Origin of the sequence: Variovorax sp. KBS0712 (assembly GCF_006323185.2) — a bacterium.
Lineage (GTDB): Bacteria > Pseudomonadota > Gammaproteobacteria > Burkholderiales > Burkholderiaceae_C > Variovorax > Variovorax boronicumulans.
Genome location: NZ_VCCD02000001.1, coordinates 2,308,732 through 2,365,307, shown reverse-complemented (window position 1 = coordinate 2,365,307; position 56,576 = coordinate 2,308,732). Strand labels below are relative to the sequence as shown.

The following is a 56,576-nucleotide window of genomic DNA, read 5'->3' as shown; positions in this document are numbered from 1 at the left end:
CTGCTGCTCACGGCGGCCAACAGCTACAAGGGTGGCACGCAGGTCGATGGCGGCAGTTTGAACGTGGGCGCCACCGGCGCGGTCGGAACCGGCCCGGTGTCGGTGAGCGGCGGTGCTGGTTTGATCTTCAGCGGCAGTGCGCAGGCGGAAAGCCTGCAGATCACGGCGGGCAATGTTCCGCAGGCCAGTGGCGGCTTCGTCCAGTTCCAGGACAACGCCTCGGCCGGCAGCGCGATGCTCGTTGCGGGCGCCACCGGCTCGATCGAATTCCGCGGCAACGCGACCGCCGCCAACGCCACCATCGAGAACCGCGGTGGCGAAGTCACCGTCTCGTCCGATGCCACCGCAGGCAAGGCCCACATCACCAACTTCGCCGGCGGCTGGACCAACCTCTGGGACAAGGGCTCGGCCGGGCAGGCGACGATCGTCAACGAGGACCGCGGCACGTTGGACATGCAGCATGACGCGACGGCCGCTCAGGCGCGCGTGGTGAACAAGGCGGGCGGCACGGTTCGCATCGCCCGACTCTCTGGTGCTGGTACGAGCATCGGCGCATTGGACGGGGCGGGCCGCGTGCTGCTTGGCGCCAAGGCGTTGACAACGGGCGCTCTGAACACCGACACCGAAATCTCGGGCGTGATCTCCGGCGTCGGCGGCTCGCTCGTCAAGGTCGGCACGGGCGCGCTCACGTTGTCGGGCGAGAACACCCACACCGGCGGCACCGCCCTGCGCCAGGGCCGCCTGAACGTGGGCCACAGCCAGGCATTGGGCACCGGCGCGCTGTCGATGGACGACGACACCACGCTGGGCTTCAGCGCGAACGGCCTGACGATTGCCAACACCATCAAGCTGACGGGCAACAACGACCCCGTCATCGACACCGGTGCGTTCAGCGGCACGCTGAGCGGTGCGATCAGCGGCGGCGGCTTCATCACCAAACAGGGCACGGGCACGCTGACGCTGTCGGGCGCCAACACCTACACCGGTGCGACGAACGTGGCGCAGGGCACGTTGAAGGCCGGCGCGGTGAACACGCTGAGCGCCGCTTCGGCCCACAGCGTGGCCGCAGGCGCCACGCTCGATCTCGCGGGCTTCAATCAGACCGTCGCGTCGCTGACGAACAGCGGCACCGTGTCCCTGGCCGGTGTGACCGCAGGTACGACGCTGACCGTCAAGGGCGCCTACGTTGGCCACAACGGCGTGCTCAAGCTGAGCACGACACTCAACGGCACCGGCCCCTCGGACCGCCTCGTGCTCGACGGCCCCACCGCGATTGCCAGCGGCAAGACCCAGGTGCAGATCAGCAACCTTGGCGGCCTGGGCGCACTCACGAGCGGCAACGGCATCGAGGTCGTCACCGCTCAGAACGGCGCGACCACCACCGCGCAGACCACGAAGGACGCCTTCTCGCTGGCCGGCGGCCACGTCGACGCAGGCGCCTACGAGTACCGCCTGCATGCCGCCGATGCGAAGGGCGCGGGCGAGAGCTGGTACCTGCGCTCCACCACCGACGCGGTGTCGCCGGGTCAACCGGTGGGCCTGCCCGTCGTCACTTACCGACAGGAGGCTGCGCTCTACGCGGCACTGCCGAGCCAGCTGCGCCAGGGCAACCTCGCGATGCTCGGCGATGTGCGCAAGCGCGTGGGCGACGACGATGTGAAGGGAACCACAAGCACTCAGACCAGCTCCGACCGCCGCGCCTGGGCCCGCGTGCTCTCCACCGACATCGACATCCAGCAGGGCGGCACCGTCTCGCCCACCAGCAAGGGGCGCCTCACCGGCTTCCAGGCCGGCACCGACCTGCTCGCCACGCCGAACTGGCGCGCCGGCCTGTACGTCGGCCAGCTCGACGGCGATGCCCGCGTGAGCGGCTTTGCCAGCGGCATCCGCAACCTCGCGGTGGGCCGCAACGACCTGCGCAGCCAGTACGTCGGCGTGTACGGCACCTACACCGCCGACAGCGGCTTCTATGCCGATGCCGTGGTGCAGTCGGGCCGTCACCGCTACACGGTCGAGCCGATGCTTGGCGCGGGCGTGGGCGGCAAGGGGAACAGCTTGCTGGGCTCGATCGAAGTGGGTCAGTCCTTTGCGATGGGCGGCAGCGGTTGGCGCGTCGAACCTCAGCTGCAGCTGATTCATCACCACATGGACTTGGGCAATGCGGCCATCGCCGGTGCCATCGCGCAGCCCCAAGCCGACAGCGGCTGGATCGCCCGTGCGGGCGTGCGGGTCAAGGGCCAGCTCGACACCGGCCTGGGCGTGCTGCAGCCCTACGGCCGCGTCAACATCTACAAGACCTCGAGCGGCACCGACATCGCACGCTTCGTGAACGGCGCGACCACGACCGACATCGCCGCGCCCACCGGTGGCACCAGCACCGAACTGGCGGGCGGCTTCACGCTGGCGCTGAGCCAGGCGACCAGCCTGTACGGCGAAATCGGCAAGCTGTGGTCTTCGGGTGGCGATGCCAAGGTGAAGAGTTCGGTCAACGGCTCGCTCGGCGTGCGGGTCAAGTGGTAGGCGGGTAGCTTCAGGCCTCGGGGTCGGGTCCAGGACGCCGCCGGTACGACCCCGGCGCCCCACCGGTCCAGGTCTTGAAGGCGCGCTGGAATGCCGCGCTGTCCGAGAAGCCCAACTCCTCGGCCAGTGCCGCCAGCGGCACGGTGCTGGTGTTCAGGCGCACGATGGCCACATCGCGCCGCAGCTGGTCCTTGAGCGACTGGAACGAGGTGCCCTCGGTCGCCAGGTGGCGCTGCAGCGTGCTCACCGACATGTGCAGGCTGCGCGCGGCCGTGGCCAGGTCGGCCCAGGCCGGGCGGTGCTGTTGCAGCACGGTGCGCACGCGCGCGCTCACGGCCAGTTCGCCCAGCGGCGGCAGGATCACGTGGGCCGGCGCGGCGGCCAGGAAGTCGCGCATGGCCCGCGCATCGCGGCGGATCGGCGTGGCCAGCGCGCTGGCGTCGAACCACACGGCCGACAGCGGCTGGCCGAACTGCAGCGGCGCGGGAAACACCTTGTTGTAGCGCGCCGCGTAGGGCGGCTGCTCGAAGCCGAAGTCGAAGCGGCGCGCCGTCAGCCGCCCGCCGTGCAGCCAGGCAAAGAGCCGCCAGTACACGCGCAGCATCAGCTCATGCAGGAAGTTCAGCGGCGCGCTCGGCATGCCCTGCACCCGCAGGCCGAAGCCCGCAAGCGGCCCTTCGTGCAGCAGCACCATCTCGAGGTCGTCCTGCAGCAGGCTGAAGGTGCGGGCCACGCGCCGCAGCGCCACTTCGAGGGTGGGCGCGCCCATCGTGGCGCGGGTCATGAGCGCGAAGCTGCCGCAGCGCAGGCGGCGCGACAGGAAGCACAGGGCCTCGTCGTCCAGCCGCTCCATCAGCAGCGCGAACAGCGCCACGTACTGCTCGGCCGTGACGCGCGCGCCCGGCGCGTCGAGCAGGGCGGGGGCGATGCCGGCGTCCTGCAGCGCGGTGTCGATGCAGATCGGCGCGTCGTCGCCGCGCGCGCGCACGCCCGAGAGCATGCCCTGGACGAACACGATCGGGATGGTGACGGGCGGTTGCAGCATGCGTGAGCGGATCAGACCCGGTGGCGGCGCGGATGTCGATTGAGGTTTTCTGCCATGCGGGCGATGCGAAGCGCAATCGCCGTGGCACGGCGCGGTTTCTACCATGCGCCTACACAAGAACCGAACGGAGACAACCGCCATGTACCTGACCCAGTCGCTGCACCGCAGCGTGCAGCAGCACCCCGACCGGATCGCCGTGCGCGCCGCCGGCCGCACCCTGAGCTTTCGCGCCTACGCCGAGCGGGTCGCGCGCCTGGCGGGCGCCCTGCAGGGGCTCGGCATGCAGCCGGGCGACCGCGTCGCCATGCTGGCGCTCAACTCGGCGCGCTACCTCGAATACCAGATGGCCGTGCCCTGGGGCGGCGGCGTGCTCAACCCCTGCAACATCCGCTGGTCGGCGGCCGAAATCCTGTACTCGCTGGACGACTCGGGCTCCACGCTGCTGCTGGTGGACGACACCTTCCGCCCGGTGGTCGAGCAGATGCGCGGGCAGGCGACCAGCCTGCGCGAGGTGATCTATTGCGGCGACGGCCCGACGCCGCCCGGCATGCTCGGCTACGAGGCGCTGCTGGAGGCCGCTTCGCCCGTGCCCGACGCGGGCCGCTGCGACGACGACCTGGCCGGCATCTTCTACACCGGCGGCACCACGGGTTTTCCCAAGGGCGTGATGCTGAGCCACACCAACATGGGCAGCTCGGGGCTGGCTCTGCATGCCGAAGGCCTGGCCTCGCCCGACGGCTGCTACCTGCATGCCGCGCCGATGTTCCACCTGGCCGACATGGGCCTGGCCGCGCCGCACTGGCTGGAGGGCAACACGCACGCGATCATCCCGGCCTTCAGCCCTGAAGCGGTGCTGAACGCCATCGCGCAAGACCGGGTTACGCACGCGCTGCTGGTGCCCACCATGATCCAGATGCTGGTCGACCATCCCGCGATGCGCGAGCCGCGCGACCTCAGCAGCCTGAAGTGCATCACCTACGGCGCCTCGCCGATCTCGGAGGCGGTGCTGACCCGCGCGATGGCGGCTTTCCCGGGCGTGGACTTCGTGCAGGCCTACGGCATGACCGAGCTGTCGCCGCTGGCCACCGTCAACCCCGCGCGCAACCACACGGCCGAAGGCCAGCGGCGGGGCAAGCTGCGCTCGGCCGGCCGTGCCAGCTACTGCACCGAGGTACGCATCGTCGACAGCGAGGGCATCGAGGTGCCGCGCGGCACCGTGGGCGAGGTCGCGGTGCGCGGCCCCAACGTGATGCAGGGCTACTGGAACCAGCCCGCGCAGACCGCCGCGGCCGTGCGCGGCGGCTGGATGCACACGGGCGACGGCGCCTACATGGACGACGACGGCTACATCTTCGTGGTCGACCGCCTGAAGGACATGATCATCAGCGGCGGCGAGAACATCTATTCGGCCGAGGTCGAGAACGCCATCAACCAGCACCCGGCCGTGGCGGCCTGCGCGGTCATCGGCATCCCCAGCGAGGAGTGGGGCGAGGCCGTGCATGCGGTGCTCGTGCTCAAGCCGGGCCAGCAGTTGGCGGCCGACGCACTCATCGCGCATTGCAAGGCACTGATCGCGAACTACAAGTGCCCGCGCAGTGTGGCGGTGGTCGAGGCGCTGCCGCTGTCGGGTGCGGGCAAGGTGCTCAAGACCCGGCTGCGCGAACCGTTTTGGCAAGGGCGCCAACGAAGCGTAGCCTGAGCCCTGTTCCTCTTTTTCTTTCACTCACTCATTCATTTCAGGAGCCCCTCATGAGCCAGGATGTCTACGTCGTCGGTGTCGGCATGATCCCCTTCACCAAGCCGGGCGCGAACCAGCCCTATCCGCAGATGGCCGCGCATGCGACCAACGCCGCATTGAAGGACGCCGGCATCGGCTACGAGCTGGTGCAGCAGGCCTACGTCGGCTACGTGTACGGCGATTCGACCGCCGGCCAGCGCGCGCTGTACGAAGTCGGCATGACCGGCATCCCGGTCGTCAACGTCAACAACAACTGCTCCACCGGCTCGACCGCGCTGTTCCTGGCGCGCCAGGCCGTGGCCAGCGGCGCGGCCGACTGCGTGCTGGCACTGGGCTTCGAGCACATGAGCCCCGGCGCGTTGGGCGCGGTGTTCAACGACCGTCCGAGCCCGTTCGACCACTTCGAGTCGATCACCGACGAGCTGGTCGGCAACGAGCAGGTGCCGCTGGCGCTGCGCTACTTCGGCGGCGCGGGCCTGGCGCACATGCAGCAGTACGGCACGCAGATGTCGACCTTCGCGAAGATCCGCGCCAAGGCCAGCCGCCATGCCTCGAACAACCCGGTGGCGCTGTTTCGCACCGTCGTCACCGAAGACGAGGTGATGGCCGCGCCCGTCATGTGGCCCGGCGTGATGACGCGGCTCATGGCCTGCCCGCCGACCTGCGGCGCGGCGGCCGCCATCGTCTGCTCGCCACGCTTCGCCGAGCGCCACGGGCTGGACCGCAGCGTGCGCATCAAGGCCCAGGCCATGACCACCGACCGCGCCATCACCTTCGAGGCACGCGACATGCGCGAGGTGGTCGGCTTCAGCATGGCGCAGGAGGCCGCGCAGAAGGTCTACGACGCGGCCGGTGTCGGCCCGCAGGACATCGACGTGGTCGAGCTGCACGACTGCTTTGCGCACAACGAGCTCATCAGCTACGAAGCGCTGGGCCTGTGCCCGGTCGGCGGCGCGGAGAAGTTCGTGGTCGATGGCGACAACACCTACGGTGGCAAGGTCGTCACCAACCCCTCGGGCGGCCTGCTGTCGAAGGGCCACCCGCTCGGCGCGACGGGGCTCGCGCAATGCACGGAGCTGGTTCAGCAGCTGCGCGGCACGGCCGAGAAGCGCCAGGTCGAAGGCGCGCGGATGGCGCTGCAGCACAACCTCGGGTTGGGCGGCGCCTGCGTGGTCACGCTGTACGAACGCGTCTGAGGGCAGGGCCACCCATGATCGACAAGAAATGGATCGGCCATGAACTGCCCGCGTCGGTGCTGCCCATCGAGCGCAGCCGGCTGCAGTTCTTCGCCAAGGCCATCGGCGAGACCGACCCGGTCTACACCGACGCCGCGGCGGCGCGCGATGCCGGTTACCCCGATCTGCCGGCGCCGCCCACCTTCCTGTTCGCCGCCGAGCTGGACTCGGGCGCGTCGGACCAGTTGCTCACCGACCTGCAGATTCCGTTGTCGAAGCTGCTGCACGGCGAGCAGAGCTTCAGCTACCACCGCCCCGCCTGCGTGGGCGACACGGTGACGGTGCGTTCCACCATCAGCGACATCTACGACAAGAAGAACGGCGCGCTCGAATTCGTCGTGAAGACCTCGCGCGCCACCAACCAGCGCGACGAACTCGTGGCCGAGCTGCGCACGGTGATCGTCTGCCGCCACTGAAGAAAGAACGAGCGATGACCCTCCGCTACGACACCGTCCAGGTCGGCGACGAACTTCCCGCGCTGCAACTCCCGCCGGTGAACCGCACCACGCTTGCGCTCTTCGCGGGCGCCTCGGGCGACCACAACCCGATCCACATCGACACCGACTTCGCGCGCAAGGCCGGCATGCCCGACGTGTTTGCGCAGGGCATGCTGGGCATGGCCTGGCTCGGCCGGCTGCTCACGCAGTGGGTGCCGCAGGCGCAGCTGCGCCGCTTCGACGTGCGCTTCCAGGGCATCACGCACCTGGGCCATGCCGTGCGCTGCACCGGCCGCGTGGTCGAGAAGCTGGAACTGGGTGGCGAACGCTGCGTGCGCGTGGAAGTGCTCAGCGCCAACCAGCACGGACAGACGCGCATCGCGGGCGAGGCGCTGGTGGCGCTGCGCTGACCCCTTGAACGAACCAAAGAAAGAAGAGAGAAGAGACATGACACCCAAACTCGAAGGCAAGGTCGCCCTCATCACCGGCTCGGGCCGCGGCATCGGCCGCGCGATCGCCCTGAAGCTCGCCAGCGAAGGCGCACGCGTCGTCGTCAACGACCTCGACGCGGAACCGGCCGAGGAGACCGTGCAAGCCATCCGCGCCGCGGGCGGCCAGGCCGTGGCCTGCGTCGGCAGCGTGTCGGCGCCGGACTTCGCCGAGCGCTTCGTCGGCACGGCGGTGAACGAGTTCAAGGGCCTGGACATCATCGTCAACAACGCCGGCTACACCTGGGACAGCGTGGTGCAGAAGATGACCGACGAGCAGTGGTACGCCATGATCGACGTGCACCTGACGGCGCCGTTTCGCATCCTGCGCGCGGCGCAGCCCGTGATCCGTGCGCTGGCCAAGGCCGAGGGCGACGCGGGCCGGCGCGTGGTGCGCAAGGTGGTCAACATCTCGTCGGTGGCCGGGCTCTTCGGCAATGCGGGGCAGGCCAACTATTCGACCGCCAAGGCCGGCATCGTCGGCATGACGCAGACGCTGGCCAAGGAGTGGGGCCGCATGAACGTCACGGTGAACTGCGTGGCCTTCGGCTTCATCCAGACGCGGCTCACGGCCAGCACGGCCGAGGCCACCACCGCGAACATCGAGGGGCGCGAGATCAAGGTCGGCGTCAACCCCGGCCTGCTGGCGATGATGGAACAGTCGATCCCGCTCGGCCGCGGCGGCACGCCCGAAGAGGCGGCCGGCGCGGTGTACCTGCTGTGCGCGCCCGAGTCGGACTACGTGAGCGGCCAGACGCTCATGTGCACTGGCGGGCTCACGGGGATCTGAGATTCAGTTCGAAGAAGGCATTGCCTGGGGCGTGCAGGACGGCATCGGCCGCATCGTGCTGAAGCGGCCCGAACGCGCCAACTCGGTGTCGCTCGCAAGCAGCCACGCGCTGGCGCGGGCCATCGACGAGGTGCTCGAAGCGGTGCCGCGCGCCATCCTGCTGACTGGCGAGGGCCGTGTGTTCTGCGCGGGCGGCGACATCGACAGCTTCGTGGCGGCCGGCGACAAGCTGCCCGAGCTGGTCGACGCCATCCTCGACCGGCTGCATCCCGCGCTGCTGCGGCTGGCCCAGAACCCGGCGCCGCTGGTGGTGGCGGTGAACGGCACGGTCGGCGGCGCCGGCGTGGGGCTGGCGCTGTGCGGCGATTTCGTGCTCGCCATCGAGTCGATGAAGCTGCGCACCGGCTACGCGGCCATCGGGCTGTCGCCGGACGCGGGGAGTTCGTATTTCCTGTCGCGGCGCATCGGGCCGGTGCGCGCGCAGCAGTGGCTGATGCTGAGCGACCCGATCGACGGCGCGCGCTGTCTGGCGGCGGGTGCGGTCGATGCGCTGTACCCGGACGCCGAGTTGGCGGATGCTGCCGAAGCGCTGGTGACGCGGCTGGCGAACGGTGCCACCGCATCGTTCGCGGGCATCAAGGCGCTGTGCGGTGGTGCCACCGCGCGCCCGATCGAAGAACACTTCGAGATGGAACACCGCCTGCTGCGCCGACGCGCGGGCAGCGCGGATGGGCGCGAAGGCGTGAAGGCCTTCACCGAGAAGCGCGCGCCGCGCTTCTCGGGCCGCTGAGCGCGGCGGGCTGCCGCAGGCTCAGCTCTTCTTCTTGAAGAGCTTCGTGAGGCCCCACAGCGCGGCGCCGCCCGCCACCACGGCGACCTTCGCGAACTTGGCCAGGAAGGCGAGGGCGACGGCGAACAGGCCCAGCTTCTTCGCGGCCGCGCCGGCCACCAGCGCGGCCAGGCCGTAGGCGGCGACCTTGTCGGTCGATGCGTTGAAGTCCGCGTACTTCTTGCCGTCGTCGTACTGCAGCGCGCCGAGCAGCTTGGTGGCGTCGGGCTTGTACTTCTCGAGGTCGTTCGCGTTGGTGATGAGGTTCAGGCTCAGGTAGCCCTCGCGGCCCAGCGCGTAGGTGTTGTAGTTGACGCCGGGGTTGCCGCCGTCGCTGCCCTTCTTCTTCGACAGGGCCGACCACACCAGCCGGTGCGTCGCGGCGTCGTACTGCGGCTTCTGCGCCCAGCCCGTGACCTCGATGCCCGGGATGCCGCGCTTGGCGCGCTCCTCGTTCGCGGCCTCGGTGCCTTCCTTCAGGCTCGTGAGCAGTTCGTCGGCGTTCCAGTCCTTGGCGTCGTCATCCTTGATGTAGCCCTCTTTCACGAACTTCACGACCGCCATCCAGTCGCCGTCATCGGCGGGGAAGATGGCGCCGATGAAGGTGTCATCGGTGCGGTTGCCCATGCTGCGCATGAGCTGCGCGGCGGCGGGTGTGGGCACCCAGACGTAGCCGGCGGGCAGCTTCAGGTGGGCCTGGTCGCGCAGCGTGATGTCGGCGGGGCCGGCTTTCTGCACGGCCTTGGCGGCCTTGAAAGCGGCTTCCTGCTCAGCTTCGAGCGAGCTCGCGGTCGAGGCTGTGGGGGCAGTGGTGGGGGATGCGGCGTTGCTGAGGTTGGTGGCCGTCAGGGCGCACGCGAACAGCAAGCCGGCCGTCAGGCGGGCAGTATGAATACGCAAGTTCTCTCTCCTCGGTTGTTGTCGTTTCTGGTGAGACGCGAGGAGTTTATCGGCGCGCGAAGCCGCGCTGGCCGTGGGTTTCAGGGCCAGGGCGTGGGCGGCGGAATTTCGCACACGGGCTCGACGTCGATGCTCTTGAAGTCGGCCGGCGAGACGATCTCCAGGTACTCCATGTCGGGCGAGTAGTCGAAGAGAAAGTGGCGGATGCCGGGGCGCTGGTGCACCACGTCGCCGGCCTCGACGCGCGTCTCCTTGTCCTCGTACATGAAGCGCGCCCAGCCCTTGAGCATGATGACGATCTGGAAGTCCGCCTCGTGGCGGTGCCAGCCGGTGCCCGCTTCCGGTGCCATGTTGGCCTTGACCAGGTGCGCGATCACCTTGCCGTGCGTGGCGGCCGCGATGCCGAGGTCGCGGTACAGGAAGAAGTCTCGCAACCCGCCCGAGACGTATTCGGTGTCACCGGGCTTGACGTGGGAGAACTGGGTGGCGGTTCGGTCCAGCATGGGCGCTCCTTCGCGGGGGATGATGCTGCGGCGCAGCATGCATAAACCGTTCCTGAGCGAGGCCCATGGCTTGACGGCCCGCGGGTCGCTCCAGATACTCAACCGCATGGTTCACTCAGATGCCCTGGACGCCGTGTTTGCGGCCCTGTCCGACCCGACCCGCCGCAGCGTGCTCGAAGCGCTGGGCGAGGGCGGCCTCAGCGTGACCGAGCTCGCCGAACCGCACGGCATGTCGCTGACCGGCTTCATGAAGCACCTGCGCGTGCTCGAAGGCGCTGGCCTCATCTCGCGCACGAAGGCGGGCCGCGTCGTGCGCTGCGAGCTGTCGCCGGGCCCGATGCAGGAGGCCGCCGTGTGGCTCTCGCGCTATGAGAAGTTCTGGACCGGCCGCCTCGATGCACTGGCGCGCTTTCTCTACCACCAGGAGGACACCGAATGGCGAAACCTTCCCCCGGCGACACCGCCGGCCCCGGCACCGATCGCCCCTCGCTCACGCTCCGCCGGCACTTCCGCGTCAGCCCCGCCAAAGTCTGGCGCGCGTGGACCGACCCGCAAGCGCTGAAGCACTGGTTCGGCCCCGAGGAAATCGTCGACGTGCCGCTGGCCGAGGTCGACCTGCGCGTGGGCGGGCGCTTTCGCGTGACCATGTTGGCGGCCGACGGCGAGACGCACGACGTGAGCGGCACCTACCTGGAGGTCGTGCCCGAGCGCCGGCTGGTCTTCAGCTGGGCCTGGCGCAGCACGCCCGAGCGCGAGTCGCGTGTCACCGTGCAACTCGAGCCCGATGCGGGCGGCTGCGAGCTCGTGCTCATGCACCAGCAGTTCTTCGATGAAGCGGCGCGCGACGGCCACAACCATGGCTGGACCGGCTCGCTCGTCAAGCTCGAAAGTTGGCTGGCCGGCGGCGACACCGGGTGACCGAACAACCGACGGCGATCGCCGACACGCTCGACGCGATCTACCGCAGCGATTCGCGCCGTATCTTCGCCACGCTGGTGCGGTTGCTGGGCGATTTCGACCTGGCCGAAGAAGCCCTGCACGACGCCTTTCGCGCCGCGCTCGAGCAATGGCCGCGCGAAGGCGTGCCGGCCAACCCGCGCGCCTGGCTGGTGTCGGCGGGGCGCTTCAAGTCGATCGACGGCCTCCGCCGGCAGGCGCGCTTCACCGCGTGGGACGACGCCACCGCCCACACCGACACGCTGGCCGACCCCGCGCCCGCCTGGCACGAGGCCGATCCCGATGCCGACGCGCTCGAGGACGACCGCCTGCGCCTGGTCTTCACCTGCTGCCACCCCGCGCTCGCGCCCGACGCCCAGGTGGCGCTCACGCTGCGCGAGGTCTGCGGGCTGGCGACCGAGGAGATCGCGCGCGCCTTCCTCGTGCCCGCGCCCACCATCGCGCAGCGCATCGTGCGGGCCAAGGCGCGCATCCGCGATGCGGGCATTCCGTACCAGGTGCCGGGCCTGGCCGAACTGCCCGAACGGCTCGATGCCGTGCTGCGCGTGGTGTACCTCGTGTTCAACGAAGGCTATGCGGCCTCGTCGGGCCAGAGCGTGACGCGCGCCGACCTCTCGGCCGAGGCGATCCGCCTTGGCCGGCTGGTGGCCGAGCTGCTGCCCGACCCCGAGGCGCTGGGCCTGCTCGCGCTGATGCTGCTGCACGACGCGCGCCGCGCCGCGCGCACGTCGGCGCAGGGCGAGCTCGTGCTGCTCGACGCGCAGGACCGCAGCCTGTGGCACCGCGAACAGATCGGGGAGGGCGCGGCGCTGGTCGAGCGCGCGCTGCTGTCGCGCCGCTTCGGCCCGTACACCTTGCAGGCCGCCATCGCCGCGGTGCACGCCGAAGCACCCGAGGCCGCCGCCACCGACTGGCCGCAGATCGTCGGCCTGTACGACGTGCTGCTGCGGCTCGACCCCTCGCCCGTGGCCGAGCTCAACCGCGCGGCGGCCGTGGCGATGCGCGACGGGCCGGCTGCGGGGCTCGCGCTGATCGACGCGCTGCTCGCGCGCGGCGAGCTGGCGAAGTACCACCTGGCGCATGGCGCGCGCGCCGAACTGTGCCGGCGCCTGGGCCGTACCGATGACGCGCGTGAGGCTTATCTGCAGGCACTGTCGCTGGTCCGCCAGCAGCCCGAGCGGCAGTTCCTGGAGCGGCAGCTGGTCTCGCTGCCGGACACGAAAAATTTTTGACAGCCCTTGTCGATTCCGGCCGTCGCCGTTCGACCAGTGATGTCCTCACTCACATCTGCAAGGAGATTCCGCATGAAATACCTCTGCCTCGTTCACTGCGACGAAGCGGTGCTTCGCGCGCTGCCGCCCGACGAGCGTCGTGCGCTCAATGCCGACTCGATGGCCTACGACCGCCTGCTCGAAGCCGCCGGCCACTTCATCGCCGCCGAGGCGCTGAGCCCGGTGCGCGCCGCCAAGGTCGTGCAGGTGCGCCAAGGCCAACGCTCGCACGTCGACGGCCCGTACGCCGAAGCGCGCGAGCAGCTGTGCGGCTTCATCCTGGTCGAGGCGCGCGACTTGAACGCCGCGATCCAGCTGGCGGGCCGCATTCCGATGGCGCGCTACGGCGCCATCGAGGTGCGTCCCATCGACGTCATGGAAATGATCGAAAACCCCGAGGGGAATGCCGCATGAGATACCTTTGCCTGATCTACGGAACCGACGCGCAGACGAGCCACTTCTCGGCGCAGGACATGGACCACTACATCAACGAACACATCGACTACGACGCCCACCTGCAGGCGCTCGGCAAGCTCGTCGTGGCCGAGGCCTTGCAGCCGGCCGGCACGGCGGTCACGGTGCGCATGCGCAACGACAAACTCTCGGTCACCGACGGGCCGTTCGCTGAAACCAGCGAGCAGCTGGGCGGCTTCTACCTGGTCGAGGCCGACAGCGAAGAAGAAGCGCTGCAGCTCGCGGCCGGCATTCCCTCGGCGCGCTTGAGCAGCATCGAGGTGCGCAAGGCCTGGTCGGCAAGCGACAGCGGAGCCGGCCCATGAGCGGCGCACTCGACCGGGCGGCACCCGCCCGCGCCACGGCGCGCGAATGGACCGGGCTGGCGGTCATCGCGCTGCCGTGCATGCTCTATTCGATGGACCTCACGGTGCTGAACCTGGCGATCCCGTCGATCAGCGAAGACCTCAAGCCCACCGCCTCGCAGCTGCTGTGGATCGTCGACATCTACGGCTTCTTCGTGGCCGGCCTGCTGGTCACCATGGGCACGCTGGGCGACCGCATCGGGCGGCGCCGGCTGCTGCTGATCGGCGCGGTGGCGTTCGGCGTGGCCTCGGTGCTCGCGGCCTTCTCGACCAGCGCCAACATGCTGATCGCCACGCGCGCGCTGCTGGGCGTGGCGGGGGCGACGCTGGCGCCGTCCACGCTCTCGCTGATCCGCAACATGTTCCTCGACCCGGCGCAACGCACCGTGGCCATCGGCGTGTGGATTTCGAGCTACTCGGCCGGCGCCGTCATCGGCCCGGTGCTGGGCGGCGTGCTGCTGCAGTTCTTTCCGTGGGGCTCGGTGTTCCTCATCGGCGTGCCGGTGATGATGCTGCTGCTGGCGCTCGGGCCGTGGCTCTTGCCCGAGTACCGCGATCCCGACGCGGGCGCGCTCGACCTGGCCAGCGTGGCGCTCTCGCTGGGCTCCGTGCTGGCGGCCATCTACGGCATCAAGCAGGTGGCCGAGCACGGGCCCGACGCGGTGTCGCTGCTGGCCATCGCGGCCGGTGCGCTGCTGGGCTGGCTGTTCGCGCGCCGGCAGGGGCGGCTGGCCAACCCGATGATCGACCTGCGCCTGTTCAGGCTGCCGGCCTTCAGCGTCTCGCTGGGGGCCTACATGCTGGCCTGCTTCGTGATGTTCGGGCTCTTTCTGTACAACGCCCAGTACCTGCAGCTCGTGCTCGGCCTGCCGCCGCTGGAAGCGGGCCTGTGGAGCATGCCGGGCGCCGGCGCCTTCATCGTCGGTTCGATGATCGTGCCCGCGCTCACGCGGCGCCTGTGCCCGGCCTACGTGATGGGCGGCGGGCTGGGCGTGGCGGCGCTGGGCTTCGGCATGCTGGTGCTGCTGCCCGCGCAGGGCGGGCTGGCCTGGATGGTGACGAGCGCGGTCATCTCTTCGCTCGGCCTGGCGCCGGTGTTCACCCTGGCCACCGACCTGGTCGTGGGCAGCGCGCCGCCGGAGCGCGCGGGCGTGGCCTCGGCCATCTCGGAGACCAGCTCCGAGTTCGGCGGGGCGCTGGGCATCGCCATCCTCGGCAGCGTCGGTGCGGCGATCTACCGCGCGACCATGGCCGACGCCGTGCCGGCCGGGCTGGCCGGTGCGGCCGCGGTCGAAGCCGCCCGCAGCACGCTGGGCGGAGCGGTCGCGCTGGCCGGGGAACTGCCCGGTACCACCGGCGCCGCGCTGCTCGACGCCGGGCGCGACGCGCTGCTGCGCGCCCTGCGGCTGGTGGCCGGCCTGTGCGCCGTGGTGTTGCTGTTCGTCGGCGTGCTGGTGGCGGTGCGGCTGCGCAGCGTGGGCGCGTCGCATGCGGAAGAGGTCGCCGTACCCCCGGGCGGCGCCGCATTGCCGGAGCGTTGACGAGCCTCCATACTGGGGCTTCCACGACGCATCCCACGACCGAACGGAGGCCCCATGAGCAACGAACTGCGCAAGAAGCTGCATGACCTGGCGGAACTGTCCGACAGCACCTCCGACCCGCAGACCAAGGCCATCGTCGAGGCGATCCGGCTGCAGACGGCGGTGCTGAACGAGCGGTTGTTCAGCATCGAGCTGCAGCTCGGCGTGCTCGCCAAGCGCATGGAAAACACCACCGACTGAGTCGGCTGCTGCTTTGTGGGGATAATCCCCGCCATGAGCGGCAACACCTTCGGAACTCTCTTCGCGGTCACCAATTTCGGCGAGTCGCACGGCCCGGCCATCGGCTGCGTGATCGACGGCTGCCCCCCGGGCATGGCCCTGAGCGAGGCCGACATCCAGGGCGACCTCGACCGCCGGCGCCCCGGCACCAGCCGCCACGTCACCCAGCGCAACGAGCCTGACGCGGTGCAGATCCTGTCCGGCGTGTACGAGGGCAAGACCACCGGCACACCCATCGCGCTGCTGATCCAGAACACCGACCAGCGCAGCAAGGACTACGGGCAGATCGCCCAGCAGTTCCGCCCCGGCCACGCCGACTTCACCTACTGGAAGAAATACGGCATCCGCGACCCGCGCGGCGGCGGGCGCTCCTCGGCACGCCTCACCGCGCCCATGGTCGCGGCCGGCGCCGTCGCCAAGAAGTGGCTGGCCGAAAAATACGGGATGGTGTTCCGCGGCTGCATGACGCAGATCGGCGAGATCGCCATTCCCTTCGAGAGCTGGGACCACGTCCCGAACAACCCCTTCTTCGCCCCCATCGCCGACGTGAGCGCGCTGGAGGACTACATGGACCGCCTGCGCAAGGCCGGCGACTCGTGCGGCGCGCGCATCCGCGTCACCGCCACGAACGTGCCCGTGGGCCTGGGCGAGCCGCTGTTCGACAAGCTCGACGCCGAGATCGCCTACGCCATGATGGGCATCAACGCCGTGAAGGCCGTGGAAATTGGCGCCGGCTTCGACAGCATCACGCAGCGCGGCACCACGCACGGCGACTCGATCACGCCGACCGGTTTTCTCAGCAACAACGCCGGCGGTATTTTGGGCGGCATCAGCTCGGGGCAAGACCTCGAGGTGAGCATCGCGATCAAGCCCACCAGCTCGATCATCAGCCCGCGCCAGTCCATCGACGTGAACAACAACCCCGTCGAAGTCATCACCAAGGGCCGCCACGACCCCTGCGTGGGCATCCGCGCCACGCCCATCGCCGAAGCCATGCTCGCGCTGGTGGTGATGGAGCACGTGCTGCGCAACCGCGCGCAGTGCGGCGACGTGAACCCGCCCGTCGAGAAGAGCGAAGCTGCGTCGCCGCAGTCGTCTTTCCTGTAGTGTCCACCGCGCCACCTGTGGCCGCGGGGCGCGGCCACCTGTTGGCATTCGCTGGCCTGTCGGCCAGCTACTTCGCGCACATCGGCTTCTTCAATCCGTACCTGCCGCTGTGGCTCAAGGACCTGGGCCTGCCGATCTTCACGATCAGCCTGCTGGCCTCGGTGCAATCGATCACGCGCGTCTTCGCGCCCTATGCCTGGGGTGCGCTCAGCGACCACACCGGCCAGCGCGTGAAGCTGCTGCGCTTCAGCGCCGCGGTGGCGTTGGCCAGCTCCTTCGGCCTGTGGTGGCATGGCGGCGCCTGGTGGCTCGCGCTGGTGCTGCTCGTGATGTTCACGCACACCAGCTCGATGATGTCGCTCACCGAAGCGGCCATGGCGCAGATCGTCGCGGGCGACTGGGGGCGTTACGGGCGCATCCGCCTGTGCGGTTCGGCCGGTTTTTTGGTCACCGTGTTCGTCGCGGGCGAGTGGTTCGAGCGCTTCGGCATGAAGCACTTCCCGTACTGGGCCGCCGGCACGCTGGCCGTGGTGCTGCTCGCGACCATGAAGCTGCCCGACCTGCGCGAGCCGCCGGCCGCGCACGACGCCGTGAAGGAGCCCATCGGCCCCGTGCTGCGCATCCCCGCCGTGCGCTGGTTCTTCGCGTCGCTGTTCTTCCAGGTGATGTCGCACTTCTCGGTGTACGCGTTCTTCTCGCTGTACCTCGACTCGATCGGCTACGGCAAGAGCACCATCGGCCTGCTGTGGGCGCTGTCGGTGGTGGCCGAGATCGTCTGGTTCTTCCTGCAGGGCCGGCTCATCGGCCTGTTGCCGATGCCGCGCTGGATGCTGGTGTGCGGCATCGCCGGCGTGGCGCGGCTCGGCCTCACGGCCGGGCTGGGCGGCTTCATCGCGGCGCTGGTCATCGCGCAGTGGCTGCATGCACTGAGCTTCGCGGCGCACCACACGGCCTGCATCGCCGTGGTGTCGCGCCGCTTCCCCGGCCACCTGCGCGGGCGCGGGCAGGCGCTGTTCACGGTGATCGGCTACGGCTTCGGCGGCGTGCTGGGCGTGCTGCTCGGCGGGGCGGTGGCGCAGGAGCTGGGCTATCGCACGATGTTCGCGCTGGCGGCGTTGCTGGCGGTGGCGGGGACGTTGTGTGCGTGGCGGATGGTGGTGCTCGAACCGTCGGGGCGCGCGGCCAAGGCCTGAGCCGGGTTCAGGGGAGGGCGCTTCGGGGGCGAAGTGTCATGGGCCGTACATGACCGAGTCACGGCCGCGACCTACGCTGGGTGCTTCCCAACGTTTTCTCTTGTCATGTCCGATTCCGTCGATCCGCGCGGCGCACGCGCGCTTCCGCTTTCCCCGTCTTCTTCCCCCTCCGCTCCCGACACCGAACGCGTCCCGCAACGCCGGCAGATGCTCAAGCTCGGCGCCTCCCTGCTCACCGTCGGCGGCAGCAGCGCCCTCATCGCCGCCTGCGGTGGTGGTGGTGGTGGTGGTGGCGGCAGCGCCGGCTTCGGCCCGCTGCCCGCTCCCGCACCGGCGCCCAACCCGCCCGCGCCAGAACCTGTCGTGAGCAAGCGTTCGAGCTTCGCGCTGGCCGTGATGCCCGACACCCAGTTCTACGCGCGCTACGCCACCGCTGCCGAGAGCGACCAGTACGACAAGCGCTTCGGCAGTGCGCCCTTCGCTGCGCAGACGAAGTGGATCGCCGCCAACGCCAAGGCGCTGCACATTCCCTTCACCATCCACCTCGGCGACGTGGTCGACCAGGTCGGCAAGCCCGACCAGTGGAAGGTGGCCGATGCGGCCATGAAGGTGCTCGAAGACGCGAAGCTGCCCTACAGCGTGCTGGCCGGCAACCACGACGTGCTGAACGACGTCGACTACGGCGTCGACCCCGTCAACGGCACCGACGCCGCCCGCAACCTGGCCGCCGAGCCTTACCTGCAGTGGTTTGGCACCGAGCGCGCGAAGAAGCAGGCCACCTTCGGCGCGCGCGACACCAGCGGCTTCCACGAATGCCACGTGTTCGAGGCGCAGGGCCAGAAGTTCATGGTGCTGTCGCTGTCGTGGCGCGTGTCCGACGCGGGCATCGCGTGGGCGCGGCAGGTGATCGCGAAGAACCCGACGCTGCCCGTGATCCTGGTCAACCACCAGCTGCTCAACATCGCGCCCGACGGCACCAGCCCGCTGGAAACCGACTACGGCAAGATGCTGTGGGAGAAGCTGATCCGCGACAACGACCAGATCTTCATGACGCTCAACGGCCACCACCACGGCGCCGCGCACCTCACGAAGACCAACGACTTCGGCCACAAGGTCGAGGAGATGGTGGTCGACTACCAGATGGCCTACCAGGGCGGCAACGGCCTGATGCGCCTGTACGAGTTCGACCTGACGAACAAGCAGATCAAGGTGCTGTCGTTCTCGCCCTGGGTGCCGCAAAAGCCCGCCGCCACGCTGAACGCCTTCGACCAGGCCGTGCTCACCACGCCCAACGAGGCGTTCACCATCGAGATGGATTTCGCGCAGCGCTTCGCCGGCTTCAACAAGGGCTTTGCCGCGGGCGAGGCCACGGTCGAGCAGTCGCTGGTCGAGCAGGCGAAGGCGCTGATCCTGGCCAACTACAAGGACCCGGAGGCCGCCGTGCAGCGGCCCGCCGCCGATGCGGAGGACTACCCCAAGGTCGCGAACACGTTGGCGCACTGGCGCTTCGTCGGCGGTGCGGTGAACCAGCCGGTGCTGCCGGGCACCGTGATCGCGGATGTGACGGGCGTGAACCCGCTGCGCCGCGATGCCCTGAACCAGAACGGCGTGGTGGGCGCGGCCGACGGCGACGTCGTGTGGACCGACGACCGCCACCGCCTCTCGGCCGCGCCGGGCTCGGTGCGCTTCCTGAACACCAACAAGGCGCGGATGAGCTACTTCCTCACCGAGGCCTCGGCGCCGATCAATGCACAGACGCTGGACAACGGCTACACCGTCGAGGCCTTCGTCAAGATCGACAAGAGCTGGACCAGCAAGCTGCACGCGTGGATGAACATCATGACGCGCGACGGACGCCGCGGCGACCTCGCGGGCTACACCGGCGGTGACGGCGAATCGCCGCCGATGCTCTTCGCCATCTCGAGCCTGCGCGAGGTGCAGTGGGAGGTGGTGCCGAACACCACGGGCACGCGTTCGGCCAAGGCCAACTGGTCGGGCGAGGTGCTCGCCGACCGCTGGGTGCATATCGCCATCGTCAACGACCCGGTGTCGCACGACACTACGATGTACGTCGAGGGCGCCCCGGTGCTGCGCAACTCGGCGGCCGTGCCGGGCCTGGCCACGCTGAAGGCCACCGCCCCCTGGGTGGTGGGCGGCGGCTCGTGGGACGGTGCGCGCGCCGACGGCTTCTTCGGCCACATCGCCGAGGTGCGCGTGGTGGCGGCGGCCCTGGCGCCGTCGCAGTGGTTGACGGCGCGCAGGGCGGCTTGAGTTTCTTGGCTTCCTGCGCCGTTGGCACGGGAAGCGCGTCTCAACGGCGACGGTCGGCAGCCGTCGTCAGATGACGCGAACGCCCAGCGCAACCACCGCTGCAGCGAACAGATGGCCAGGACCGGTCGGCAAGCTTGGTTGGCCAGCTTCCTGCGCAGCACGCGCAAGCCGATTTCACGGTGTACGGCGGGTTGAGGGCGATATGCCCGGCGCGATGCGTGTCATTGAACCTTGGGCCGCAGCCCCAGCACCATCTTCGGCGGCACCGTGCCTTGCTCGGTCAGCGGCATGTGGCCAGTCTTGTGGATGGCACGCAGCGCGGCGGCATCCCATTCGGGCACGCCGCTGGCCCTGGAGAGGGTCGCTGCAAGGATCTTGCCGTCGGCCGCAAGGTCCAGCGTGTACTCGACCAGCGGATTTCCTGGAACCTCCTTGGTGAACAGGATGTTGGGTCTTACGGCGGCGGTCACGGCGTCGCCGTAGTTCCGCTTGCTCTCGGGTCTCGTTGAAGTGGCTGACCCCGACGCGACGTCGCTCAACACGAAATTGATCGAGGCCTTGTACCAAGCCGCCACGGTGCGCCCGTTCATGCTCTTCATCGGAACGACTTGGGACCCTCGCACGGCATCGATGGCCGCAGCATCGAGCCGCTCGAATCCGGAGCTTTGCAACACGGCGGCATCGCTGACCGACCCCGTAGGCTGGACCATGACCTTGAGCACCACACGGCCCTGTTCGCCGAGCCGCTTGGACATGGTCGGGTAGGCGACATGGGGCTGCCTGGTGTATTGCGCCACCGGTGGGTCGGGCTCGACTGCCGGCCGTTGTGCGCTCGGGGCATTGGCGCCGGTTTTCCCGTTGGCGGGTGCTTGCAGCGCTGGCCAACGGGCTGTTGCGTCGTTCGCGCTGGAGTCCGGCAGCCCGGAGAGCGATGGCGGCGAAGACTGCGAAGTTGGCAGCTTGCGTATCGCTTCCGCCATCGCCGCCGCCCCCGCGCGGCCTGCTGCCGAATTTGCTGTCGCGGTGCCCTGGTTTCCCTCGCTGGTGGCCACTGTCCTCAGCAGAAAGATCAGTATCACCGCCCCGCAAAAGGCCACGAACCATGCCGTCATCTGGGAAGCGGAGATTGAACCGCTGTGCGCGCTCGCCATCGATGGCTGGTTCTGCACTGTCGAGCGCGCGAGGTCGGCATTGCGTTCACGCCAATGTTCGATGTTGGCCGTGTCCATCGTCAGCCGTAGCCACGTCGGATAGGTATGGGCAGCGTGCATTACACGCCCCAGGCCCAACGCCAGGGCTTGCGGCCCGGGGTCGGCGGTGTGGCGCAGCAGCTCCAGGTATTGACGTTGCGTATCGCGATCGGCTGGCGATTGCTGGGCCTGCGCGTCTTGCTCGACGATGGCGCGGTCGACCACGTGGCCGGCCTGTCCCAAGCGCAGCAGCCTGGCCGAATCGGTACGCCAATCGAAGACCACGAGCGCCGCCTCGAACAGGTACTCGTGGCCCGGCCGCCAGCCGCAGGCGAGCAGGTGGGCGATATTGGCCTCGAAGAGAACGCGGGCGTCCATGTCGAGCAGGCGAGGGTCTTCGAGCGTGGCTTCCAGCAACACGGTGGCTTCTCGGACCGTCTGCAGCGGGTCTTCCTGCAGCCGGGTGTCGAGCGCGACCATGATGTCGCGCACGCTGTCATGGCGCGGCACTGTGCGATCGGCGTCAGCGGCCGGTGGCAGCGAGGGCGCGTGTTCGTCGTGCGTCGCGGGAGCGGGGACGGTGACAGGCTGGGGCTGTGGTTGCGCGACGTCCCCGCTCGTCTGTGCGTTCGCCGTCGCCGCCTGGATTTCCTGCGCTGCTTCTGCCTCCCGCACATGCCGGGCCCAGTACAACGCCGCTTCATATGCCTCTCGCAGCCGCTGGAACCGCTCCGCTTGCGTCTCCTGGTCGATCTTCTTCAGTTCGACCGCATAGGCGCGCCGGACCGCACGCTCGTCGGCATCCGGGCGCAGCCCGAGTTCGAGCAGGAAGCCTGGGACTTCGGTCATGGTGTCGTCGCTCCCCAGCTCAGTCGGCCAGATGGCTGTCGCGTTCGATCTGCTGCAACTGCTCCTGGAATTGGCGGTGCGCTGGGGCGATGACGCGCTTGTCCTGCGTGGCGAGCGCACGCTCGAACTCCGAAATGCACATGCCGAGCGATTCCCGCACGTCGCCGCGCAGCTGCTGGTAGATGCGCTCCCCGCGCGCCAGCAGCGTGCGGTTTTCCATGCGGTCGCGCGGATGGATCTTGAGTTCGCTCAAGGCCATCAGGCGCTCCTTGATCTCGGTCTCGCTCAACAGCCCCGGGTTGCCTTCGATCAGCAGGCTGAAGGTCTCCTGGGTCTTCTGGACCGTGGCCTCGATCTGCAGCAGGCCGTTGACGTCATAGGTGAAGCGCACTTCGACCGCCGCCTCGGACACCGGTCCCTGCGGCAGCGGCACGTGCAGCGTTCCCAGGTGCACGTTGTCCCGCACCATCCGCGACTCTCCCTGGAACACGTGCAGGTCGACCGAGGTCTGGGTGGCGGAGTTGGGGACGTAGCTCTTGGAGCGGCTCACAGGCACGGTGCTGTTGCGTTCGATGATGGGGTCGAAATGCCCATGCGTGGCGGTGGTCTCGCTGAGCCAGCGGCTCACTGCCACGCCGAGCGAATAGGGCGCGACATCGGTCATGACCACTTCCTTGAGCGCCGCGTCCCGCGCCTTCAATCCCGCCTGCACTGCCGCGCCCAGTGCAACGACTTCGTCCGGGTTGAAGTCGATCGACGGGAAACGACCAAACATCGTGGTCACCAGCCGCCGGATCGCGGGCATGCGCGTGGCACCCCCTGCGAGCACCACTGCATCGAGTTCGCCGGCACGCAGGTTGGCGTCGCGCAGCGCGCGTTCCACCGGTGTGCGCAGGCGCTTGAGCAAGTGCGCGCAGGCCTGTTCGAGCGTGGTTTCATCGATCTGCAGGCGGTGCTGCACCGACTCGTGCGCCACGTTGATTTCGGCACTGGGCTCGGTGCTGAGGAGGCGCTTGGCCGCTTCGGCTTGTGCGGCCAGGCGTTGCATGAAGTGGGCATCGGCGCGCAGGCTCGTCGGCAGAGCGTTGCGTTCGAAGAAGAGGGTGATCAGCGATTCGACGAAGTCCTCGCCGCCCAGGAAGTTGTCGCCCGCCGACGCACGCACCTCCATCACACCCTCGAACATTTCGAGGATCGATACGTCGAAAGTGCCGCCGCCGAGATCGAACACCAGAAAGCGCGTTTCGGCGCCCATGTCGTGCATGCCGTAGGCGAGTGCCGCGGCAGTGGGCTCGTTCAGTAGCCGGTCGACCTTCAGGCCGGCGAGTTCGCCCGCCGCACGGGTGGCTTTGCGTTGCGCATCCGAAAAGTACGCGGGCACGGTGATGACGGCTTCATGAACCGGTACACCCAGCATGGCCTCGGCATCGGCCTTGAGTGAACGCAGCACCAGTGCCGAAAGCTCTTCGGGCCTGAAGCTGCGCTTGCCCAGGCGCACCGTCTTGTTGCTGCCCATGTAGCGCTTGAAGACGGCGGCGGTGCGGTCCGGATGCGTCTGAAGCCGTTCCCTGGCGGCCTTGCCGACGAGCACGGTGTCGTCCTCGTCGAGGCTGACGCATGACGGCGTCAGGTATTCGCCCAGTCCGTTGGGAATCAGAACGGACTTCCCTTCCCGCCACACCGCCACCAGGCTGTTGGTCGTGCCCAGGTCAATGCCTACGATCATTTCTCGCCCCTTTGCGATCCCTCTTTTATGCCTTTGATCGTATGTCAAAGGCATACATTTCGGGGCCGCGCAAGGGGCGGAACGAGGCTACTTTTTTCCGCGTTTTGCGGGTTTAACGACAGTGGTCTTGCCTACGCCGCCCTTGGCCGCCTTTCCCGCGTTGTCCACCTTGCCGCCCCCCACCTCCTTCTCGAACACCGCAAAGTACTCCGACGCCATCTTGCGCAGCGAGCGCCCGATGTTCGCGTAGTCGTACTCGTTGAGGTTGGCCAGCGACACCCGCCCCGAGGGGTGCTTGCCGCCGAAGCCGCGACCGGGCAGCAGCACGATGCTGGTTTCGGCGGCGATGCGGAACAGCGCCTCATTCGGCTGCAGCTTCGTGAGGATCCACTTGCCGAAGCGCTCGCCGTGCATCTGCGTGGCGATGTCCTGCAGGTCGAGCAGGTGGTAGTAGCTCACCGAGTTCGGGTCGGGCGGCAGGGGCAGGCCGAGCTCGCGGTACAGCGCTTCCTTGCGGCGCGAGACGATGTGCTTCATCGACTTCTTGTAGGTCTCGCCCTCGTCCATGAGGCAGAACAGCGAGAACATCACCATCTGCGCCTGCACCGGGGTCGACAGGCCGGCCGTGTGGTTCAGTGCCACGGTGCGGCTGTCGGCCACGAGGCGGTCGATGAACTTCAGCTTGCGCGGCTCGGTGGTGATGGAGCTGTAGCGCGCGTCGAGCTCTTTGCGCTTGGCCTCGGGCAGGGCGGCGATCTTGCGGTCGAGGATGTTGTCCTCGTGCGTGGCGACCACGCCCATGCGCCAGCCGGTGGCGCCGAAGTACTTCGAGAATGAATACACCAGGATGGTGTTCTGCGGGCAGATCGCGAACAGCGACAGGAAGTTGTCGGCGAAGGTGCCGTACACGTCGTCCGTGAGGATGATGAGATCGGGCCGCTGCTTCACGATGTCGGCGATGTAACCCAGCACCTCGTCGCTGATCTTCACCGAGGGCGGGTTGCTCGGGTTGCACAGGAAGAAGGCCTTGACCTTCGGGTCGAGCAGCTTCTGCAGCTCCTTCTTGGTGAACTGCCAGTTGTTCTCCGGCGGCGCGTCGATCAGCGCCTCGATGAGCTGGTAGTCGTTCAGGTGCGGGATCTCGATGTAGGGCGTGAAGATCGGCATGCCCAGCGCGATGGTGTCGCCGGGCGACAGCAGGTGGTTCTCGCGCAGGCTGTTGAACAGGTAGGTCATGGCGGCGGTGCCGCCTTCCACCGCGTACATGTCGAACTTGCCCACGAAGGGGTGGGTGCCGATCATTTCCTTGTGGATGTATTGGCCCACGACGATCTCGGTCAGGCGCAGCATGCGGTCGGGCACCGGGTAGTTGCAGCCCAGGATGGCCTCGCACATCTCGTAGATGAAGTCGCCGGCCGACAGGCCCAGCTGGTCGCGCACGTAGGACACGGCGGCCTCGATGAAGCGCACGCCGGGCTCGCCCTCGTGCGACTTGGCGAAGAGCTCGAAGCGCGCCTCGATGCCCTCGCGCTGCGGAAAGCCGCCCACGTCCGCCATGTAGATGTACGAACGCTCGGCCTCGGTCATGGCAAAGAGGCCGAACTGGAAGAAGCCGTGGCGCGGGGTGGTGGCCAGAAAGTTCGGGTTGCCGCGGCCGGCGTTGAGCATGAGCCGGTCACTCTGTCGTGCGACCTGGATCAGCGCATCCTTCAGTTCGAACGGGCTCAGGCCGCCCAGCTTTTTCACGTCGCCGAAATCCATGGAGTACTCCTTGGTTGATAAAAAGAAAGAAGAAAGAAAAGGGAAGGCGCGATGCTCAGACCAGCGCCACGATCAGCGGCCCCAGCAGCGTGAGGAACACGTTGGCCAGCGCGTAGGTGATGGCGAAGGGCACGGTGGGAATGGCGTTCTCGGCCTTGCCCAGCACTTCGCCGAAGGCGGGGTTTGCGCTGCGCGAGCCGCTCAGCGCGCCCGCGAAGACGGCCGTGTTGTCGTAGCGCAGCACGTAGCGACCGAACAGCATCGTGAGGATCATCGGCACGAGCGTGACGACCACGCCGACGCCGAAGATGGTCAGGCCCAGCTCCTTGATGGTCTGCACGGCCTGCAGGCCCGACGTCAGGCCGACCACGACCACGAAGCCCGCCAGGCCCAGGTCTTTCAGCAGCTGCACCGCACTGGGCGGCAGCGCGCCGAAGGTCTGCTTCTTCGCGCGGTACCAGCCGAACAGCAGGCCCGACAGCAGCGCGCCGCCGCCGGCGCCGAGCGTCAGCGGAATGGCGCCGATCTTCACGCTCAGCAGGCCGACCAGCAGGCCCACCACCAGGCCCGCGCCCAGGTACACGAAGTCGGTCTTGGCACTGGGCACGATCACGTCGCCGACGAGGGACGCGACGCGCTTCACGTCCTGCTCGGCGCCGAAGATCGACACCAGGTCGCCCACCTGCACGACGGTGTCGGGCTTCATCGGCAGCACCTGGCCCATGCGGCTGAGTTGCACCACGAAGATGCCGTGGCGCACGCCGCCGGCGGTGGCCTGGCGGATCTGGTCGACGGTCTTGCCGCCGAAGTCCTTGTTGGTGAGCACGATCTCGCGCTTGTTCAGCGTCAGCTCCATGCCGTCGACGGCGTCGACCTCCTTGCCCAGCAGCGGCGCGCTCGCCACCACGGCATCGCGCCGGCCCACGGTGAGCACGTAGTCGCCCTGGCGCAGCACGAGCGTGGGGCTGACCTCGACGAACTTGCCGTCGCGCTTCACGCGCTCGATGGTGATGGTGGTGGCCGGGTTGGCGTTCTCGATGTCGGCCACCGTGCGCTGCGGATCGCTCGTGAGCTGGTAGATGCGCCCGACCAGCGAGGGCGCGGCTTCTTCCTGGTCGGGGCCGAGCACCTTCACGCCGGCCTGCATCGCGGTCTCGGCCGCGATCGCGTCGTCGCGGATGCTGCGGCCCATGAGCTTGGGCAGGATGTTGACGCACACGATGATCGCGCCGAACGAGCCGAACACGTAGGTCACGGCATAGCCGATGGCCACGTTGCCCTGCAGTCGCGCGGTTTCAGCGGCGGCAAGGCCGAGCTTGCCGATGGCGTCGCCCGCGGTGCCGATGATGGCGCTCTGCGTGAGGCCGCCGGCCGCCACGCCCGCCGCCAGGCCCTTGTCGAGCCCGAACAATTTGGCCATGACCACCACGGTCGCCAGGCCGGTGGCGGCCATCACGGCGGCCAGGATGATCTCCTTGATCGATTGCTTGCCCAGCGAGCTGAAGAACTGCGGCCCGCTCTCGAAGCCCACGGCGTAGATGAACAGCGCGAACAGCACGGCCTTCACGCCGCCGTCGATCTGCACGCCGACCTGGCTCACGATCACCGCCACCAGCAGCGAGCCGGCGACGCCGCCGAGCTGGAACTTGCCGAACTTGATCTTGCCGATCCAGTAGCCGACAGCCAGCGAGAGGAAGAGCGCCATTTCGGGCGACTTCTTGAAGAGTTCATGCAGCCATTCCATAGAGGAAGTCCTTTCAGGGCATCAATGAGAAGAAGAGAGAAGAAAAGGGCGTGGAGCGCCTCGGGTCGTTGTCTTATTTCGCGTGCTGCACCAGGCCGGCCAGGGCCACAATCAGCGGGCCCATCAGCGGCAGCACGACGTTCGAGATGGCGTAGGTGATCGTGTAGCCCAGCAGCGGCGTGGCGTTGCCCGCGGCGTTCTGCACGGCGCTGAGCGCGGGCGTGCTGCACTGCTGGCCAGCGATGGCGCCCAGCAGCACCGGCGCCTCGAGCTTGAGCAGGCGGTGGCCGACGAACAGCGAGATGCTGGCCGGCACCACCGCGACGGCGATGCCCACGAGCGGCAGCGCAACGCCGAACTTCTGGACCAGGGCCAGCGCCTGCGGCCCCGAGGCCAGGCCCACGCAGGCGATGAAGGTGGCCAGGCCCAGGTCCTTCATGAGCGCCAGCGCGTCGGCCGGCACGCTCAGGCGGTGCGGGTGCTTCGACTGGTACCAGCCGAAGGCCAGCCCCGTGAGCAGCGCGCCGCCGCCGGTGCCGAGCGAAAACGGAATGCCGCCGAGCTTCGCGCTGAAGCTGCCGATGAACACGCCCAGCAAGATGCCCGCGGCGGCGAAGCTGATGTTGCTGCGCGTGGAGGCGATCACGCGGTCGCCGACCTGCGCGATGGCGCTCGCCACCTCGGGCGCGGGGCCGTAGAGCTTGAGCACGTCGCCGCGCTGCAGCACCAGCGCGTTCACGAGCGGCATCGCGTGGCCGTCGCGCGCCACGCCGATCACCTGCACGGCGGACGGCAACTCGTTTTCCAGCATGCGCAGCCCACGGCCGAACCATTCGCGACGGTTGGCGACGACCTCGGTGGTCTCGACCACGGTGTCGAAGGCGGTGGTGTCGGCGAACTCGCGGCCCAGCAGCTCGCCCACGTTGACGAGCGCGCTGCGCCGGCCGATGGCCAGCACCTGGTCGCCCACGCGCAGGTGCAGCCCGGGCTCGACCGCGAGGCTCTGGCCGTCGCGCACCACGCGCTCGATGCTGGCCTGCCGCCCGAGGATCGACGTCAGCTCTCCGACCGAGCGGCCGCGGCCCACGGTGACGCGGAACACGCGCCCGACCATCTCGGGCGTGGCGCTGGCGGCGTCCGGATCGTCGGCGCCGCCGCCCATGGTCTTCCAGAGCTTGTCGGCTTCGGCGCGCAGGTTCACGCGCAGCAGCAGCGGAAACACCTGGCTCGTGACCACCACGATGGCGATGAGCCCGAACACGTAGGTGATGGAGTAGGCCGTGACCACGTTGGCCTGCAACTGCGCGATCTCGGCGGCGGGGAGCGACAGCTTCGAGATCGCGTCGGTCGCCGTGCCCACCACGGCCGATTCGGTGGCCGCGCCCGCCATCAGCCCGGCGGCCGTGCCGCGGTCGAGCGACAGCAGCACCGTGGCGCCGAGCACCAGCGCGAGCACCACCACCACCTCGACCAGGCACAGCAGGCCCAGCCGCAAGCCCTTGGCGTCGAGGTTGGCAAAGAACTGCGGACCGCCCGCGTAGCCGAGCGCAAAGATGAAGAGCATGAAGAACACGTTCTTCACGCTGTCGTCGAGCCGGATGCCCAGTTGGCCGACCACCAGCGCGGCAATCAGCGTGCCGCAGATGCCGCCGAGCTGGATCGGCCCGAAGCGGATCTGGCCCACCGCGTAGCCAATGCACAGCACCAGAAACAATGCGATCTCCGGACTGTTTCTGAGTATTTCCACAAGCTGGCCGAACATGTGCCGCGATCCCTCCGGGTTATTTGTTCATTCGAGCGGGTCGGCGGATCGCAACGAAAAAAGGAGCACTGCATCCATTGGCATCAACGGCTGGCGAGTGGTGGGGCTCCAGCGAAAACTTTATTTTTCGTTTTGCGAATTGCCGATTGTTTGCATCTTCGATGACGATAAATCAACATCCATGACAATTGTCAAAATCAGAAAAGAATTGAGCGAGCGGCAATAGAAACGAGGCCGTTTGAATTACAAATTACGCGCTGCACGGAATCCTCCGTCGCAGTCAGCTCTGACCGCACGAACCTGCCCGGCCTCGGGTTTTCGATAACTCAAGTGGCTTGATTTAGTCGGTCGACTGCTCGATAGTCCCCCTCGTCCGAATGCCTTTCCGCTCGTTGGCGGATCGTCATCCGGTTCCATAGCAAGCACGGCAGGCGCTGTGCGCCCGCCCCCCTGAAGGAGACAACCTCATGTTCATCAGCCCGCGCTTCGTTCCCGCCCTGGCCGTCCTGGCCCTTGCCGCATCGGCCACGTCCACGGCCCTGGCCGCCGACCCGCCCGTCATCGGCCTGGTCACCAAGACCGAGACCAACCCCTTCTTCGTGAAGATGAAAGAGGGCGCGCAGGAGGAGGCCAAGAAGCTCGGCGCCAAGCTGCTGTCGGGGGCAGGAAAGGCCGACGGCGACAACGCGGGCCAGATCACCGCGATGGAAAACATGATCGCCGCCGGCGCCAAGACCATCCTCATCACGCCCAGCGACGCCAAGGCCATCGTGCCGGCGATCAAGAAGGCGCGCGACAAGGGCATCATGGTGATCGCACTCGACAGCCCGGCCGATCCGCCGGACGCCACCGACGCGCTCTTCGCCACCAACAACTACACGGCTGGCGTGCTCATCGGCGAATACGCCAAGGCCGCGATGGCCGGCAAGACGCCCAAGATCGTCGCGCTCGACCTGCTGCCGGGCCATCCGGTGGGTGCGCAGCGCCACAACGGCTTCATGAAGGGCTTCGGCCTGCCGGCCAACGACGCCAAGTCGAACGAGCTGTCCAAGTCGCCCGAGATCGTCTGCATGGCCGACAGCTTCGGCGACCAGGCCAAGGCGCAGACCGTGATGGAGAACTGCCTGCAGAAGGCGCCCGACGTGAACCTGGTCTACACCATCAACGAGCCCGCCGCGGCCGGTGCCTACAACGCGCTCAAGCGCGCGGGCAAGGAGAAGGGCGTGATGATCGTCTCGGTCGACGGCGGCTGCCAGGGCATCAAGGACACGGCCGCCGGCATCATCGCCGCGACCTCGCAGCAGTACCCGCTGAAGATGGCCGCCATGGGCGTGGCCGCAGGCGTCGAATTCGCCAAGACCGGCAAGAAGGCCTCGGGCTACGTCGACACCGGCGTGACGCTCATCGCCGGCAAGAGCGTGGCCGGCGTCGACAGCAAGGACACCAAGACCGGCACCGAGCTGTGCTGGGGCAAGAAGTAAACGGCCCCGGTCTATAGGGAGGCACACCGATGGCGAAATCTCCGACGCACCACATCCCGTGGGGCGCCCTCGGGCCGTGGCTGGCCCTGCTCGGCGCCTGCATCTTCTTCGCGACGCAGTCCGAGCGTTTTCTCACGGGCGGCAACCTGTCGCTGATCCTGCAGCAGGTGATGGTGGTGGGCGTGATCGCCATCGGCCAGACGCTGATCATCCTCACGGCCGGCATCGACCTGTCGTGCGGCATGGTGATGGCGCTGGGCGGGATCATCATGACGAAGTTCGCCACCGAGCTCGGCATGCCGGTGCCGGTGGCCATCCTGTGCGGCATCGGTGTGACGACGCTGTTCGGCCTGCTCAATGGCCTCTTGGTCACGCGCATCAAGCTGCCGCCGTTCATCGTGACGCTGGGCACGCTGAACATCGCGTTCGCGATCACGCAGCTGTATTCGTCCTCGCAGACCATCACCGACCTGCCCGCCGGCCTCACGGGCCTGGGCACCACCTTCACCATCGGCAGCGCCGAGGTGGCGTGGGGCTCGGTGCTCATGCTCGCGCTCTATGCGCTCGCGTGGTTCGTGCTGCGCGAGACGGCGGCCGGCCGGCATGTCTATGCGATCGGCAACAACGCCGAGGCCACGCGGCTGGTGGGCATTCCCACGCAGCGCGTGCTGCTCGCGGTGTACGTGGCGGCGGGCGTGTTCTACGGCATCGCCTCGCTGCTGTCGGTGGCGCGCACCGGCGTGGGCGACCCGAACGCGGGCCAGACCGAGAACCTCGACGCCATCACGGCCGTGGTGCTCGGCGGCACCAGCCTCTTCGGCGGGCGCGGCATCGTGCTGGGTTCGCTCATCGGCGTGCTGATCGTGGGCGTGTTCCGCAACGGGCTCACGCTGATGGGCGTGTCGTCGATCTACCAGGTGCTGGTGACGGGCGTGCTCGTGATCCTGGCGGTGGCGGCCGACCAACTCTCGCGCAAGGGAGCCCGCTGATGAACACCGTGGCCAACCCCAAGATCGTGATGCAGGCCAAGGGCCTGGTGAAGCGCTACGGCCAGGTCACCGCGCTCGACGGTGTCGACTTCGAGCTGCGCGAGGGCGAAATCCTCGCGGTGATCGGCGACAACGGCGCGGGCAAGTCGTCGCTCATCAAGGCGCTGTCGGGCGCCATCGTGCCCGACGAAGGCCAGATCCTGCTCGACGGCGCGCCGGTGCATTTCCGCAACCCGCTCGATGCGCGCCGCGCCGGCATCGAGACGGTCTACCAGGACCTCGCCGTCGCACCCGCGATGACCATCTACGAGAACCTCTTTCTCGGCCGCGAACTGCGCCGCCCCGGCTTCCTGGGCAACGTGCTGCGCATGCTCGACAAGAAGAAGATGCTGCTCGAAAGCACGGCGCGCATGGCCGACCTGAAGGTCGGCATCCAGTCGATGACGCAGGCGGTCGAAACGCTCTCGGGCGGCCAGCGCCAGTGCGTGGCCGTGGCGCGCAGCGCGGCCTTCGCGCGGCACGTGGTCATCATGGACGAGCCCACCGCCGCGCTCGGCGTGAAGGAGGGCAACATGGTGCTCGAGCTGATCCGCCGCGTGCGCGAGCGCGGCCTGCCCGTGGTGCTCATCAGCCACAACATGCCGCATGTGTTCGAGGTGGCCGACCGCATCCACGTGGCCCGCCTGGGCAAGCGCGCGGCCGTGCTCAACCCGAAGAAGATCAGCATGAGCGACACCGTGGCCGTGATGACCGGTGCCATGACCGCCGACCAGTTGCCTGCGGAGGCGCATGCTTGATACCGATGCCCTCGAGCGCCCGTCGGCCCTGCTGCGTCCGCGCGGCTCCAACCAGGTGGGCATGCGCCAGTTCAACGAGCGCGTGGTGCTGCAGGCGCTGCGCGTGCACACCAGCCTGCCCAAGGCCGACCTGGCGCGGCTCACGGGCCTGAGCGCGCAGACCATCGGCCTCATCACCGCGCGGCTCGAGGACGACGGCCTCATCGTCAAGCAAAGCCGCGTGCGCGGGCGCATCGGCCAGCCCTCGGTGCCGCTGGCGCTCAACCCCGACGGCGCCTTTGCCATCGGCGTTAAGCTCGGGCGGCGCGGGGCCGAGTGGCTGCTGATCGACTTCGCGGCGCGGGTGCGCGAGCACCACGCGATCCGCTATGAATTTCCGGACGCCGGGGCGCTGCTGCCCGTGATCGCCGAGCACATCCACCGCCTGCGCGACGGGCTCGGGCCGCTGGCCGCGCGCAACGTGGGCGCGGGGCTGGCGGCACCGTTCCAGCTCGGCGGCTGGCACCGCACGCTGGGGCTGTCGAAGGCGCAGTCGGACGAGTGGAACCAGATGGACCTGCTGGCCGAGGTGCGCGCGCGCACCGACGTGCCCGTGGGCTTCGCGCGCGACACCGTGGCGGCCTGCGTGGCCGAGCTGGTGACGGGGCGCGGGCACGACCTCAAGAGCTTTCTGTACATCTTCGTCGACACCTTCGTGGGCGGCGGGCTGGTCATCAACTCGCACCTGCACACCGGCGCGCACGGCAACGCGGGCGCGCTCGCGTCGATCCCGATGCGCACCGAGAAGCCCTCCGAAGGCCTGTCGACCCAGGTGGTGGCCGAGGCGTCGCTGTGGGAGCTGGAGCAGCGCCTGCGCGCCGAAGGCCTCGACGCCACGGCCGCCTACGACGACCGCGCGCTCGAAGCGCCGTTCGCCGCGGCCACGCAGGCCTGGCTCGGCAGCGCGTCACGCGCGCTGGCGCATGCCATCGTCAGCAGCACCGCGGTGCTCGACCTGGCCGACGTGGTGATGGACGGCTCGATGTCGCGCGCGCTGCTCGACGCGCTGCTGGTGCAGACCCGCGCGGCGCTCGCGCAATGCAACTGGGAAGGCCTGTGGGCGCCGCAGCTGCATGGGGGCCGGGCGGGGGCGCAGGCCTGCGCGCTCGGCGGCGCGATGCTGCCGCTGCACGCCAACTTTGCGCCGGACCACGACGTGTTCTTGAAGGCGGGGTAAGCCGCTCAAGAGCTCAGGGACTCGCCGAGGCGTGCAGGTCGCGCGGCAATCGCAGCGTGCTCGCGCGTGCGCCTGCGGGGCACGGCCCGTCGGAGTAGGCCGCATCGCCCTCGGGCATGACGCACTTGTGCACTTCGACGACGGCAGGCACGGACTTGGCTGCGGGGGCGATCACCGGGGGCTCGAAGTGCGTGTTCGTCAGCGTGGCAGGTTCCTTGGATGCGCGGGTCACCGCATCCGGCAACTTTTCGCGGGCAGTCGATCTGTCGGGCTCGGCCTCGACCGGAACGACTGCCGTGGTCAAGAGCGCAGCACGCGCTGCGCTCTCGTGCACCAGGTCTTTCAAGGTCACATAGAAGAGCGACATCGCCACCAGCGCCACGCCCAGGCACGGGGCCCAGTACCGCCGGGGGTCGCCTGCGGACGGGCGGACCCGCGGGGTCAACGCCGCGGCCATGCCAGGCCTCCGTTCTGCAACACGCCGGCCAGCTTCGCGATGCCGCCGGTGCCGCTCGCCGCCCGGCCGATCAGCGCGCCGCCGGCGGCGCCCGCGACGACTCGCATCAGGAACGACCGGCTGCGGCCCGCGGCCAGCAACAGCAGCACGCCGGCGCCGAGCACGACGAGGTGTTCGCCGGGGTAGTCGGCGCGCGCCGCATCCACCTGCTTGATCTTGTCGATCGTCTGTTTCAGGTCCATGGCTGAAGCTCCTTGTCGTGTTCAGCCGTTCTTACCGGTGGGCGCCGGGCTCCGCTGTAGGCCGGCGCCATGCGCGGTGACGGAATCCGCCGCGAAAACGCCGTGGAGAAAGCCGCGTCGCACGGGAGGCAGGGCGCTCTCGATAATGCAACCCGCTTGTAGAGAACCCCACAGAAGCAGAGAAATAGAGAACCGCGAAATGAGTGCTGCAGATTTTCTTTTCGCCCCCGAGGTGCAAAAGCTCTTGATGGTCGCCTACGCGGCGCCCCAACAACCCTTGTCTTCCAGCGAGCTGGCCTATCGCTCGAAGCTCGACACGGCCGACGTGGAACGCACCTTGGCGCATCTCGTCAGCAGCGGCATCCTGAAGAAGCAAAAGCCGAAGGCCGAGGAGGCCGAGACCTTCTCGATCGACCGCGCGTTCATCTTCCACGACGAACTGCGCAACATCGCGCTCAAGTCGTTCGCCGCGGCCGAGCCGGTTCGCGCGATGCTGCGCGGCAAGTTCAAGGCCTCGGTCGTGCGCGCCTTCGTGCTCGCAGAGGACGAAGACGGCACCCTGGAGCTGCTCGTCGTGCACGGCCAGTCGATGCCCGACGAAGCCACCCTGGCGGCCGCCTGCCGGAAGCTCTCGAAGAACATCCACCGCCACCTGAAGGTGCACGTCATCTCGAACGCGAAGTTCAACGGCCTTACGCCGCGCGATGCACTCATGCCGAAACCTGCGGCGCTCGAGATCATCAAGCTCGGGGATACGAAGGCGCCGCTGCCCGTCGAGAAGGTCGGCCTCTTGCAGAGCGCGAGGAAGAAGTTGGCGACGCTGTCGCGTTCGTCGGCGTGATCGCCTGGCTTTTGTCCTGTGAGGCCAGCGGCCGTTGCAGGCCGCGACGGACCCCGACGTGTTCCTGAAGGCGGCCTGAGCCGGGGGAGGAGGGCGCGCTGGGGGACAATCGAAGCAACCCCCTCGACATCACAGCATCCCACGATCATGTCCCGCCTCGACGACCCCCGCCACGACGCCGAAGTCGGCTCCCGCGACAGCACCCTCGACACCACCCGCATCGACGACGTGCGCATCGGCGCCGTGCGTCCCCTCATGACCCCCGCGCTGCTGCAGGAGCGCGTGCCCGTGCGCGACAACACGCTCGCGCTGGTCGAAGGCAGCCGCGCGGCCATCGCCGACGTGCTGCACGGCCGCGACGACCGGCTGGTCGTCGTGGTTGGCCCGTGCTCCATCCACGACCACGACCAGGCCATCGAGTACGCGCAGCGCCTGAAGAAGGTGGCCGATTCACTGCAGGACGACCTGCTCATCGTGATGCGCGCCTACTTCGAGAAGCCGCGCACCACCGTCGGCTGGAAGGGCTACATCAACGACCCGCACCTGGACGGCAGCTTCGCCATCAACGAAGGCCTGGAGCGCGCGCGGCGCCTGCTGCTGGAGCTGACCACGCTGGGCCTGCCGACCGGCACCGAGTTCCTCGACCTCTTGAGCCCGCAGTTCATTGCCGACCTGATCGCCTGGGGCGCCATCGGCGCGCGCACCACCGAGAGCCAGAGCCACCGTCAGCTGGCCTCGGGCCTGAGCTGCCCGGTCGGTTTCAAGAACGGCACCGACGGCAGCGTGAAGGTGGCGGCCGACGCCATCCTCGCGGCGCGCGCGCCGCATGCCTTCATGGGCATGACGAAGATGGGCATGGCCGCGATCTTCGAGACGCGCGGCAACGACGACTGCCACGTGATCCTGCGCGGCGGCAAGGCGCCCAACTATTCGGCGGCGGATGTCGCTTCGAGCTGCGAGGCGCTGCTGGCCAACGGCCTGCGCCCGCAGGTGATGATCGACGTCTCGCACGGCAACAGCAGCAAGCAGCACCAGCGCCAGATCGTGGTGGCCGAAGACGTGGCCGCGCAGATCGCGGGCGGCGAGCGGCGCATCACCGGGATCATGATCGAGAGCCACCTCGAGGAAGGCCGGCAGGACCTGAAGCCCGGTGTGCCGCTGAAGCACGGCGTGTCGATCACCGATGCCTGCATCGGTTTCGCGCAGACGGTGCCGGTGCTCGAAGGGCTGGCGTCGGCGGTGAAGGCGCGGCGGCGGTTGGCCAAGGCCTGAGGCTGACGAGGGGGCAGGGCGACTCCCTGCCGCCTGCGCCCGGGCGGGTCCGGGCAACGCTTTGAGCCGGCCCGCATCGACTTCCTGAGGCTGCCCAGCCTCGGGCGCCACCAAGCCCTGCGCTTGTTGCGACCACTTCCCCACCCACCACCGACCGCACCAAGGCCTCCACTTCGCGGAGGCAGGGGCGCTTTGACTGTGGTGGAAATGTAAACAATGCAAACAGTTTTCCAATTGTTACGAGAACTAGATCACGAAACTTGAGCCGAGGCGCCGTGAATCCGAGGGCAAACGGGCCGGTTGTGGGGCATCCTTGCGCCACTTTGTAGTCAAAACGTATGCAAAATGATTACAAAATACCGACCTGTCAGGTCTTATTGATTACATTTGGAGTGCTTTCATGCTCAAGCTCGCAGTCGCCGCGGCGGCCACCGCCACCCTCGTTTTCGCATCCGGTTCGGCCCTGGCTGACACCGCCGGTGCCAGCTTCCAGGTCAAGATGACCATCGTGCGCAGCTGCGCGGTGACGGCCGGCAACGCCTCCGACATCAGCCTGGGCACCACCGTGCAGCCCACCGCCACCAACCAGACGGGCAACAACACCATCTCGGTCACCTGCTCCAAGACCACGCCGTACACCGTCGGCCTGCTGCCTTCGTCCACGAACGGCGGCACCACCGATGGCACGGGTGCCATGTCGTCCGTCGCCAACGCGGCCACCAACACCGACAAGGTGCCCTACGCGCTGTACTCCAACTCGGCCAACACCGCCGTGTGGGGCAACACCACCGGTACCGGCGCCAATGTGGTCGGCGGCACGGGCACCGGCGCGGCGATCACGCACACGGTCTACGCCAAGAACACCAACGCCAACTTCACGCCGGACAGCTACGCCGACACCGTCACGGTGACGGTCACGTACTGAGCCCGTACCCGTACTGAATCGTGAGACGTGCACTTGCCATCCTTGGACTGTGGGGCGCATGCCTGCTTGGCGGCGGTGCGGTCCAGGCGGCCGGCCTGCAGGTCTCGCCCGTCACCCTGACGCTGGCGCCGACCCGGCAGGGCGATGGGCTCTGGCTGAGCAACACGGGGACGGCGCCGCTGGATGCGCAGATCCGCGTGTTCCGCTGGACGCAGGTCGACGGGCAGGACCGCATGGAGCCGGCGGACGGACTGGTCGTCAGCCCGCCCATGCTGCAGCTGCCCACCGACGGGCGGCAGCTGGTGCGCGTGATCCGCAACGGCCCGCCGCCCGCGGGTCCGGCGGAAGAGGCCTACCGCGTGCTGGTGGATGAGCTGCCCGTGCCCCAGGCGGCGGGTGCGGCGGCGGACGGCAAGAAGAGCAACCTGAACTTCGTGATGCGGCACTCGCTGCCCATCTTCGTGTCCCCGGCGGGCGCGGAGCCGGCCCCCGCGCAGTTGCGCTGGAGCCTGCGGCGCGAAGACGGCAAGGCCGTGCTGGAAGTCAGCAACAGCGGCGGGGTGCATGCCCAGCTGGCGGACCTCGTGTTCACCGGCGCGGACGGCCGCGCCGTCGCCGCCTACACCGGCTTGCTGGGCTACGTGCTGCCCGGCGCCACCATGCGCTGGCCGCTGAAGACGTCGCCCGCCGCCCTGGCCGGCGCAGGTCGCTGGCAGGTCATGATCGATGGCAGAACGACGGACGCCAACCTCGCGCCGCTGGCGCGCTGAGCGGGCCGGGTTCGCTGCGAGGGCCTTGCTGGCTCCGTTTGCGCTGGCCCTGACTGCGCTCCCCGCCCACGCAGCGCCCGCCGCGCAGTCTGTGCCGGGGGCCATGACGCTGTACCTGGAGGTCAGCCTCAACGGCATGGCGCGCGGGCTGCACCCGTTTCGCCTGCAGGCCGGGGCCTTGTCGGCCTCCCGCGCGGTGATGCGCGAACTGAGTTTCTCCCTGCCCGACAACGGCGCCGAATGGCTGCCCCTGCGCGACCTGCCCGGGCTGGTGGCCGACTACGACGCCGCGCGCCAGCAACTGAGCCTGACCGCGCCGCTGGCGATGCTGCAGCTGCCCACGGCCACCGTGGGGCAGGCGGCAGTCACCGCGCAGCCCCTGAGCACCTCCACCGGCCTGCTGCTGAACTACGACCTCTACGGCACCCAGGGCAGGGGCGGTAGCAGCAGCCTGAGCGCCTTCGGCGAGCTGCGCGCCTTCCGCGGCGCCAGCGTGCTCAGCACCACCTGGCTGATGCAGCGCACGCACGACACCCAGGGCTGGAAGGACCAGTCCGTGCGCATGGACAGCACCTGGAGCATGGCCTTCCCCGACAGGATGCTCACCCTGCGCGTGGGCGATACGCTCACCGGCGCCGTGCCCTGGTCGCGCGCCACGCGCATCGGCGGCATCCAGCTGTCGCGCGACTTCGGCCTGCAGCCTTACCGGCAGACCGCGCCGCTGCCCAGCTTCATCGGCTCGGCCACGATGCCTTCGGACGTGGAACTGTTCATCGACGGCATCCGCCAGTACAGCGGCCAGGTGCCGGCGGGGCCCTTCCAGCTCAACGCGCTGCCGCGCATCAACAGCACCGGCACGGCGCAGGTGGTGGTGACCGACGCGCTGGGCCGCGCCGCCACGCTGAGCTTCTCGCTCTTCGACAGCAGCCGCCTGCTGGCGCCCGGGCTGAGCGACTGGACGGTGGACCTGGGCGTGGTGCGCCGCAACTACGGCCTGCGCTCCTTCGACTACGGCAAGCAGCCGGTGCTGACCGGCACCTGGCGCCGGGGCCTCAGCGACAGCTTCACGATCGAAGCGCATGGAGAAGTGACGCGCGGCCTGGCGCTGGCCGGCGCCGGAGGCGTGTGGCAACTGGGCGCGGCGGGCACGCTGTCGGCGGCGCTCGCAGGCAGCCGGCACGACGCCGACACCCCGGGCGGCAGCCGCAGCGGCACGCAGACCAGCCTGGGCTACCTGTGGCGGCAGGAGCGCCTGTCGGTGGGCTTGAACGGCACCCGCACCCAGGGCGACTACCGCGACGTGGCCACGGCCTACGGCTCGGCACCGGCCAAGGGCAGCGCCAGCGCGAGCGTGGGCTACGACATGGGCGGCCTGGGCAACGTCAGCGTCAGCTACCTCTACCTGCGCCCGGTCGGGCAGAACGCGTCGCGCTACGCCAGCGTGAACTGGTTCCGTTCGATCGGGCGCACGACCTCGGTCTCGGTGGGCATGAACCAGAACCTGGACAAGCGCAGCGACCGCGGCATCTTCGTCGGCCTGAGCTGGTCGTGGGACGCACAGACCAGCGTGAGCGCCGGCGTGCAGCGCAGCGGCGACCAGGGCACCGTGGGCACCGTCAGCGCGCAGCACTCCCCCCTCGGCGACGGCGGCTGGGGCTGGCGCGCCACCGCGCGCACGGGCGGCGGCACGAGCGGCGGGCAGGCCGAAATCAACTACCTGGGTCCCTACGGCCGCGTGCAGGCCGGCGTGAGCGAGATGGGCGGCGGCCGGGCCAGCCGCTACGCCTACGCCGGTGCCAGCGGTGCGCTGGTGCTGATGGGCGGCGGGGTGCTGGCCGCGCGGCGCATCGACGACGCCTTTGCGGTGGTGGACACCGACGGCGTGGCCGGCGTGCCCGTGAAGCTCGAGAATCGACCGGTGGGGCAGACCAACTCGCGCGGGCTGCTGCTGGTCGTGCCGGTGAACGCCTACCAGAACAACAAGCTGGCGATCGACCCGATGGACCTGCCCGCCGACGTGCGCATCGAGCGTGCCGAGAGCCTCATCACCCCGGCCGGCCGGTCAGGCGCACGAGCGCATTTCGGCATCACGCCCGTGCGGGCCGCCCACGTGGCACTGACGGACGCGCAGGGCCAGCCCTTGCCGCTGGGCAGCCGCGTGCAGGTGAACGGGCAGGAGGGTGGGGGCGCGGTGGTGGGCTACGACGGCTGGGTGTACCTGGACACGCTCGATGTGCGCAACACGCTCGCCGTGCGCACGCCCGACGGTGCGGTGTGCCGGGCGCAGTTCGACTGGCGGCGTCCCGAGGGTGGTGGTTTGCAGAAAGAGCGGTTGACATGTGGACGTTGAGATTCGTGAAACTGGCGCTGGCACTCTCGTGCCTGCTGGGCATGGGCGCGGCGCATGCCGACCCGAGCTGCTGGGTCGCCAGCCAGCCCAGCTTCGCCTTCGGCACCGTGACGGCGTCGGCGGCGGTGGACACCACCGCCACGGTCGGCTTCGCGTGCCAGAACGACACCGGCCAGACCATGTACTTGAGCTACTGCGTGTACGTCTCCCAGGGCAACGAGATCGCCGGCTACGCCCCGCGCTACATGACCAACTGGAACGGTTCGCAGATGGCCTACAACATCTATGCCGACGCGGCCCGCAGCGGCATCGTCGGCCCGCCGCCGGGCGGTGGCACCTACGCCAGCGCGGGTGGAACCTTCGTGCTGCCGGCCAGCGGCGGCAACGTCGCGTTGAACATCCCGCTGTACGGCCGCGTGCCGTCCGGGCAATCGCTGGCGGCAGGCAGCTACCAGGCCAACATCTACAACTCCGAGGTCGTCTGGGGCATGAAGAGCGGCAACGCGCCCGACAGCTGCACCGCGAGTTCGGCGAAGTACGTCGGCAGGACGAACTTCTACACGCAGGTCACGGCCCTCTATTCCAACGCCTGCACCGTCAGCGTGGCGGCCACCGACCTGGACTTCGGCAGTGCCAGCTCGCTGAGCGCCGCGGTCAACGGCACGGCCGCCATCACGATGGCCTGCCCGCCCAGCACCGCCTGGAAGGTGGGACTGAGCAATGGCGTGAACGTGGCGGGAACACAGCGGCGCATGGCGGGCGGCACCGGTGACTACATCCAGTACGAGCTGTACCGCGATGCCGCGCGTTCGCTGCGCTGGGGCAACACCGTCGGCACGGACACGGTCGACGGCAGTGGCAATCCCGGCAGCAGCATTCCGGTCTATGGGCGGGTGCCGGCCCAGACCAATGTGACGCCGGGCAGCTACAGCGACACGATCACCGTCACCGTGACCTACTGAATAATCGCCATCGCTTCGGGCCCGGGCCGCGCATCAGATCGGCGCGTAAGTCCCCGTGCCGTCCGGCCAGGCCGTCAGCACCTCGTACCCGTCGGCCGTGACCGCGACCATGTGCTCCCACTGCGCGGACAGCGAGCGGTCCTTGGTCACGACGGTCCAGCCGTCGGCCAGCTGCTTCGTTTCGGCGCGGCCCGCGTTGAGCATCGGCTCGATGGTGAAGACCATGCCCGGCTCGAGCACCAGGCCCGCCCCGCGCCGCCCGAAGTGCAGCACCTGCGGTTCGTCGTGGTAGATGCGGCCGATGCCGTGCCCGCAGTATTCGCGCACCACGCTGAAGTGCTCGCGCTGCGCGACCGACTGGATCGCGTGGCCCACGTCTCCCAGCGTCGCGCCGGGCTTCACCTGGCGGATGCCGGCGCACAGGGCTTCGTAGGTCGTCTCCACCAGCCGGCGCGCGAGCACGCTGGGCTCGCCGACGAAGAACATGCGGCTGGTGTCGCCGAACCAGCCGTCCTTGTTGACGGCGACGTCGATGTTGACGATGTCGCCCGCCTTCAGGATCTTGTCGGCCGAGGGAATGCCGTGGCACACCACCTGGTTCACCGAGGTGAGGATGGTTTTCGGATAGCCCAGGTAGCCCACGTTGGCGGGAATGGCGCCTTGCACCTTCACGATGTGTGCGTGGCAGAGGCGATCGAGCGCTTCGGTGCTCACGCCGGGCACGACGTGGGGCTCGATCATCGCCAGGACCTCGGCGGCCAGCTGTGCGGCGCGCCGCGCCATCACCAGCTCTTCGGCGGACTTGAGTGGAACGTCGTGTGCCATCAGTGCTGCTTGCCGTTCGCGGGGGCGCGGGGCTTGCCCGGTGGCGCCGCAGTGACTGTCGCGGCAATGTCCAGCCCGCCTGAAAGCTCGGCCTGGATCAGCAGCTGGCAGACCTCCCGGTAATCGAGGTCGGGATGCATCTCGGTCAGCATGCCGACCCGCATCCAGTGCTCTGCCTGCGCATTGATCGACCGGCTGAGGGCGTTGCCCGCCACGCGCAGGTTCTCGTGCATCAGGTCTGAAATCTTGACGATGCCCATGGGCCACCTCTGTATGAAACGTATATGAATTGTATGCGTTTCATATGGTCGGGTGTTGGGGGCCGGTCTACGCGCTCTTGTCCCGCGCGATCAGCAGGTTGCGCGCTTCCGTCAGCAGCGGCTTCACGGTCTCGAAGGTCGCGGCGCTCGGGTTGATCACGCTCACCCAATACATCTTGGCGTACACCGGGTGCGGCATCAGCCGGTCGAGCGCGGCGTGGTCGATGTCGGCCGGTGGCTGCTCGCCGAATAGCGCGCGAAAGGTCTCCTTGCCCACGCCGACATTCAAGCGGAACACGCCGGGCCGGTTCAGTTTCGAGGCGCTGTCGAACTCGTTGTCCTTCGTCACGATCGTGGCGAAGGGGAACTTGTTGTCCGCGCCGTGGAAGAAGAAGGTGTTGTCGTCGGCCACTTCGAAATGGCCGCCGCCGAGCGTGTCGATGAGCTGTTGGGTGATGTCGTCTTCGGTCATGAATTGCGGATGTGTTCAGGGCTTCCAGCGCCGCAGGCCGAGCTCGTCGGCGAGCGCCTGGTAGGCCTTGATGCGCGCCTGCACGTAGTTGTCGAGCGCGGCGCCGGTGAGCGCGAAAGGATAAAGGCCGTGCCGTTCGCGCAGCGCCGCGTAGCCCGGCGCGGCCGTGGCCTCGGCGAAGGCGGCGGTCCAGGCGCGCACGGCGGCGTCGGGCACGTTGGCGCTCAGGTAGACGCCACGCACGGTCGGCCAGACGATGTCCGCGCCTTGCTCGCGCGCGGTGGGCACGCCCGTGAGCGCGCCGCCCAGTCGCGCTTCGGACAGCACCGCGAGCAGGCGCAGCGGCGCGCCGCCGGCGATGGCCTGCAGCGCCTCGGCGGCGTCGCCCGGGAACGCGTCGACATGCTTGCCCTGCAGCGCGCCCAGCGCATCGCCGCCGCCTTCGAAGGACACGAAGCGCATCGCCTTCGGCGCGCCGCCGGCCGCGCGCACCAGCAGCGCGGCCTTCACCCAGTCCTGGCTGCCGACCGTGCCGCCCGCGCCGAAGACCACGCGCGACGGGTCCTGGCGCAGCGCGGCGATCAGGTCCTGCAAACGTCGATAGGGCGAGTCGCGGTGCACGGCGACCACGCCGTAGTCGGTGCCGAGCGTGGCGATCCAGCGCACGGCCGAGGGCGGGTGCGGCCCGAAGCGGCCCTGCGCGAGGTTGAGCAGCGAGCCGCTCGAGAACGCGACCAGCGTGCCCGGCCCGCCGAGCTGGCCGCTCGCGATGCGGTCGAAGGCCACTGCGCCGATGCCGCCCGGCAGGTAGCGTTGTGCGAGCGGCGCGCGCGCGGGGCGCACGGCCTGCAGCGCATCGCGCGCCAGGGCGCAGGTCAGTGCGAAGCCGCCGCCGGCCTTGGCGGGAATCACGCATTCCGCCGGGCCTTCGGACGCATCGCCCGCGGCCGCCGTCGCGTGCAGCGCGACAGGCGCGAGCCACGCGGACAGCGCGCGCAGCGCATGGCGACGGGTGAAGGCGAGAGGGCGTGGCATCGAAGGGACGGAGGGCGGCGGTTCACCCCGCGGGACGGGGCCACCAGATGATGGCATGCAGGCCCGGCCCCGCGCCGCGCGCTTCGAGCCGCAAATCGCCACGGTGCCGCTGGGCGATGGAACGCACGATCGCCAGGCCGAGTCCGAAGCCGCCCTGGTCCGCGCGCGTGCCGCGCCGGAAGCGCTGGCCCAAGGTGGCGCGCTCGTCCTCGCTCAGGCCGGGGCCGTCGTCCTCCACGTTGAGGCTCCAGCCCGCGGCGTCGCCGGCCGCGAAGAGCGTGATGGTGCCGGCCGCCGGCGTGTAGGCGATGGCGTTGGCCACGAGGTTGCTCAGCGCTTCGCGCAGCAGGCCCCGGTCGCCCACCGCGTGCAGGTCGGGCGAGGGCGCGTGGATGCCCAGGTCGATGCGCTTGGCGCGCGCCAGCGGCAGCAGGTCGACCGCCACCTCGCGCAGCAGCTCGGCGGTGTCGAATTCGGCCGGCGCCACGGCCACGGTGTCGCTGCGGCCCAGCGCCAGCAGTTGCTGCGCGCTGCGCGTGGCGCGGCCGATCTCGGCACCGAGCGCGTCGAGCGCGGCGCGCACCTGCGCCGGGTCGTCCTGGCGGCGCGCGTAGTCGGCCTGCATCTGCAGCGTGGTCAGGTGCGTGCGCAGCTGGTGCGAGGCGTCGTCCAGAAACTGCCGTTGTTGTGCGACCAGTTCCTGCGTGCGCGCCATCTGCTGGTTCACGGCGGCGACCAGCGGGCGCACCTCGGCGGGCAGGTCGGTCTCGGCGATGCGCGTGAGGTCGTCGGGCGTGCGTGCCTGCACCTCGCGCGCCAGCCGCGAGAGCGGGCGCAGCGCCGCCGCCAGCGCCAGCGCGGTGCCGCACAGCAGCATCGCGAGGATCAGCCCGTCGCGCAGCGCGGCGCTGCGCACGAAGCGGCTCGTGAATTCCTGGCGCGAGCGCGTGCTCTCGCCGACCTGGATCAGCACGCTGCGCCCGGTGCTGCCGGCCGGCGCGCGGTCCAGGTCGCGCCGGTAGGCCGCGAGCCGCACGGCCTCGCCGAAGTAGGTGGCGTCGTAGAAGGCCGGCACGCCCATCGCCGGCTCGACCGGCGGCGCGGGCAGGTCGGCGCTGCCCAGCTCCACCAGCCCGTCGGAGGTCGCGACGCGAAAGAACACCTGCCCGCTGGCCGTGAGCTCGAAGAACTCGAACATCGTGTACGGCAGCTCGACCGACAGCCCGCCCGAGGCCGTGGAGATGTTCGCGTCGATCGACTTGAGTGCGCCCAGCAGCGAGCGGTCGTACGCGGCGTTGGCGGCGGCCAGCGCGTCGTGCCGCGTCATCCACAGCTCGATGCCCGTCACCAGCAGCAGGGCGGGAAACAGCAGCAGCGCGAGCCGCTGCCACAGGCTGGTGCGGCGCAGTCGGTCGGTGAAGCGGCGCAGCGCGCTCACTCAGTCGGCTTCCAGCACGTAGCCCAGGCCGCGCAGCGTGACGATGCGCACGCCGCTGCCGTCGAGCCGCTTGCGCAGCCGGTACACCAGCACCTCGATCGCTTCGAGGTGCACCTCGTCGTCGTCGGAGAACACGCGGTCGAGGATCTGCTGCTTCGACAGCGGCTCGCCGCTGCGCTGCACCAGCGCGCGCAGCACCGCCTGTTCGCGCGGCGACAGGGCGAGTGCCTCGCCGCCCAGCGTGAACTGCCGGCGCGCGCCGTCGTACACCAGCGGCCCGCAGGCCAGGCGCGGATGCTCCACGCCGCGCGCGCGGCGCACCAGCGCGTGCAGCCGCGCTTCGAGCTCGGCCAGCGCGAAGGGCTTGGCGAGGAAGTCGTCGGCACCCGCGTTGAGGGAGGCGACGCGTTCGTCCAGCGAATCGCGCGCCGTGAGGATCAGCGCCGGCAGCCGCTGGTCGCGTTCGCGCAGCCGCTGCAGCACCGTGTGGCCGTCCATGCCGGGCAGGCCCAGGTCGAGCACCAGCGCGTCGTGGTCGCGCTGCTGCAGCGCCCGGTCGGCCAGCCGGCCGTCGTCCACCCATTCGACCTGGATGCCCGCATGCTCCAGCGCCTTGCAGAGCCAGGTGCCCAGGGTGTGTTCGTCTTCGGCCAAGAGGATGCGCATGGGCTGGATGCTAGTGGTGCCCCGTCTTTTCGCGAAACACCGCGGAACCGGCTTTGCCGGGCCGCTGGTGTTGCCCCCGGCGAGGGGGTTGGCGTAGCGACACGAAGTGCGCGAAGCCTGGGGGAGTGCCAATCAATCAGGCTTGATGTTTGCCCGGGCGATGACCTTTTGCCAGCGGTTCTGTTCGGCGGTGATGAACTGCGCGAACTGCTCCGGCGTGCCGCCCACGGCCTCGGCCGCATCGGCGGTGAGCCGCTGCATCGAGTCGGGCGACTTCACGGCCTTCATCGTTTCGGCCGACAGCTTGGCCATCTGCGCGGGCGTGATGCTGGCCGGCGCGAGCATGCCGTACCACTGCGTCATCTCGAAGCCGGGGAAGCCTTGCTCGGCCACGGTCGGCACGTCTGGCAGCTGCGCCAGGCGCTTGGCCGAGCCGGTCGCGATGCAGCGCACCTTGCCGGCCTTGATGAACGGAATGATCGCCGCCGCGCCGATGGCCGAGGCGTCGAGCCGGCCCGAGAGCAGGTCGGTCACCATCGGGCCGGTGCCGCGGTAGGGCACGTGCAGCATGAAGACTTCGGCCGTCATCTTCAGGTACTCGAAGGCCAGGTGGCCGGCGCTGCCGTTGCCGGCCGAGCCGTAGCTGAGCTTGCCGGGCTTGCTCTTGGCATAGGCGATGAATTCCTTGAGGTTCTTCGCCGGCACGTCGGGGTGCACCACGTACAGGCTGGGCACCTTGGCCAGCAGGCTCACGGGCTTGAAGTCCTTGTTCGCGTCGTAGGGCAGCTTGGCGAAGATGTAGGGGTTCACGGCCAGCGTGCCGATGTGGCCGAGGATCAGCGTGTGCTGGTCGGTGGCGCGCGCGACTTCGCTCATGGCGATGTTGCCGGCCGCGCCGGGCTTGTTGTCCACGAACACGCTCTGGCCCAGCGTGCGCGACAGTTCGGCGGCGGTGGAGCGCGCCACGATCTCCGAGCTGCCGCCCGGCGCGAAGGGCACGACGAAGCGGATCGATTTGCTGGGCCAGGCATCTTGCGCCGAAGCCATCGAAGGCAGCAGGCCGCCGAGGGTGAGGGCGCCGCCGGCTTGCAGCCAGTGGCGGCGGCTCAGGGGAACGTCGGTGGGGAAGCGGTCGGACATGGCTTGTCTCCAGTGTTTTTTGGATGGAAGCCCGCATCCTGCCGGGCGGATGCTGTCGGAATGCTGTCAGTGCCTCAGATCAGGTTGCGCATCGCCTGCGCCGTCTCGCGCAGCACCGGCAGCACGCGGGCCACCGCGTCTTCCGAACTCTCGTGCCCCATCGGCATCGTGATGTTGAGCGCGCCCACCAGCGTGCCGTGGCGGTCGCGCAGCGGCACGGCGATGCCGCGCGAGTTCAGGTCGAGCTGCTGCTCCGACAGCGCCCAGCCCTGGGCGCGGATGCGCGCCAGTTCGAGCTTCATGCGCTCCATGCTCGCGATGGTGTGCGAGGTGAACACCGTGAGCTGGCGCGTGGCCAGCCAGTCGTTCAGCTCGGCGTCGCTGCGCAGCGCCAGCATCAGCATGCCCGAGGCCGTGACCTGCGCCGGCACGCGCGCGCCGAGCACGTATCCGGTGCTCATGCTGCGGTTGGGGCCGTTGCGCGCGATGTAGACCACCTCGTCGCCGTCCATCACGCTGAGGTAGGCGATCTCGTTGGTGCCCGCCGCCACACGCTGCAGAAAAGGTTGCACCACGCGCGGCAGCCGAGCCGATTCGAGGTACGACTGTCCCAGGCGCAGCACGCGCGGCGTGAGCCAGAACAGCTTGCCGTCGCTCGCCACGTAGCCCATGTGCTGCAGCGTGAGCAGGTAGCGCCGCGCGGCGGTGCGGGTCATGTTCGTGCGCTGGCCGGCCTGGCTGGCGGTGAGGCGCGGGTTGGCGTCGTCGAAGGCTTCGATGATGCTCACGCCGCGCTCCAGCCCGGCGATCCAGTCGCGCTTGTCCAGGCCGGCGGGCGGCGTCGAGTCGTCGGGGCTGGTGGGGGTCATGGGCGGAAGTGTGCCCGCGTCCGGCACGGCGACGGGGCTCGAATGGCTAAGTAAAAACCCTCAATTTGATCGATTGACGAACTGCAAAGATCGATCATCGAACGTTTAGTTGCTCATGAGCCAGCACATCGCTCGTGAAGGGACTATAAAGCCCGCTGTTCCGCCCCGAAACGAGCGATTGACGAACGGAAGCACGCCCATGAGCCCATTCATCACCGGCAGCACCCAGGCCTACCTCATCCCCGGCGACCCGGTCCGCAACGTGCGGCTGCCGCGCATGTTCAACGCGGCCTTCGCGCGCTATGGCATCGACGCGGTGCTGGTGCCCATGCAGGTGCCGGTGCGCGATTTCGCGGTGTTCATGAAGTCGGCCTTCCTGGCGCGCAACGTGCGCGGCATGGTGATCGCGCCGCCGCACAAGCCGCGCGTGGTCGACCTGCTCGACGGCTGCGGCCTGTTCGGCCGCGTGGCCGGCTCGGTCAACGTGGTGCGCCGCACCGAGGGCGATCAGCTCGAGGGCGACCTGTTCGACGGCGAGGGCTTGATCGGCGCGCTCGACCGCTGCAACGTGCCGTTCCGCGGCAAGCGCGTGCTGATCCTCGGCGCGGGCGTGAGCGCCGCCGCCATTGGCGTGGCGCTGGCCGAAGGCGGCACGGTGAACGGCGCCGAGCACATCGCCTTCTTCGACACCGCCTCCGGCAAGGCCGCGGGCGTGGCCGCCAAGCTCGACGCTTTTTTCGACGCGACCGTGGTTGCCGTGGACAGCAACGCGCCCGAGGGCTACGACCTCGTCATCAACGCCACGCCGCTGGGCCTGGCCGAAGACGACGTGCTGCCGCTGGACGTGGCACGCATGGAACCGCACGCGGCGCTGTTCGACATCCTGCTGCGCAACCAGCCCACGCCGCTGGTGCGCGCGGCGCGGGCGCGGGGGCTCAACGCGCAGGCCGGCTTCGAGATGCTGGTGCAGCAGATGCCGCACTACTTCCGCTACTTCGGCCACATCGACGCGGCCGATGCGATGCAGGCCGACGCCGACTTTTTGCGCGAGCTCATCTATCCGCCGGCGATGCACGCCGAGATCGCAATGCCCCTGCGCTACCAATCCCCGAGCGTGGCCTGACCCCGTACCTTCCTGAACAAGACGACTCCCATGATCTCCGGCAAGACCACGCTCATCGCCCACATCGGCTACCCCACCGAAGCCTTCAAGGCGCCGATGATCTACAACCCCTGGTTCGACAAGCAGGGCATCGACGCGGTCGTCGTGCCCATGGGCGTGAAGCCCGAGGACTACGCGGTGTCGCTCGCGCAGATCTTCAAGTTCTCGAACCTGCGCGGCGCGTTGGTCACGATGCCGCACAAGGTCACGACGATGTCGCTGGTCGACGAAGTCACGCCCACCGCGCGCGTCGCGGGCGCCTGCAACGCGGTGCTCAAGCGGCCCGACGGCAGCCTGCTGGGCGACCAGTTCGACGGCGCGGGCTTCGTGCGCGGCGTGGAGCGCAAGGGGCGCCTGTTCAAGGGCACGCGAGTGCTGGTGTCGGGCACGGGCGGCGTCGGGTCGGCCATTGCGGCGTCGATCGCGGCGGCCGGTGCGGCCGAGCTGATGCTGTTCGACATGAGCGATGCCTCGGCACAGGCGCTGGCCGCGCGGTTGCGCGAACACTATCCGCAGATGAAGGTCGCCACCGGCTCGAAGGACCCGGCCGGCTTCGACATCGTCGTCAACGCCACGCCGCTGGGCATGAAGGACAGCGACCCGCTGCCCTTCGACGTGGACCGCATCGCGCCCGAGACCTTCGTCGGCGAGGTCGTCATGAAGACCGAATACACGCCGCTGCTGCAGGCCGCAAAGGCCAAGGGCTGCCAGGTGCAGGTCGGCACCGACATGCTGTTCGAGATGATCCCGGCCTACCTCGAGTTCTTCGGCTTCGGCACCGCCTCACCTGAAGAGCTGCGCGCCGTCGCGCAATTGAAATACTGAAAACACCGGAACACGCATGAGCATTTTTGAAGGCTTCCTTTCCACCTCCGAGACGCTGGGCGCCTTCAGCGACCGCGCCTTCGTCGACGCCATGCTGCGCTTCGAGGCCGCGCTCGCGCGCGCGCAGGCGGCCGAAGGGCTGATTCCCGAAAGCGCCGCGCATTCGATCGTCGGCAGCTGCAAGGTCGAGCTGTTCGACGTGGCCAAGATCGTGCGCGAGAGCGGACGCGCCGGCAGCGTCGCCATCCCGCTGGTGAAGGCGCTGCGCGAGGCCGTGGGCCTGTTCAATGCCGAGGCCGCGCCCTTCGTGCACTTCGGCAGCACCAGCCAGGACGTGATCGACAGCGCGATGGCGCTGGTCACGCGCGAAGCGGTCGCGCTCGTCGAGAGCGACCTCGCCAAGGCCGCCGACGCGCTGCTGCGCCTGGCGGTGCAGCACGCCGACACGCCGATGCTCGCGCGCACGCTGATGCAGCCGGCCTCGGTCACCAGCTTCGGCTTCAAGTGCGCCGGCTGGGCTGCGCCGCTGGTGCGCAGCCGCACCCGCCTGCGCGCCGCCGCGAAGCACGCGCTGCAGCTGCAGCTCGGCGGCGCCGTCGGCACGCTGGCGCAGATGAAGGGGCAGGGCGCCGCGGTGCGCCAGCGCATGGCCAAGGAACTCGGCCTGGGCGACCCCGGCGCCACATGGCACACGCAGCGCGACGAATGGGTCGCGCTCGGCTGCGAGCTCGGCCTGCTCACGGGCAGCCTGGGCAAGGTCGCGGTCGACATCTCGCTGCTCGGCCAGTACGAAGTGGCCGAGGTCGCCGAGCCCAGCGAACCCGGGCGCGGCGGCTCGTCGGCGATGCCGCACAAGCGCAACCCCGTGGCCTCGATGGTCGCCATCGCCGCCGCGCACCGCGCGCCGCAGCGCGTGGCGGCCTTGCTCGGCGCCATGCCGCAGCAGCACGAACGCGCGCTCGGCGCCTGGCAGGCCGAGCTGGCCGAATGGCCGCAGCTGTTGATGTCGGCGCACGGCAGCGTGCGCGCCATGGCCGGCGCCTTGCCCGGCCTGCAGGTGGACGCCGCGCGCATGCGCGCCAACATCGACCGGCTGCGTGCCGAACTGCCGCGCGACGCAGCGGACGAATGGTTCGACCCGGCGCTGGCCGTGAACGCCGGCCAGACCGCACTGGCGCAGGTGAAAGCCCTGCAAGCCCAACTCTCATCCGACAAGGAACTCTCGCCATGACCGCCCCCGACACCCCGAGCAACCCCTACGAAGACGGGCTCGTCAACCGCCGCCGCGTGCTCGGCGACGCGTGGGTCGACAAGTCGCTCGCCAACCGCAACGGCTTCAACGCCGAGTTCCAGGAGCTCATCACGCGCCACGCGTGGAACGACATCTGGGGCCGCCCCGCGCTGGGCGACAAGACGCGCCGCTTCATGGTGCTGTCGATGATGCTGGGCATCCATGCCTACGAAGAATTCGCCATGCACGTGCGCGCCGCGCTCGACGGCCCGTCCGAGTCGCGCCTCACGCCCGACGAGATCAAGGAAGTGATCATGATGGCCGCGATCTACTGCGGCGTGCCGGTGGCCAACCACGCCTTCGGCATCGCGACGAACATCCTGCGCGAGAAGGGCCTGCTGCCCGCAGCACCCGCTGCTCCGTCCGCGGCGCAGTGAACGCGCCGGTCGCCCCGAAGAAGGGCCGGTTCGACGTCAGTTTCACCTTGCTGCTGCCGCTGCTGCTGGCCGCGCAACCGGTGGCCACCGACAGCTATCTGCCTGCGCTCCCCGCCATCGCGAAGGAGCTGGGCTCGGCCAGCACCAGCCTCACGCTGTTCGTGCTGGCCTTCGGCTTTGCGCAGCTGCTGTGCGGCCCGCTGGCCGACCGCTTCGGGCGTCGGCCGGTGCTGCTGGCGGGGCTGGCCTGTTATGTGGTCGCGGCTTTCGGCGGTGCCTTTGCGGGCAGCGTGGCGGTGCTCGCGGGCTGGCGCACGCTGCAGGGTTTTTCGATGGCGGCGATTCTCGTGTGCTCACGCGCCGCGGTGCGCGACCTGTATCCGGCGCACGAGGGCCCGCACGTCATGGCACGGGGCCTCACGGGGCTGGGCATGGTCGGGCTGGTGGCACCGCTGCTGGGCGCCTGGTTGGTGCAGGGCGCAGGCTGGCGCTGGGTGATGGTCGCGATGGCGGTCTATTCACTGGCGCTGTTCGCGCTGTGCTGGCGCTCCTTCGGCGAAACGCGCAAGCCGCTGGCCGGAGGCGAATCGTCCGCGCCGCGCGGCAGCACGCGCGCCGTGTTCGCGAGCCGCGCCTTCCGCGCCTGGGCCTCGGTGGCGGCGGCCACCTACGGCGGGCTGTTCTGCTTCCTGCTGCTTTCGCCGATGGTCTACATCGGCTACCTCGGCTGGTCGCCCGCGTGGTATGGCTGGATTCCGGCCGGCGGCTCGCTGGTCTACATCTTCAGCACCACGATGTGCCGCAGCCTGCTGCGCCGCTTCGGGCCTATGCGCACGGTGCGCCTGGGCGCGGTGCTGAGCATCACCGGCGCCGTGATCCAGGCGCTGGGCTGCTGGCTGATGCCGCACAGCGCGGTGCCGTTGCTGGCGGGCCACGCCGTGTACTGCCTCGGCCACGGCATCCACCAGCCCTGCGGGCAGGCCGGCGCCGTGGGCGACCTGCCGCACCTGGCGGGGCGGGCCGTGTCGTGGTCCGGTTTCGGCATGATGATGGTCGCGTTCTGCGTAGGGCAGGTCGCCGCGCTGTTCGTCGACACGCGCTTTTCGTACGGCGCCTGGCCGATGGTCGTGCCGATGCTGATGGCCGGCACCGTGCTGCTGGCCATCGCGTTCCTGTGGCTGCCGCGTCTCTCTCAACCTGTTCCGTCATCCTCCCCAAAGAAGGACTCCACCCCATGACCACTTCCACCCCCCGCCTGAATGTCGTGCGCGAAGGCGACGGCCCCTTCGTCGTGCTCAGCCATGCGCTCGGCTGCGACCTGCACATGTGGGACGGCGTGGCCGCGCAGCTTGCGCGCGCGCACACGGTGATCCGCTACGACCACCGCAACCATGGCGGCTCCGAGGTGGTGCCCGGCGTGCTGCGCGTGGAAACGCTGGCGCAGGACGCGTCCGAGCTGATCGCGCGCGAGACGGGCGGTGAGCCCGTGCACTTCGTGGGCCTGTCGATGGGCGGCATGACCGCGCAGGCGCTGGCGGTGCGGCACGCCGCGCAGCTCAAGACCGTGGTGATCGCCAATTCGGCCGCGCACTACCCCGACCAAGCCCCGTGGCGCCTGCGCGCGGAAACCGTGGCCGCCAAGGGCGTGGCCGCCATCGCGCCGGGCGCCGTGGCGCGCTGGCTCACGCCGGCCTACGCCGCCACGCCCGAGGGCGCGGTGGCCGCGCGCACCTTGCACGACACGCTGGTGCGCACCGATGCGCAGGGCTACATCGAGAGCTGCAACGCCGTGGCCGCCATCGACTTTCGCGACAGCAACCGCCGCATCGCCACGCCCACGCTGGTGATCGGCGGGCTGCAGGACGAGGCCACGCCGATGGCCATGTCCGAGGCCATGGTGGCGCAGATTCCGGGCGCGCGGCTGGCGACCATCGACGCCGCGCACCTGAGCGCGGTGGAACGTCCGGTCGAGTTCGCGCAGATGCTGATCGATTACTGGCGCAGCCTCTGAAAAAACGCCCGGCCCGCACCCCCGCGCGGGCTAGGTGTAACCCCTATTTCGTGCGAATGATGATCGGTGACGTGCGATCATCGATCAGATGGGGCTGATTTGCGTTGTGGCGCGCCCGGGCTCTTTCTACAGTCCATCCCCATGCACCGCGCCATTGCCACCGTCTCGCTCAGCGGCACCCTCCGCCAGAAGCTCGAAGCCATTGCGGCCGCGGGCTTCGACGGCATCGAGCTGTTCGAAGCCGATTTCGTCAACTTCCGCGGCACCGCCGCCGAGCTGCGCCGCATCGTGGCCGACCTGGGCCTGGCTATCGACCTGTACCAGCCCTTCCGCGACTTCGAAGGCATGCCCGAGGCGCAGTTCCACCGCAGCCTGGAGCGCGCCGAACGCAAGTTCGACCTCATGGAAGCCATGGGCGCGCCGCTGGTGCTGTGCTGCTCCAACACCTCGCCGCTGTCGGTGAACGATCCGGCGCGTGCCGCCGCCCAGCTGCACGAACTGGCCGAACGCGCCGCGCGCCGCAACCTGCGCGTGGGCTTCGAGGCGCTGGCCTGGGGCCGCCACACCTCGCGCTACGCCCAGGCCTGGGAGATCGTGCAGCGCGCCGACCACCCGCACCTCGGCCTGATCCTCGACAGCTTCCACACGCTGTCGCTGAAGGACGATCCGGCGGGCATCGCCGCGATTCCGGGCGAGAAGATCTTCTTCGTGCAGATGGCCGATGCGCCGCTCCTGTCGATGGACGTGCTGCAGTGGGCGCGCCATCACCGCTCGTTCCCGGGGCAGGGCGATTTCGACGTGGTCGGCTTCTTCGAACAGGTGCTGCGCGCGGGCTACACCGGGCCGCTGTCGCTGGAGATCTTCAACGACATCTTCCGCGAGACGCCGAACCGCCGCACCGCCGTCGATGCGATGCGCTCGCTGCTGTACCTCGAAAGCGAAACGCGCGAGCGGCTCGCCAACGGGAATGCACCCGTGCAGCCGCAGCGCGTGGAGCTGTTCAACCCGCCACCCGCGCCGGCGCTTTCGGGTCTGTCGTTCATCGAGTTCGCGGCCGACGAGGCCTCGGCCGTCACGCTCGGTGCGCTGCTCGGGCAGCTGGGCTTTCGCCGGGTGGGGCGCCACCGTTCCAAGGCCGTCACGCTGTACCGCCAGGGCGGCATCCACTTCATCGTCAACGCGCAGCCGGACTCGTTTGCGCGCCGCCGTTTCGAGGCGCACGGCACCTCGGTCTGCGCGCTGGGCGTGCGCTGCGCCGACCCGATCGCCGCCGTGGGCCGCGCCAGCGCCATGCGCTCGCAGCGCCACGACAGCCCGGTGGGGCCGAACGAGTTGCGCGTGCCGGCCATCGTGGCGCCGGGCGGCAACCTGATCCATTTCGTGCCCGAGGCGCTGGGTGCCAACGGGCTGTACGAGACCGACTTCATCCTCGAAGACGCGGGGCCCGACGCGCACGATGCCGGCCTCACGCGCATCGACCACGTCGCCCTGGGCCTGGCGCTCGACCAGCTCGACACCTGGGTGCTGTTCACGCGCGCCGTGCTCGGCCTGGAGCCCGGCGAGAGCCTGGAGCTGGCCGACCCCTTCGGCCTGATCCGCAGCCGCGGCGTGGCCAATGCCGACCGCAGCCTGCGCCTGGTGCTGAACGTGTCGCTGAGCCAGCGCACGCGCACCGCGCGCACGCTGAGCGTGACCGGCGGTGGCGCCGTGCACCACATCGCGCTCGACTGCGACGACATCTTCGACACCGTGGCCCGGCTGCGCGCCAACGGCACGCGCTTCGTGCCGATCTCGGACAACTACTACGACGACCTGGCCACGCGCATCGACGTGGCGCCCGAGCTGCTGGCGCGCATGCGCGAAGCCGGCGTGCTGTTCGACCACTCGGCGGCCGGCGACTACCTGCACATCTACACCGAGAGTTTCGACGGCGGCCTCTTCTTCGAGGTCGCGCAGCGCGTGGGCGGCTACGACGCCTATGGCGCGCTCAACGCACCCGCGCGCATGGCGTCGCAGGCGCAGCAGCCCCAACAAAAAGACTGATTTTTTCCCCTCGCATCCGACACCTTCGTCACACCACTGGAGACAACCCATGGCCCACCCATCCGCCAAAGAGCCGCAAGGCAAGCACCAGTCGAGGAAAGCCGCCGCCAGCGGCTGGATCGGCTCGGCGCTGGAGTACTACGACTTCTTCATCTACGCCACCGCCGCGGCGCTGATCTTTCCGCAGATCTTCTTTCCCAAGGGCGACCCGACCACGGCCATCATCGCGTCGCTCGCGACCTACGGCGTGGGCTATGTGGCGCGCCCCATCGGCGCCTTCGTGCTCGGTCACTGGGGCGACACGCACGGGCGCAAGCAGGTGCTGGTGCTGTGCATGTTCCTGATGGGCTTCTCGACCGTGGCCGTGGGCTTGCTGCCGACCTACGACCAGGTCGGCCTGCTGGCCCCGGCGCTGCTGGTGTTCCTGCGCCTGGTGCAAGGCTTCGCGGTGGCCGGCGAGATCTCGGGCGCGAGCTCGATGATTTTGGAGCACGCACCGTTCGGGCGTCGCGGCTTCTTCGCGAGCTTCACCTTGCAGGGCGTGCAGGCCGGCCAGATCCTGGCGGCCGCCGTGTTCCTGCCGCTGGCGCACTACATGCCTGAAGAGTCCTTCAACTCGTGGGGCTGGCGCATTCCTTTCCTGCTGAGCTTCATCGTGATCGTGGCCGGCTACATCATCCGCCGCGAGGTCGACGAGACGCCGGCCTTCGCCGAAGTCGACAAGAAGGGCGAAGTGGCCAAGGCGCCGATCGTCCAGGCGCTGACCGACAGCTGGGGCGACATGCTGCGCGTGATCTGCATGGCGCTGATGAACGTGATTCCCGTGGTCGCCACCGTGTTCGGCGCGGCCTACGCAGTGCAGGCCGCCTACGGCATCGGCTTCCAGAAAGACGTGTACCTGTGGAT

The 56,576-nt window shown here is 69.1% G+C and carries 52 protein-coding genes and 1 pseudogene (2 of these 53 only partly in view); 35 read left to right on the top strand and 18 right to left on the bottom strand.

All coding sequences use genetic code 11. From position 1 onward, the window contains the following. Positions 1–2,520: the final stretch of an autotransporter-associated beta strand repeat-containing protein gene (locus tag FFI97_RS33600; RefSeq protein ID WP_185993595.1), read on the top strand. The gene continues 4,035 nt to the left of window position 1, outside the view; only the last 2,520 of its 6,555 coding nucleotides appear in the window; the start codon falls outside the window, past its left edge; it ends in the stop codon at positions 2,518–2,520. A 10-nt stretch (positions 2,521–2,530) separates the two neighbouring features. Here the strand turns inward: FFI97_RS33600 and FFI97_RS10885 are convergent, their stop codons facing one another. Beyond that, positions 2,531–3,565, bottom strand: a complete 1,035-nt coding sequence (locus tag FFI97_RS10885; RefSeq protein WP_139703804.1) for an AraC family transcriptional regulator — start codon at positions 3,563–3,565, stop codon at positions 2,531–2,533. A 139-nt stretch (positions 3,566–3,704) separates the two neighbouring features. Here FFI97_RS10885 and FFI97_RS10880 point away from each other — a divergent pair, with 139 nt between their 5' ends. Genes FFI97_RS10880 through FFI97_RS10855 form a run of 6 tightly spaced genes read left to right on the top strand, consistent with a single transcriptional unit; the run spans position 3,705 to position 9,043 of the window. Beyond that, entirely contained in the window at positions 3,705–5,264 is a 1,560-nt protein-coding gene (locus tag FFI97_RS10880) for a long-chain-fatty-acid--CoA ligase (RefSeq protein ID WP_139703806.1), read from the top strand. A 50-nt stretch (positions 5,265–5,314) separates the two neighbouring features. After that, entirely contained in the window at positions 5,315–6,499 is a 1,185-nt protein-coding gene (locus FFI97_RS10875; protein WP_095947377.1) for a lipid-transfer protein, read from the top strand. Between the two features lie 14 nt (positions 6,500–6,513). Next, positions 6,514–6,954: a MaoC family dehydratase N-terminal domain-containing protein gene (locus FFI97_RS10870; protein ID WP_070059441.1), complete on the top strand. Its 441-nt coding sequence runs from the start codon at positions 6,514–6,516 to the stop codon at positions 6,952–6,954. Positions 6,955–6,968: 14 nt separating this feature from the next. Then, positions 6,969–7,385, top strand: coding sequence for a MaoC family dehydratase (locus FFI97_RS10865; RefSeq protein ID WP_095744817.1), 417 nt, complete (start codon positions 6,969–6,971; stop codon positions 7,383–7,385). 37 nt (positions 7,386–7,422) lie between these two features. Then, positions 7,423–8,253, top strand: coding sequence for an SDR family NAD(P)-dependent oxidoreductase (locus FFI97_RS10860; protein ID WP_139703808.1), 831 nt, complete (start codon positions 7,423–7,425; stop codon positions 8,251–8,253). 31 nt (positions 8,254–8,284) lie between these two features. Continuing rightward, positions 8,285–9,043 carry an enoyl-CoA hydratase/isomerase family protein gene (locus FFI97_RS10855; protein ID WP_260684959.1) on the top strand — a complete coding sequence of 253 codons (759 nt, stop codon included), beginning with the start codon at positions 8,285–8,287 and terminating at the stop codon, positions 9,041–9,043. Positions 9,044–9,064: 21 nt separating this feature from the next. Here FFI97_RS10855 and FFI97_RS10850 read toward each other — a convergent pair whose 3' ends face one another. Both FFI97_RS10850 and FFI97_RS10845 read right to left on the bottom strand, forming a co-directional pair. After that, complete coding sequence (locus FFI97_RS10850) at positions 9,065–9,982, bottom strand: DUF2167 domain-containing protein (RefSeq protein ID WP_139703812.1); 918 nt, start codon at positions 9,980–9,982, stop codon at positions 9,065–9,067. An 80-nt stretch (positions 9,983–10,062) separates the two neighbouring features. Continuing rightward, positions 10,063–10,485 carry a cupin domain-containing protein gene (locus FFI97_RS10845; protein ID WP_062475795.1) on the bottom strand — a complete coding sequence of 141 codons (423 nt, stop codon included), beginning with the start codon at positions 10,483–10,485 and terminating at the stop codon, positions 10,063–10,065. On the opposite strand from FFI97_RS10845, the pseudogene FFI97_RS34305 reads away from it, so the two are divergent. The 10 genes and pseudogenes from FFI97_RS34305 to FFI97_RS10795 form a co-directional block, all read left to right on the top strand. Beyond that, positions 10,382–10,771 (top strand): annotated as a pseudogene (locus FFI97_RS34305) (ArsR/SmtB family transcription factor); the annotation flags it as partial. The gene FFI97_RS10845 and the pseudogene FFI97_RS34305 overlap by 104 nt on opposite strands. A 149-nt stretch (positions 10,772–10,920) precedes the next feature. Beyond that, a complete protein-coding gene (locus FFI97_RS10835; protein WP_313906269.1) occupies positions 10,921–11,403 on the top strand; it encodes an SRPBCC domain-containing protein in 483 nt (160 codons plus the stop codon). Continuing rightward, positions 11,400–12,674, top strand: coding sequence for an RNA polymerase sigma factor (locus FFI97_RS10830; protein WP_260684958.1), 1,275 nt, complete (start codon positions 11,400–11,402; stop codon positions 12,672–12,674). Before FFI97_RS10835 ends, FFI97_RS10830 begins: the two co-directional genes overlap by 4 nt. 72 nt (positions 12,675–12,746) lie before the next feature. Further along, positions 12,747–13,127: a YciI family protein gene (locus tag FFI97_RS10825; protein ID WP_139703818.1), complete on the top strand. Its 381-nt coding sequence runs from the start codon at positions 12,747–12,749 to the stop codon at positions 13,125–13,127. Next, positions 13,124–13,492, top strand: a complete 369-nt coding sequence (locus FFI97_RS10820; protein WP_095744823.1) for a YciI family protein — start codon at positions 13,124–13,126, stop codon at positions 13,490–13,492. The genes FFI97_RS10825 and FFI97_RS10820 overlap by 4 nt, the downstream gene beginning before the upstream one ends. Then, positions 13,489–15,072 (top strand): MFS transporter, encoded by a 1,584-nt coding sequence (locus FFI97_RS10815; RefSeq protein ID WP_139703820.1) that lies wholly within the window; start codon positions 13,489–13,491, stop codon positions 15,070–15,072. The genes FFI97_RS10820 and FFI97_RS10815 overlap by 4 nt, the downstream gene beginning before the upstream one ends. A gap of 54 nt (positions 15,073–15,126) precedes the next feature. Further along, positions 15,127–15,312: a hypothetical protein gene (locus FFI97_RS10810; protein ID WP_056583411.1), complete on the top strand. Its 186-nt coding sequence runs from the start codon at positions 15,127–15,129 to the stop codon at positions 15,310–15,312. A gap of 33 nt (positions 15,313–15,345) precedes the next feature. Then, positions 15,346–16,458: a chorismate synthase gene (gene aroC / locus FFI97_RS10805; protein WP_144004426.1), complete on the top strand. Its 1,113-nt coding sequence runs from the start codon at positions 15,346–15,348 to the stop codon at positions 16,456–16,458. Further along, positions 16,458–17,651: an MFS transporter gene (locus FFI97_RS10800; RefSeq protein WP_139703824.1), complete on the top strand. Its 1,194-nt coding sequence runs from the start codon at positions 16,458–16,460 to the stop codon at positions 17,649–17,651. Before aroC ends, FFI97_RS10800 begins: the two co-directional genes overlap by 1 nt. 105 nt (positions 17,652–17,756) lie before the next feature. After that, complete coding sequence (locus tag FFI97_RS10795) at positions 17,757–19,922, top strand: LamG-like jellyroll fold domain-containing protein (protein WP_139703827.1); 2,166 nt, start codon at positions 17,757–17,759, stop codon at positions 19,920–19,922. Between the two features lie 221 nt (positions 19,923–20,143). Here the strand turns inward: FFI97_RS10795 and FFI97_RS10790 are convergent, their stop codons facing one another. The 5 genes from FFI97_RS10790 to aspT (FFI97_RS10770) form a co-directional block, all read right to left on the bottom strand. Then, positions 20,144–21,961: a TonB family protein gene (locus FFI97_RS10790; RefSeq protein ID WP_139703829.1), complete on the bottom strand. Its 1,818-nt coding sequence runs from the start codon at positions 21,959–21,961 to the stop codon at positions 20,144–20,146. A gap of 19 nt (positions 21,962–21,980) precedes the next feature. Then, the gene (locus FFI97_RS10785; RefSeq protein ID WP_139703831.1) at positions 21,981–23,687 is read right to left on the bottom strand and encodes an Hsp70 family protein; all 1,707 of its coding nucleotides are present in this window, start codon (positions 23,685–23,687) and stop codon (positions 21,981–21,983) included. Positions 23,688–23,774: 87 nt separating this feature from the next. Next, positions 23,775–25,448, bottom strand: a complete 1,674-nt coding sequence (locus FFI97_RS10780; RefSeq protein WP_139703833.1) for a bifunctional aspartate transaminase/aspartate 4-decarboxylase — start codon at positions 25,446–25,448, stop codon at positions 23,775–23,777. A 55-nt stretch (positions 25,449–25,503) separates the two neighbouring features. Continuing rightward, positions 25,504–27,192, bottom strand: coding sequence for an aspartate-alanine antiporter (gene aspT, locus FFI97_RS10775; protein WP_062475727.1), 1,689 nt, complete (start codon positions 27,190–27,192; stop codon positions 25,504–25,506). 73 nt (positions 27,193–27,265) lie between these two features. Beyond that, on the bottom strand, positions 27,266–28,954 hold the full coding sequence (gene aspT, locus FFI97_RS10770) for an aspartate-alanine antiporter (protein WP_139703835.1): 1,689 nt from the start codon (positions 28,952–28,954) through the stop codon (positions 27,266–27,268). Between the two features lie 467 nt (positions 28,955–29,421). On the opposite strand from aspT (FFI97_RS10770), the gene FFI97_RS10765 reads away from it, so the two are divergent. Genes FFI97_RS10765 through FFI97_RS10750 form a run of 4 tightly spaced genes read left to right on the top strand, consistent with a single transcriptional unit; the run spans position 29,422 to position 33,437 of the window. Continuing rightward, positions 29,422–30,435, top strand: a complete 1,014-nt coding sequence (locus tag FFI97_RS10765) for a sugar ABC transporter substrate-binding protein (RefSeq protein ID WP_070059427.1) — start codon at positions 29,422–29,424, stop codon at positions 30,433–30,435. 29 nt (positions 30,436–30,464) lie between these two features. After that, a complete protein-coding gene (locus FFI97_RS10760) occupies positions 30,465–31,424 on the top strand; it encodes an ABC transporter permease (RefSeq protein WP_062475719.1) in 960 nt (319 codons plus the stop codon). Further along, the gene (locus tag FFI97_RS10755; protein ID WP_070059425.1) at positions 31,424–32,221 is read left to right on the top strand and encodes an ATP-binding cassette domain-containing protein; all 798 of its coding nucleotides are present in this window, start codon (positions 31,424–31,426) and stop codon (positions 32,219–32,221) included. The genes FFI97_RS10760 and FFI97_RS10755 overlap by 1 nt, the downstream gene beginning before the upstream one ends. Next, positions 32,214–33,437, top strand: a complete 1,224-nt coding sequence (locus FFI97_RS10750; RefSeq protein WP_095947396.1) for an ROK family transcriptional regulator — start codon at positions 32,214–32,216, stop codon at positions 33,435–33,437. Before FFI97_RS10755 ends, FFI97_RS10750 begins: the two co-directional genes overlap by 8 nt. 13 nt (positions 33,438–33,450) lie before the next feature. Here the strand turns inward: FFI97_RS10750 and FFI97_RS10745 are convergent, their stop codons facing one another. Next, positions 33,451–33,882, bottom strand: coding sequence for a hypothetical protein (locus FFI97_RS10745; RefSeq protein WP_144004425.1), 432 nt, complete (start codon positions 33,880–33,882; stop codon positions 33,451–33,453). Then, on the bottom strand, positions 33,879–34,136 hold the full coding sequence (locus tag FFI97_RS10740) for a hypothetical protein (RefSeq protein ID WP_062475704.1): 258 nt from the start codon (positions 34,134–34,136) through the stop codon (positions 33,879–33,881). Before FFI97_RS10740 ends, FFI97_RS10745 begins: the two co-directional genes overlap by 4 nt. A 199-nt stretch (positions 34,137–34,335) precedes the next feature. Between FFI97_RS10740 and FFI97_RS10735 the strand changes: the two genes are divergently transcribed. The 6 genes from FFI97_RS10735 to FFI97_RS10710 all read left to right on the top strand — a co-directional run bounded on the left by FFI97_RS10735 (position 34,336) and on the right by FFI97_RS10710 (position 41,256). Then, positions 34,336–34,977, top strand: coding sequence for a hypothetical protein (locus FFI97_RS10735; RefSeq protein WP_139703839.1), 642 nt, complete (start codon positions 34,336–34,338; stop codon positions 34,975–34,977). A 147-nt stretch (positions 34,978–35,124) separates the two neighbouring features. After that, positions 35,125–36,249 (top strand): 3-deoxy-7-phosphoheptulonate synthase, encoded by a 1,125-nt coding sequence (locus FFI97_RS10730; protein ID WP_139703841.1) that lies wholly within the window; start codon positions 35,125–35,127, stop codon positions 36,247–36,249. A gap of 400 nt (positions 36,250–36,649) precedes the next feature. Then, the gene (locus FFI97_RS10725; protein ID WP_139703843.1) at positions 36,650–37,174 is read left to right on the top strand and encodes a spore coat U domain-containing protein; all 525 of its coding nucleotides are present in this window, start codon (positions 36,650–36,652) and stop codon (positions 37,172–37,174) included. A 20-nt stretch (positions 37,175–37,194) separates the two neighbouring features. Then, the gene (locus FFI97_RS10720; protein ID WP_157755020.1) at positions 37,195–37,944 is read left to right on the top strand and encodes a molecular chaperone; all 750 of its coding nucleotides are present in this window, start codon (positions 37,195–37,197) and stop codon (positions 37,942–37,944) included. A gap of 103 nt (positions 37,945–38,047) precedes the next feature. Beyond that, positions 38,048–40,294 (top strand): fimbria/pilus outer membrane usher protein, encoded by a 2,247-nt coding sequence (locus tag FFI97_RS10715; protein ID WP_221937669.1) that lies wholly within the window; start codon positions 38,048–38,050, stop codon positions 40,292–40,294. Further along, complete coding sequence (locus FFI97_RS10710) at positions 40,282–41,256, top strand: spore coat protein U domain-containing protein (RefSeq protein WP_139703849.1); 975 nt, start codon at positions 40,282–40,284, stop codon at positions 41,254–41,256. Before FFI97_RS10715 ends, FFI97_RS10710 begins: the two co-directional genes overlap by 13 nt. A gap of 33 nt (positions 41,257–41,289) precedes the next feature. Here the strand turns inward: FFI97_RS10710 and map are convergent, their stop codons facing one another. The 8 genes from map to FFI97_RS10665 all read right to left on the bottom strand — a co-directional run bounded on the left by map (position 41,290) and on the right by FFI97_RS10665 (position 47,961). Beyond that, positions 41,290–42,081 (bottom strand): type I methionyl aminopeptidase, encoded by a 792-nt coding sequence (gene map / locus FFI97_RS10705; protein ID WP_139703851.1) that lies wholly within the window; start codon positions 42,079–42,081, stop codon positions 41,290–41,292. After that, positions 42,081–42,341, bottom strand: coding sequence for a ParD-like family protein (locus FFI97_RS10700; RefSeq protein WP_062482851.1), 261 nt, complete (start codon positions 42,339–42,341; stop codon positions 42,081–42,083). Before FFI97_RS10700 ends, map begins: the two co-directional genes overlap by 1 nt. 67 nt (positions 42,342–42,408) lie before the next feature. Further along, complete coding sequence (locus FFI97_RS10695) at positions 42,409–42,813, bottom strand: DUF6194 family protein (protein ID WP_139703853.1); 405 nt, start codon at positions 42,811–42,813, stop codon at positions 42,409–42,411. A gap of 15 nt (positions 42,814–42,828) precedes the next feature. Continuing rightward, the gene (locus FFI97_RS10690; RefSeq protein ID WP_139703855.1) at positions 42,829–43,848 is read right to left on the bottom strand and encodes a Bug family tripartite tricarboxylate transporter substrate binding protein; all 1,020 of its coding nucleotides are present in this window, start codon (positions 43,846–43,848) and stop codon (positions 42,829–42,831) included. Between the two features lie 22 nt (positions 43,849–43,870). Next, positions 43,871–45,286 (bottom strand): sensor histidine kinase, encoded by a 1,416-nt coding sequence (locus FFI97_RS10685; RefSeq protein WP_260684957.1) that lies wholly within the window; start codon positions 45,284–45,286, stop codon positions 43,871–43,873. Continuing rightward, positions 45,287–45,952 (bottom strand): response regulator, encoded by a 666-nt coding sequence (locus tag FFI97_RS10680; protein ID WP_062482520.1) that lies wholly within the window; start codon positions 45,950–45,952, stop codon positions 45,287–45,289. 132 nt (positions 45,953–46,084) lie between these two features. Further along, a complete protein-coding gene (locus FFI97_RS10670; RefSeq protein WP_095947408.1) occupies positions 46,085–47,092 on the bottom strand; it encodes a Bug family tripartite tricarboxylate transporter substrate binding protein in 1,008 nt (335 codons plus the stop codon). Positions 47,093–47,166: 74 nt separating this feature from the next. Then, positions 47,167–47,961, bottom strand: a complete 795-nt coding sequence (locus FFI97_RS10665; protein ID WP_139703857.1) for an IclR family transcriptional regulator C-terminal domain-containing protein — start codon at positions 47,959–47,961, stop codon at positions 47,167–47,169. 199 nt (positions 47,962–48,160) lie between these two features. Here FFI97_RS10665 and FFI97_RS10660 point away from each other — a divergent pair, with 199 nt between their 5' ends. The 8 genes from FFI97_RS10660 to FFI97_RS10625 form a co-directional block, all read left to right on the top strand. Further along, positions 48,161–49,084, top strand: a complete 924-nt coding sequence (locus FFI97_RS10660; RefSeq protein ID WP_139703858.1) for a shikimate dehydrogenase family protein — start codon at positions 48,161–48,163, stop codon at positions 49,082–49,084. Between the two features lie 30 nt (positions 49,085–49,114). Next, the gene (locus FFI97_RS10655; RefSeq protein ID WP_139703860.1) at positions 49,115–49,948 is read left to right on the top strand and encodes a shikimate dehydrogenase family protein; all 834 of its coding nucleotides are present in this window, start codon (positions 49,115–49,117) and stop codon (positions 49,946–49,948) included. Positions 49,949–49,964: 16 nt separating this feature from the next. Beyond that, positions 49,965–51,179, top strand: coding sequence for a 3-carboxy-cis,cis-muconate cycloisomerase (gene pcaB, locus FFI97_RS10650; protein WP_139703862.1), 1,215 nt, complete (start codon positions 49,965–49,967; stop codon positions 51,177–51,179). Continuing rightward, positions 51,176–51,616 carry a carboxymuconolactone decarboxylase family protein gene (locus FFI97_RS10645; protein ID WP_139703864.1) on the top strand — a complete coding sequence of 147 codons (441 nt, stop codon included), beginning with the start codon at positions 51,176–51,178 and terminating at the stop codon, positions 51,614–51,616. Before pcaB ends, FFI97_RS10645 begins: the two co-directional genes overlap by 4 nt. After that, positions 51,613–52,854 (top strand): multidrug effflux MFS transporter, encoded by a 1,242-nt coding sequence (locus FFI97_RS10640; RefSeq protein WP_139703866.1) that lies wholly within the window; start codon positions 51,613–51,615, stop codon positions 52,852–52,854. Before FFI97_RS10645 ends, FFI97_RS10640 begins: the two co-directional genes overlap by 4 nt. Then, on the top strand, positions 52,851–53,627 hold the full coding sequence (locus FFI97_RS10635; RefSeq protein WP_139703867.1) for an alpha/beta fold hydrolase: 777 nt from the start codon (positions 52,851–52,853) through the stop codon (positions 53,625–53,627). Before FFI97_RS10640 ends, FFI97_RS10635 begins: the two co-directional genes overlap by 4 nt. A gap of 141 nt (positions 53,628–53,768) precedes the next feature. Continuing rightward, positions 53,769–55,670 (top strand): bifunctional sugar phosphate isomerase/epimerase/4-hydroxyphenylpyruvate dioxygenase family protein, encoded by a 1,902-nt coding sequence (locus FFI97_RS10630; protein ID WP_139703868.1) that lies wholly within the window; start codon positions 53,769–53,771, stop codon positions 55,668–55,670. Positions 55,671–55,719: 49 nt separating this feature from the next. Continuing rightward, positions 55,720–56,576, top strand: the 5' portion of a protein-coding gene (locus FFI97_RS10625) for an MFS transporter (RefSeq protein ID WP_139703870.1). 565 nt of this gene lie beyond the right edge of the window; the window shows 857 of its 1,422 coding nt (coding positions 1–857); it begins with the start codon at positions 55,720–55,722; its stop codon lies beyond the right edge, outside the window.

Excerpts from the sequence above, each read along its gene's own strand:
- FFI97_RS10865 (WP_095744817.1), top strand. The coding sequence starts at position 6,969 with ATGACCCTCCGCTACGACACCGTCCAGGTCGGCGACGAACTTCCCGCG.
- FFI97_RS10875 (WP_095947377.1), top strand. The coding sequence starts at position 5,315 with ATGAGCCAGGATGTCTACGTCGTCGGTGTCGGCATGATCCCCTTCACC.
- aspT (WP_139703835.1), bottom strand. The coding sequence starts at position 28,954 with ATGTTCGGCCAGCTTGTGGAAATACTCAGAAACAGTCCGGAGATCGCA.
- FFI97_RS10815 (WP_139703820.1), top strand. The coding sequence starts at position 13,489 with ATGAGCGGCGCACTCGACCGGGCGGCACCCGCCCGCGCCACGGCGCGC.
- FFI97_RS10665 (WP_139703857.1), bottom strand. The coding sequence starts at position 47,961 with ATGACCCCCACCAGCCCCGACGACTCGACGCCGCCCGCCGGCCTGGAC.
- FFI97_RS10760 (WP_062475719.1), top strand. The coding sequence starts at position 30,465 with ATGGCGAAATCTCCGACGCACCACATCCCGTGGGGCGCCCTCGGGCCG.
- FFI97_RS10810 (WP_056583411.1), top strand. The coding sequence starts at position 15,127 with ATGAGCAACGAACTGCGCAAGAAGCTGCATGACCTGGCGGAACTGTCC.
- FFI97_RS10735 (WP_139703839.1), top strand. The coding sequence starts at position 34,336 with ATGAGTGCTGCAGATTTTCTTTTCGCCCCCGAGGTGCAAAAGCTCTTG.
- FFI97_RS10690 (WP_139703855.1), bottom strand. The coding sequence starts at position 43,848 with ATGCCACGCCCTCTCGCCTTCACCCGTCGCCATGCGCTGCGCGCGCTG.
- FFI97_RS10635 (WP_139703867.1), top strand. The coding sequence starts at position 52,851 with ATGACCACTTCCACCCCCCGCCTGAATGTCGTGCGCGAAGGCGACGGC.
- FFI97_RS10795 (WP_139703827.1), top strand. The coding sequence starts at position 17,757 with ATGTCCGATTCCGTCGATCCGCGCGGCGCACGCGCGCTTCCGCTTTCC.
- FFI97_RS10755 (WP_070059425.1), top strand. The coding sequence starts at position 31,424 with ATGAACACCGTGGCCAACCCCAAGATCGTGATGCAGGCCAAGGGCCTG.
- FFI97_RS10715 (WP_221937669.1), top strand. The coding sequence starts at position 38,048 with ATGACGCTGTACCTGGAGGTCAGCCTCAACGGCATGGCGCGCGGGCTG.
- FFI97_RS10845 (WP_062475795.1), bottom strand. The coding sequence starts at position 10,485 with ATGCTGGACCGAACCGCCACCCAGTTCTCCCACGTCAAGCCCGGTGAC.
- FFI97_RS10790 (WP_139703829.1), bottom strand. The coding sequence starts at position 21,961 with ATGACCGAAGTCCCAGGCTTCCTGCTCGAACTCGGGCTGCGCCCGGAT.
- FFI97_RS10820 (WP_095744823.1), top strand. The coding sequence starts at position 13,124 with ATGAGATACCTTTGCCTGATCTACGGAACCGACGCGCAGACGAGCCAC.
- aroC (WP_144004426.1), top strand. The coding sequence starts at position 15,346 with ATGAGCGGCAACACCTTCGGAACTCTCTTCGCGGTCACCAATTTCGGC.
- FFI97_RS10740 (WP_062475704.1), bottom strand. The coding sequence starts at position 34,136 with ATGGACCTGAAACAGACGATCGACAAGATCAAGCAGGTGGATGCGGCG.
- FFI97_RS10655 (WP_139703860.1), top strand. The coding sequence starts at position 49,115 with ATGATCTCCGGCAAGACCACGCTCATCGCCCACATCGGCTACCCCACC.
- FFI97_RS10885 (WP_139703804.1), bottom strand. The coding sequence starts at position 3,565 with ATGCTGCAACCGCCCGTCACCATCCCGATCGTGTTCGTCCAGGGCATG.
- FFI97_RS10870 (WP_070059441.1), top strand. The coding sequence starts at position 6,514 with ATGATCGACAAGAAATGGATCGGCCATGAACTGCCCGCGTCGGTGCTG.
- FFI97_RS10765 (WP_070059427.1), top strand. The coding sequence starts at position 29,422 with ATGTTCATCAGCCCGCGCTTCGTTCCCGCCCTGGCCGTCCTGGCCCTT.
- FFI97_RS10835 (WP_313906269.1), top strand. The coding sequence starts at position 10,921 with ATGGCGAAACCTTCCCCCGGCGACACCGCCGGCCCCGGCACCGATCGC.
- aspT (WP_062475727.1), bottom strand. The coding sequence starts at position 27,192 with ATGGAATGGCTGCATGAACTCTTCAAGAAGTCGCCCGAAATGGCGCTC.
- FFI97_RS10700 (WP_062482851.1), bottom strand. The coding sequence starts at position 42,341 with ATGGGCATCGTCAAGATTTCAGACCTGATGCACGAGAACCTGCGCGTG.
- FFI97_RS10750 (WP_095947396.1), top strand. The coding sequence starts at position 32,214 with ATGCTTGATACCGATGCCCTCGAGCGCCCGTCGGCCCTGCTGCGTCCG.
- FFI97_RS10695 (WP_139703853.1), bottom strand. The coding sequence starts at position 42,813 with ATGACCGAAGACGACATCACCCAACAGCTCATCGACACGCTCGGCGGC.
- FFI97_RS10725 (WP_139703843.1), top strand. The coding sequence starts at position 36,650 with ATGCTCAAGCTCGCAGTCGCCGCGGCGGCCACCGCCACCCTCGTTTTC.
- pcaB (WP_139703862.1), top strand. The coding sequence starts at position 49,965 with ATGAGCATTTTTGAAGGCTTCCTTTCCACCTCCGAGACGCTGGGCGCC.
- FFI97_RS10825 (WP_139703818.1), top strand. The coding sequence starts at position 12,747 with ATGAAATACCTCTGCCTCGTTCACTGCGACGAAGCGGTGCTTCGCGCG.
- FFI97_RS10860 (WP_139703808.1), top strand. The coding sequence starts at position 7,423 with ATGACACCCAAACTCGAAGGCAAGGTCGCCCTCATCACCGGCTCGGGC.
- FFI97_RS10670 (WP_095947408.1), bottom strand. The coding sequence starts at position 47,092 with ATGTCCGACCGCTTCCCCACCGACGTTCCCCTGAGCCGCCGCCACTGG.
- FFI97_RS10730 (WP_139703841.1), top strand. The coding sequence starts at position 35,125 with ATGTCCCGCCTCGACGACCCCCGCCACGACGCCGAAGTCGGCTCCCGC.
- FFI97_RS10780 (WP_139703833.1), bottom strand. The coding sequence starts at position 25,448 with ATGGATTTCGGCGACGTGAAAAAGCTGGGCGGCCTGAGCCCGTTCGAA.
- map (WP_139703851.1), bottom strand. The coding sequence starts at position 42,081 with ATGGCACACGACGTTCCACTCAAGTCCGCCGAAGAGCTGGTGATGGCG.
- FFI97_RS10710 (WP_139703849.1), top strand. The coding sequence starts at position 40,282 with ATGTGGACGTTGAGATTCGTGAAACTGGCGCTGGCACTCTCGTGCCTG.
- FFI97_RS10880 (WP_139703806.1), top strand. The coding sequence starts at position 3,705 with ATGTACCTGACCCAGTCGCTGCACCGCAGCGTGCAGCAGCACCCCGAC.
- FFI97_RS10680 (WP_062482520.1), bottom strand. The coding sequence starts at position 45,952 with ATGCGCATCCTCTTGGCCGAAGACGAACACACCCTGGGCACCTGGCTC.
- FFI97_RS10630 (WP_139703868.1), top strand. The coding sequence starts at position 53,769 with ATGCACCGCGCCATTGCCACCGTCTCGCTCAGCGGCACCCTCCGCCAG.
- FFI97_RS10645 (WP_139703864.1), top strand. The coding sequence starts at position 51,176 with ATGACCGCCCCCGACACCCCGAGCAACCCCTACGAAGACGGGCTCGTC.
- FFI97_RS10785 (WP_139703831.1), bottom strand. The coding sequence starts at position 23,687 with ATGATCGTAGGCATTGACCTGGGCACGACCAACAGCCTGGTGGCGGTG.
- FFI97_RS10660 (WP_139703858.1), top strand. The coding sequence starts at position 48,161 with ATGAGCCCATTCATCACCGGCAGCACCCAGGCCTACCTCATCCCCGGC.